This window comes from Spongiimicrobium salis (assembly GCF_043678055.1).
GTDB lineage: Bacteria > Bacteroidota > Bacteroidia > Flavobacteriales > Flavobacteriaceae > Spongiimicrobium > Spongiimicrobium salis.
Window position 1 is genome coordinate 1,148,804 of sequence record NZ_JBHEQA010000002.1, and the last position, 55,144, is coordinate 1,203,947.

The following is a 55,144-nucleotide window of genomic DNA, read 5'->3' on the forward strand; positions in this document are numbered from 1 at the left end:
ATGGTATATGTTTTGTCCGGTAATCTGTAAAAATCTATGAGGGCTCGCAATCTCGTGGTCTCGGCCTCGTCCAGTCTGAGGGAAGATGGCAGGACCACACTGAAATCGACCTCTATCTTCTCCAGGCTCGATCTATCATTGAACCTGATGGGCGCTGCACTGGCCCTGTCGCTGAAGCGTACCGGTCTATTGATCGCACGATCATAAAAATAGACGGGATAGACATATTCCCCGTCCAGGATGTAAATGCGGCGCTGTGTACGGTCAAAGGCGTCGTTAATTACATTTTCCATGGAAAACACCTGGGCAGTGTGGGAAACCCTATAAATGGCGGTCTCCCTATAGCCGACGAATCTGGAATGGATTTCCTTTATGGGACTTGCGAGGCACATCAACAAATTGATTATCCTGGGCTTTCGCTTCCTCATCGGCAATAGCAGAACAATAAGGCGATCGAAATTGATATTGTAGATGCTATCGAAATTCATAACGTTCCGCGAGATCTGAAGTTTATGGTCAGGTTGTCGTCACTGATACCCATATAACCGCTATTGGCGATATAAAAATCATCTATGGACTGAAAGTTTTCCGGCACCTGATAATTGGCCGCAGCCGCCTCCACGTACGCGTCACGGTTCGCGCATCCCTCCAAGGCCCTTAATATGCCCTCGAGCTGCGAAATATTGAATTCCCCGTTGAACCTTAGATTCTTTAGGTATTCCCGTATGGCATCCTGAACGGGCGTATTGTTCGTACCATCGATCCTTACGCCCTGTGATGTCAGTACGAGGGGATCATAATAAAAATCGATGGTGAGCCTTAGGTCGTCCGCACGCTCCGATAACAACTGTAGTTTAGTGCCCGCAGGCTTTATCCTCTCAAAGTACTCCCGTAAGCCTTGAAGCTCTTCAGCGGACAATTTTTCCAGTTCCCCATCGGTCTCTTTGGCGACCTTTATAAAAAGGATATTACGATTATCGATCTCCAGCTCGACGACGGCCGATCGCGCAACGATCATCGCGTTTGCTATTTCCTCGGCGGTATACCCTTCATCGTTGTAGAAATTGATACCGTTCTCCAATAATGGATGGCCGTGTCTATAATCCAGGGCAATACTACGGAACCAGAGCGTCGTGAACAATTTTTGTTCGCTTATCCGTTGGTCCATCTCAATGGTGAACACCCTTAGGAATTCATATAACACGTACATGACAGTGGCAATGACGAATGCCCATAAGCGGTATAGTGCGACGTTGCTCGTACTATCAAGGCCATTAAGGGACTCAAAGTTGTCCTTTTCGGCTAAAATGTTATTTTTGATCTGTTGGATAGATGGTGATTCCATAGATTTTTTAATATCTTAAACAATCATTTAAATAAGGATCTGATCCTGTCCCAAATACCAATTACCACCTCTCTGAGATATTGACCCCAGGAACCGTTGTAGTGCTTCTTAATTTGATTGTGGTACATAGATGTCAGGAAGGACGTGGTTGCAATCATGCCCACTAAAAGTCCCACCCAATCAAATCCAGAATATAGGGCATAGGCTATTCCTTTGGATAGACAATCGTATGGAAGATGGATTCTGTACATATTATCGAATGAGTTTAGTTAGCATTCCTCCTATATTATTGGCAATTGATCCAAGATTTTTATTTGCCGCAATAAGCACAAAACCCGCTAGCGCAAATTTCAGCTTAAAGGGATCCATCGCTACTACATCTTTCCCTATCCAAAAAAGCGTTACCAATGATTCCCAAATACCTGCCAGAAACATAAGACCGCCCACTATCCGAAAGAACAGCATCCATCTTTTTTCTGATATAGTTCCCGTACTTTTAACTGTATCTTTTATGCTCATAATATTTAATTTGACATTATTAATCGTGGTTATCGCTCAATTTATTCATATCTCAAATCTTACTTTTTTTCACACTTGCGTTAGTGTTCGGGGCTGTCGGTTTAATCTGCCCGGCCATTATAATACTCCATGCATCACGGGCATTGTATCCCGCCTTGTTCACATAGGTGACACCTTGCCACGTATACTGTTCTTTTACCTGTGTCGATACGACTATATTGTTTTCCGCTTCAAAAAGATCATAAATACCGTTCCAGTTGTCATCCGTGTAAAACGAATTGGAAGCCCTTACCGGATGAATCCAATCCACTTCATCTTGCCAAGAATCCGTGCGGGATATAAAACTATCAAAGTAATGGGCGTCTATGGCATCATGGGCGATTATCGGAACCCCTAAGGCACTTGTAGACCTATTGTTACCCACGTTCCTTTGGGTGATGATCTTATCGTATGCTTCAGATGCCGAAACATACCTATACCCCACATCCGAAATTGGAACCGGGGTAGACCTAAATAGGTTGTCCGCAACCTGTGTCGTATTGGTGTCATCAAAGTAGGTCCATATGGTTTTATTGTCAACATCAGGATCTTCCAACAATCCCTCGACATGGTTCCCTGCGCTAAAAATCCTATTTAAATCCCCATTTTCATTCTGTACCTGATTGATCATTGAATTTGCCAACGTGATGGATCTGGGCCCCGTGCGATACCAACATCCGAAATTGTCTATCCTTGCCCCTTCGAACAAATTTATCGTCCTACCTACCCAATTATAGACTACGTTGTTATGTACCCTTCCCAAACTACCAAACCTCCCGGCAACGTTCGGTGTCCTGGATTGGACCGCTGCAAAAAAACTCTTATGGATGTTGTAAATGGTCTCGCCCCTTATCGTCCCGGATGTGGAAGCCCCAAGAATGGCCCCGGTGTTGTGCCCAAATCGCGCTTGTCCAAACAATATGTGCTGCAGGATGATATCTGAATAAATCACATCGACCACCGTGCCCGGGAAGATGTTCAACAATTCATCGCCGGACCAACCCAAAGAAACATGATCTAATACTATCCTCTCCGATCTACTTATTGATACCTGATCATCTATTTCCAAGGTTGCGGTGTTACCGTTCCTTGTGGTAAGATATCTTATGATAATATTGGAAGTATTGGCAATCTGGATTTTCCCGTTTATATGGGCCAGTCCCCCTTCCGGAGCCAAATGCCCGTGATATGTCTTATTCCCTTGGTCTGCGAATGTAATATTGATATCCATGCCAGAAACGCTCCCGGATACTCTGGGGATAATATCAAGTCCCTGGCCCCTTAAAAGAAATGCGCCCGATATACTACCTTTATAGTGTGCTTCCGTAGAATCGGTCGCCGCATAAAAAGTAGCTTCTTCTAGGTTGCTCAAAGTGGTTATAAAAAAAAGAGCTCCATTACTACCGCCGCTTATCCTATCGGCACCCTCACCTTTTAGTGAAGGAAAGGCCGCGCCACTATCCCATACGACCCTTTGGGCATTAGTGGAATGCAAAATGATCAACAACAGAAATATAAGTATACTTTTCATTATTTTATCTCATTATATATTGCAGAAGCTTCCTGTGCCGTGGTTGCGGCATTGAATATGGCCACATGGCTAAGACTTCCCTCAAAGTTGTGGGTGGTCCCGTCGAACCTAGATCCTAACAGTACATTGTTGGAAGTCGTTACCGTTCCGACCGCCCCATTTGTAACTATCTGGACATCGTTCCGGTAAACATCCATTCCCGTTGTCCGCACGATCATTATGATTACATCACCGGGTGCAAATACAGCCGATTCGATAGATTGTTGTCCACCAGCATAATACCTTTGTATGCTCGATACCAAGGATATTGAATATTGTCCCGATGTTGTGGTGTTCAGCTGGGCCTTTGAAATCAATTGTTGGTTTTTAGTGGTGTTTACGGCATGCCCGATTTTAAGGACAATGGTAAATTCATCCGTACCCGGGGTAAAATCCAATTGTGGCACGTTGCCATATGTATAAAAATCATCTACACCATCAAATAATATTTGGCGCTCGCCATTTTCGATATGGAGCGTACCTCGTGTCGTTGTGGTGGCAGTTGCGTTGAAACCACTTTGGGAATCGTTCCACACACTGACAACATCACCTTCATTTACAGCGGTAGGATCGATCGTTTCGGGTGTCTGTTTAACAATTAAGGAGGGAAGATCCAGAGCAGATCGAAACACTTCCCACATACCATCGGCCCTATAATTTCCCGAACTCTCTTTTGATATAACGATAGTCCTACCGGATTCGACCGTTATTTTGTTTACGCTCTCGGTAGCCTTGACAAGTTCCACGCCCTCACCGTATACGATGGCCCCGCTAAACTCTATGGTAAGTTTTTCCGCTAAATCCCCACTGCCCAAAACAAAAGGTACGCCAATAGGAAGCGTATCATCAATAGTGATCGTTGAATTATCTTCCACTATAATGGAAACTCTTCTACCTCTATTGGGGAAAGCCGTTGAAATGATGTCCCCGGGGAGTAAAGTCCTATTCCCCGACGAACTCGTATAAACCAATTTTCCGAGATTCCCCAATACTTCATCTATACCTGAAAGGGAACCGGTTAAGGTTGTTCCAGATGTGGTATTGGCGTAGTTAACAGGTGTATGCTGTGATATCACACTAGAGGATATGGGACTTAATAGATCTACCGATCCATATGAAAGTGATGAAGCCGTACCTTCGAGGTCGATGTAAAATCCCGGTGAAGTCTGGAATCTTATCCTTGGGTTTCCCGTACCGCTTCCAACGGCCATGAGATTGGCATTCATAAGAGAAAAACTTCCAGTGCCCCCGTTCAAAATGTTCTGAAGGTTCAAATCAAGGGCACCTGTCATCGGTACCGTACCATTGGCCAACAAATCACCGGTTCCCGACATTAAATTGTCGACGTAGATTTTACTGGCTGCCTCATTATCCAAAACAGGTGTACTGGACACCCTTACGCCATTATGGAACAATGGCCTTGCCCCGGAATCAAAAAGAGCGAACATCGGGCTTCCGGTGTTGTCGTTGAAGTTGAGCGCTGCACCATTGTTTATCCCAATGTTCCTATTGGAGCCTATGGTCTGATCGACTTCCGATATCGAATTGTCCGATCCACTTCCGGAGAACCGTGCCACCCATCCCAGTCCGGCATTTATTTCCTCCCGACCGGTATCGACATTGTAGAGTGTATACACCTTTGAGGTGTCGGACACATCGATCGCATCACGCTGTGCGGTGGTTTTTTTTCCATGGCGTACAAAGCCGTGGAAGACTTGGGAATGTCCTAAAAAACTGCCTAAAAGGATAATTATAAAAATTAGCTTCTTCATTTTTTTTCAAGTTTAAAATTGTGTATTTCGGGCCGGAACCTTTTATATTTCTCCAATGGGGGAAGGCTTATGATCGCCTCCCCATTTTCGTTTATATGGACTACTGGCGCGGTGGCCATTAAATCGGCCACCCTTTTCTCCAGTTCCAAGATCCTTGCCCGTTGTTTTCGTCTGGCCATATCAAAGACCAATGCGATTCCACAAAGGGCGATTGTCACTATGATGATGATCGTTGTCATAAGCTCTGTATTATGGGTTCATTTAAGTCTTGATCGTTGGCAGGGTTATCCACATCCAGGAGCGGGATATCGTTCAACACTTCGGCTATGATGTACTCCCCGTCCCGGTACGCGCCCCGCCCGTGCAGTTCGTCCCCGGTTTCCGGATAGGGCTGATCTCCTCCCGAAGTCTTATAGAGCCGGTAACCGTTCCAAATCCGAAACTGTTGGCTGCCCAGATCGGTCAGTTGTGATGTCAGGATGGAGATCTGTTGGTTCTGGCCGTTTATGATATCCAAAAGACCGTTGATCTCGCCAATTTCGTGGAAAGCGGGATGTACATAGTTTTGAAGGTTGTCCAGCTTTAATTTGAGGGTCTGGGTGAAATCTTCCGTACTCAGTCCCTTTCCGGGGGTTTTCTCCACTTTCTGTGACAACTGGTTGGCCAGGTCCTGTATCTTCGATATGGGAAAGCTTTCGGGCTCATTGTACTGTGCGATCCTGGTCTCGGTCTCGGTGTCCGCCGCATCGATGGTAACGATAACGATCTCACCGGTATCCGGATCCGTTTCTATGGATCGCACGATATTGCCCTGGTCAAGGTGCCAGAAAGATGCCAACAGGTTCTCCCATTTTGTGATCATCACGGGATCATCGCATGTCAGGTAAGCCAATAGTATATTGATTGCTTGCTTCATTATGTAAAACATTTACAATAGTTGCACGGATCTATATTGTCCGCTATATCGGATTCTTCGTCCGTGAGGGCCGTTGCCGGCCTGACGTTGTACGCCCTATAAAAATCGATGTTGCCCTGTTGGTCCCCCGATGTCGTGACAGGGCTCAGTTGGTTTCCAGCGACGAGCTCGTCCGTGATGGACAGATCGTTGGCCAGGGCCATCTCCACGATCGCCCCCAGGTTCCCGTTGGTCCCCAGGACCATATCCAATAAGCTCTGTCTAGATAGGACTTTCATATTATGGCCTTTCGGCATTTATATTTATATCGCTCCCCTGGAGGGTTGTCCGGACGTTTACATATCCGTCCTCCTGGAGCTGGGTTCTTATATCCTTTTTTAATTTGGAGAGCCCTGCCCTCTGTTTGATCCTTGTAACGGCCTCCGCACCCAAAAGTGGGAATTCCTTCCATTCGCCCTTGAAGCTATGTACAAGGTCCTCCACGTGCACGGCCTCATTGTCACCGATCACCAGATCGCCGCTGCGTATGAGCAGGTCCCCGTCTTCATCGAGCATAATATCGTTCGCCATATCAAAGTGTCTTTCCTATTATCGTAGCACTGCCGGGCTGCACCCCGACAACACGTACATCCCTGTCCGTAACGAACGCCTCTATGGCATCCGCCAATTTTTCCGCTATCCTTTCACGCGCTTCGGACGGATCCACTTCGTTATCCGATTCCCCATCGTATGCGCCCCTTATCAGATTTTTTAACTGTTCTTTGCTTATTGCCATTCAGGTCATCTTAAAATCATGTTCAAACGGGCTTTGATGGCCAGGGTCTCGACCCTGTCTATCGTGGTGCCGTTGACGACCACTATCTTATTGACCTCGTCTATATAATCGCCGAGCACGGTCTTTAGATCTTCATCGTTGCGCTGCAGCAACAGGCCTTTTTCATCGAGTTCCGCAATCATGGTACCCTTGCGGTAGACGATGCCGGCAGCACTGCTGATATGCAGCAATATGGCATCCTGCGCGTTGGGCAGTACCCCGATGGCGACCTTGCTGTCGATCTCCGGCCGTATCACCAAGCGTTCCTCGCCATTTTCCAAGAGCGCGTTGAAGGGCACCTCAAAAAATTCCCGATCATCATAGTCCGCCGTAACGGTGCAATGGTCCTCGAACAGTTCCGTGACCCTCCCCAATTGGACGGCCATTACCATCTTTTCCTCTACTATCTTTTCTATGACCTCCCTTATCTTCATATTGCGCTGCTTATCCTCATCGTCCTTCTATATCCGGTCGTGGGCCCGAAGGTCACACCGACCTCGTCGACGAAATGTTCACTGTCCCGCTGCTCGTAGAGATCGTCCTTTATGCGCACCGTCTGGCCATGTACCACATATGGAAATCCAAAACTTATTAGCTCCCCGTCATAGCCGCCGGTCGTCCTCAATTGTTCATATTCCCGGAGCAATTGCGCCTCCAGTTGTTTCTTGGTGTACGATCCCTGGAGATTTCGCCTTATTACGTTGCCCCCGGTCTCGCCCACGGATGCCCGTGTGACCACTCCATTGGGAGCGGTGGCGGTCGCGTATATTATTGTTCTTATATCGGTACCGGAAATGAATTGAAGCCTATCGTTTATGATGTTTTTTCCAAAAACATAATTGGCCACGGTATCGCTTATCTTTGGATCCGAATGGACCAGTCCGCTCACCAGTCGGGAACCCCTGAAAAAGGTATACAGGCCCGCGGTCTTCCTTAGGTGGTCGAAAACCTTTAAGGGCGTGGTGTCCTTCAGCGATATCTTTCCATATACCTCGTCCGGGCAATCGATCTCGTAACCGGGCGCGACCGCTTCCAGGATCTCCCTGATCGTGGCCCTGGGCATACTGATCGAGACGCGTTCCCGTTTCAATTGCCACATCTCGTCCTCACACTCCAGTTCGTAAGGAAATGAAGGGCGGGGCGAGCGTGATATGTACCCCGTAAATTCGGAGACGTAACTTCCATTGTAACCGAGTTCGATGGTGACGGCGTCGCCGGTCTTTATGAGCTCCCGGATCGGAACGGTCATCTTTTTGGGACGGCCATCGTCCAAATAGCTCATGGCACGGGGCAGTTTGATCTTCGCCCTGTCCGTAAAATTGCGCCAGCTGCTCTCGATCTCTACCTCCGCTATGGAAAGAAACCCGACCGGTCCTATGGATATCCTACAGTTCAATACCATCGTCTATGAATATTATGAAAGGCCGTTTGCTCTTTGCGGTGATCTCGAAGGGCTGGACGTTGCTGTATCCCGCCAATTGCGGAAGGCTAAGGTCGTGTATGCTGATATGGTCTATCCCCAAAAGGTTCAGGAATTCGCTTATCACGGGTTTGGCGCTGTGCAATAGGCCGCAGGTTCTTACGAGCTCGGCCACCTGCTCCTCGGGATAGGCATCATCACCGTATCCAATGATAAAGCCCTTGAATGTTAGCAGCCAATCGTCCATACTGACGATCTCCTCCACGGTGCCCTCGGCACCGACGATATCGGTCTCGACCACTTTTTTGGCCCGTATCGCCTCAACGGTCATCTCTGCAGGAAACCTGTACCCGGGAAAGCGTTTTCCGGTACCGTCCTCTATGAGGGGCTCGATCTCCACAATGTCCCAAACGGGGATCCCCAGGCCACTGGTCAGATAGTAGTCCCGGGAATCCTCCTGTACGTCGATCTTCTTTTTTGAGAACCTGTCAAAGAACTTGTTGTTGCCCAGAAGCGGCGCGATGCCGAACTGGTCCTTGAATAATTGCTCTATGTTGAAATTAAATTGCAATGGTTTCACCTTCTTTTGCGGACGCCCGTTTCGATTCGAACTCGAGCGCCCATTTTAACTGCTCCCATTTGTCCCAAAAGAGACCGTCCGGGAGTTCTTCGGGAAAGGGTATCTTAAAATGGTAGGAAAGCAATGCCGTTATCTTCCTTACCAGATCTTGGTTCTGGAGCCTGTTCAAGGGCAGGCTCAGGCCTCCCCCAGGTCCCCTTCAAGGAACTGGATGATACCGTTGGCCTGTATGGCGGCCGTATCGGCTATATTGCCGGAGGACTTTAACCTTTCATCACCGCCGAGCCAGCAATTGTTGCGAAGGAACTCGCCGCATTCCAGGACCTTGTTCTGGCTGTACATGGACATGGCCGTGGCCTTGTGGTTGCGCGAGGGCTCCTTCAGATAACCGATCGCGGTGTCGATGGCTTTTCCCTCATCGTCCTTGTTCACGACCACCGTAAGCTTGTGCACCTTACCGTGCTTCTTTTTCCATTCCGCGATCTGTTCGGGCGTAATATTGCCCTCTTGTGTTTCTTTTGCCATTGTTTTAGCTTTTATCTTTTTATCCAATTGTTTAATGGTATCCCCTGGAGATACCTTGATTCCCATTTCTTTGGCCAGGGCCCTTTTTTCAGGTAGTCCCATCAGGCGTTAAAATTTATGTTGAAGATGAAAAGGGGCACTTCGAACATCAGGGCATCGTTACTGCCGCTCTCGCCGGAGCGTCCGTCCTTTTTCATTTTACATCCTTGTAGGGTATGGGAGACCTGCAGACCGAGATCGTCCACATAACTGATAGAGATCGGGAAGGGAGGGATGTCCTTTATGGTCTTTCCCGGCGGCAGTTTGCGCTGCAGTTGATCCAGGAACTCCGAGGTAAAGGTTATGCTCCCTTCGTTCACCTCGTCACCTTGCGTATATCCCACCGCCTTTTTGGTGCCCATGACCTTTACCGGATCGATACTGTCCTCGGTGGAATAGTTGACCGCTTTTACATGGCCCTCGGCGCTTACGCCCAAAAGGTCCACGTGCACATTCGTGTAATTCCTGTATTTGTGGTTTATGAGTATCGGCATGTCTTTACGTATTTGAAGGGTTATTGAAACCTATTTTAAGATTGATCTGGCGTCCGATGGCCACGGGCACAGCGGAGAGGGATACTTCCAGCCGAGAGGTCGACAGCACGTTCTGATCGGGGTCGATGTAACATTCCACCCCTCCGGACAGGTCGCCATCGGCCACCAATTGGTCCTGTGAGGCTATCGTGGACGCTTCCATTTCCTTTATCGTGTTCGGGGCCAACTTACCGCTATCGGGATCTACAAAGAGCCTTCCCTTTACGCGGGGCAGGAGGGCGGCCCGAGCGGCCCGTATCATTTCGTTTATCGTCCTTACGTTCTCAACATATGCATAATCCCCTTCGATATCGCTACAGGTGTGCATATCGACCAAAAAGTAACCGGCAATCCCGGAAACGGATGTGGCGAAAATGTACCCTTTTTCGTTAAGGGCGTCAAGATCCGTATCGTTATAGCTATCGATCGGGTTTCCCGATGATAGCCCGGCCGAAATAAAGGCCGTTTCCGCGACATCGGTAAGGTTGAACCCTTGCGTGAGCTCTCCCGCGTTCTGCCCTACAAATGCCGAGCTTACAAGTCCGAGCACATCGCCGATCGCGGCATATCCGGCATACCTTGGGTCACTGGCACTAATATCGTTGTCCGCGGCGATGACAACTGAAACGTCGGCGGCATCCGCTGCAAGATCGCGAAGGTCGCGCAGCGCGCTGGTCGTGCCCGTCAGACTTCGCCCTTCCAGGAAGATATGTGCGAAACGGTCCTTGGAGAACTCATGGTCCGCCAACTGTTGCGCCACCGGTATCGCCGCCAGGACATCTGAATCCAGCCCGTCCTCGATCGTTGGAACATATGTCGCATCGGGATTCAGGGCCACCATGGCCTGTCTTATTTCCCCGGCCTTGGTCCTTAGAAGTTTTTCCAGGTATTCCTGGTCCTTGTCCACGATATCGGCCATGGCCACGTTCTGGGCCACTGGCATGAAATGCAGCGTGCCCGATGGGTTCCTGAGGAAGAAGCGCTCTATATGGTGATGGACCAGCACCTTATTGGAGCTATCATATTCCGCGTTTAGCTCCAGGGCGTTCGCATCGGCGGTGCCCCTTAGTTCATATATTTCCCCGAGTGTCATCTTGGGCGTAGCGACGGCCTGCATTACCGCCCCGCTTATCATACGTTGTGAAGGCTGCCTTCTTCCCAGGCCGCCGTTCCCTTTCTCTATGGTCAATCCGGGTCTGGCCATTATTTCTTGGGTTTTGGTTTAACTTGGTCCTCCAGCGCCGCCAATAGGCTCTTGGCTTCCTGGTGTGCCGAAGTTTCGGCCTTCAGCTGCTCCGTGACATCTTTAAGGGACGCTGTCTCCGCCGTCAACTTTGCGTTCAGCCCCTCGATCTCGTTGGACTTTTCGGTAATGGCCTCCATGTGCGCTTCCAATTCTTCCTTTGCTTTTTTATAGTCGTCCCATAAAAGGATCGCTCCGGCAATTGACTTGGGGGTCTCCGTGTCCACGGTTATGCCGTGTTCCCCGCCTTCAAGTATCTTCTCGACCATCCCGATGATCTTATCCTTTTCCAGGATCTCGTGATTAGCAGCCTCCAGCGCGATGACCAGATCGTCACCATTTTTGTCCAAGGGAGCGCCGTTACGAAAAAAAGTGACGGGGTCCTCCTTGAGCCCCCTTTCCTTTTTGTGGTTTTTGGCCGAATCCTCGTTCAGGAACAATTGCCCGTCCGGACTCACGCAGACCATATCTTTTCCGGGATGCGCCTTAAAATAGTTCAAGGCCAATTTTTCAAGTTCTTTCATGTATATGATTTTTATTTCCGTCTTCTACGGATGATTATGTAAAATATTGCAAGTCCAAATGCCCCCGTGGCCACTGCAATTCCAAGCCATAGGAAAGGCTTTGCCCATCCGGGCATCCTGTTCCTCTCCAGGGTATTGGTTATCTCGGTCTCCGTGTTGCGCTCGGTCATCCGGTTTATGATATCCTTGTAGATCTGTACCGCGGCCTTTAGCTCCTTGCACTCGCAGGTCGCGCTGATGCTGTCCCCCTTCCTTTGAAGGGTCAGGGTGGCCGAGCCTGACCTTCGGATCACGGGGCGCTCCGAGAGTTTGTCCAAAAGTTCCATCAGTCCGACCGTATCCCGTTCCCGGGCCACGACCACCGTATCGATGACCTGTCTCTGGGTCCAGACCGAATCTTTCACCGTTGTCCTGGTGTTCGACTCCTTTGGTAATAGTTTTGCCCCGCCGCATCCCGATAGGGATATCAATAGGAGCAGGATCATTAGTTTTTTCATATCGAAGGATTTCTTTTATGGCCCCGATGGTCATTATGAGACCGATGAGTATTAAAATTTCAGTTCTTTTCATTGTGCCGACCTAAATGCGCCTAAACTCCAGGAGCCTCCGTTTTGGATATGTCCTGATGTTCACCTGGTTCGACTGGTTGCCACCGAGGATGTGGATGTTATTTTCATCTTCTGAGATGAAGATGCCCACATGGCCCTTCCAGCTTTGGGGGCTCTCCCTCCAGAGGATGGCAACGTCCCCGATCTTTGGTTCGGCCACGCGCTCCCCGACATCCAGCCAGCTCCGTGCATTCAGCTTTCCGGTGTGCTGGCATCCGGCCTCAAGGGCGACCCAGTTCATGAAGGCCGAGCACCATGCGGTTTCGTCCTTCAGCTGGGAACCGTCAAAACCGATCACATTGAAATATTTTAGGATCTCGGGATTGTCCTGTTGTCCCCTGATTTCGGTGATCCCGTATTGCGTGAGCGCTATGTTTACCAGTGCAAGTCTTTTCATATCCCCCCTTTAGGGTACCGGCCACTTGCGATAAGTGGGCCGGTCCTTGTTATTTTTTATTCGTTCCCCGAAACAATGGCCCCGAAACCGTATTCCTGTTTCTTGTCCGTAAGCCCGTAGGTCTGTAACCTAAAGGTGCTCTTCGGATCCGAACCTTCCGTATCCAGGGTCTCGGGCTTGTAGAATATCTTCACCTGGTTCACGTGGTGCACCGTATTCTTGGAGTAGAAGAAAGTGGAAGCGTTCTTATCGGTCACGTCGGCGGCCGCATCGAAAGCCTTGAGCACCCCTCCTGGCGTATATTTTACGTTGGCAAGGTTGTGCCACAATTTCAGCGTATAGAAGCGCTCCAGCATTCCGGTGGCCGGATTTATCACGATATCGCGATAGTTCTGTGTATTCGCCCTATCGAGTATCAGGTCCTGTTGGTGCTCATGGCACAATTGTAGATTTTTATATAGGGGCATTAATCCCGGTAACGCCTCTACAAGGCCATAGAACTGGATAAGGTCCGCATAGGTCAGCCTTCTCCTGGCCATCTGCGTACCCGGATTCACTACTGCCCCCGTGGTGCGCAAAACGGGCATTGCTCCCGGGGTATCCTGTACGGGTGCCAATTTGGTCAGTGCATAATCGCGTACCCCGATCTTCCAGCTCTCGGAATGTTTTACACGAACGGCACTGCGCTTGTCAAAGTTCAATGACCTGATCTCCGCATCGTCGACCTCGGTCGGGGTCGTGTCCATCTTGTCCCATGTGGTGATGTTGCGCTCGGTGCCCATTTTACTGGCCACGAAATCCTGTGTGTTGTTTACACGGAATTCCACATTGTTGATAAGCTTGTTGCGACGGATTCCATCTGCGGAGATCGCAGCCTGCGGTGCGGGTTCCAAAAGTTTGATGAAAGCATCGTCATAGTTCCTGAATTCTTCCAATAATTGTGGGGCGACGTATCTGTTGAGCCATACCCCGGTCTCGTTTGATGCCATTATGCTTGTGGGTTAAATTTTTTGTTAAAAAGTTCGTTGTATACATCGATGTGGTCATCGTGCAACTTGGCAAGGCCATTGGGGTCTTCATCTTGCCATTTATCATAGTTCCAGGTTTCACGGCCCTTCAATATTTCAGGGGTGTCCTTGGCGTTGGGGTCTTTGGGATCCGCAACGATGCCATTGGTAGGATCTACCTTTCCGGCCATCCTGTCAAGGGATTTGGCCACTAGGGCATAGTTCTCCACGGCATCCGCCATGGTCTGATCTTTTTCGGCAGGGGTTATCTTTCCGGCCTTAAGGGCCGCTTCCACCAGCACCGTGGCCTGGGACTTTTTGAAATCGTCCAGCGCCTTTACGGCCTCGGTCTCGTTCTTTGCGCTTGCAAAGACCTTCTCCAGTTCGGCCATAACGGCGTCGTCACTGGAATTCTCCGTCAGGCCGTTCTGCAATGATGCAGCTCCCAACATGGTAAGGATTCTATTCTTCATATATGTATCGCTTTGATTTTCTTCCGTTGTTCGGGCAGGAACTTTGCCGGTCTTGGTATGCTGCTCTGCAATGGTGTTCGATACCCCTTCGAACATATTTACAAGTTCCTCTTCGGAGGCGTTCTCCACGGTTTTGGGAGGGGCCTTACTGGTATCTATGATGGTATCGATCAGATTGGCCGCCTTTGCCTTTTTTGCATCGAACCAGAGGTTGATGCCACTTTTCATCCAACCCAGGACCACCTTTTTTTTCTTGCCCGTGCGCTGGATGAACTTATCGACGATCTTGGCCTCTTCCTGGTCCACCAGATCGGCATAGGCGCGTATCTGTCCTGATTCGCCACCGATATAGCCGGTCACCTTATGGGTCATGATACGTGCATATTTGTACGATGAGCGGGTGTCGCAAGATTGTAGTATCACGCCCGCCATCGATGCCGCCATACCGGTCACCGTCCCATGGAATTTTATGGGACTTACCTCCATGTATTCGCCTATGGTCATGCCATCGATGGTAGATCCGCCTCCGGAGTTTATAAAAATGTCACAATCCTCGACACCGTCCTCTTCCATTTTCTTAATAGATCGGAAAAGCGATTCGGAGTTGACCTTCCAGCCCCCAATGTATCCGGTCATCATTATGAGCGGCCTTTCCACGCCGTTGCGGATTTTGAAAACTTCCTTTATGTTATCCGACATTCGATGATGGTTTTATAGGTCAAGACCTAATTTCATGACAAATATGTAAGTGTTTTTTATCAAACACAAACAGTTTAATTACATAATGTAATTTATTCTTACAAGTATAAATCAGAATTTACATATCGTAACAAAACTGTTAGGAAATGGGTCGCGGCGTGCGCATATTTGCGTAGCAATACATCGATATATGGCAGGAAAAATGACATTGAAGGACAAAAGGGCAATGGCCGAGGAGCTCTTCATGAACACCGAAAAGAGCCAAAAGGAAATAGCCCAGATCGTCCATGTCACGGAGAAGACCATCGGAAAATGGAAGGATGCGGGAAATTGGGAAATTTTAAGGCAGGCCCGCACCGTAACGGCCAACAATATCATAACGAACCTATATCAAAGGGCATACGAACTATCCTTGGAGGGGCAGGTCGATGCGGACAAACTCTCCAAGATAGCGTCTTCCATTGAAAAATTGAGCGACCGCAGGGTCACCATAAGCAGCATCATAAACGTGTTCAAGGATTTTACCGGGTGGGCCTATGGTGAGGATCCCGAAATGGCAAAGGCAATAAACGATCTACAGCGAAAATATGTGGATCATAAATTGAACGAGGGATAATGGCGCAGCGCATTGTAAAGAGGGACTACGACGAATGGTTGGAATTCTGCAGGAACGTGCAGTCGATGTCTTCCGTATCCCCCGAAGAAGATGAGAGGGCCAAACAAAAAAGGATAAATAGGGCGCTCAAGGACTATAATTTCTATGTAAAGACCTATTTTCCGACCTACGCGGATCATGATTGTGCCCCCTTCCATATCGAATTTGCGAACACTTGCCTGGCCGATCCCAATTTCTTTGGGGTTGCCGAATGGCCAAGGGAACATGCCAAGTCGGTTCACATCGATATATTCATACCTATGTGGCTTATCGCGCATGGCGAACTGGACGGTATGATACTGATGGGAAAGAACAATACCGATGCCTGTAACCTATTATCGGACGTACAGGCACAATTACAGTTCAACGAACTGTTCGCCCATGATTTCGGGGAGCAGTACAATTTTGGATCCTGGGAGGATGGTGACTTTACCACGAAGGATGGCGTACGGTTTATGGCGTGTGGCCGAAATCAGTCGCCGAGGGGAGCCAGGAAAGGGGAAAAAAGGCCCAACTATGCCGCCATAGACGATATAGATGACGACGAGATCGTATTGAACCCGAAACGTGTGAAAAAAGTAGTTAAGAACATTTTTGGGGCCCTTTTCTTTGCCCTTGCCATAAAGGGAGGTCGTATGGCGGTAGGCGGCAATCGGATACACTTCAACAGTATACTGGCCAATATCGTGGGGGATATCAAAAAGGGGATGAAAAAGAGAAAAGGGATCTTCCATTCCAAGATCTATGCGATCATGGACGGACGGCCCGCCTGGAGCAGGTATACCCTACAGGACCTTAAACGAAAAATGGATGCAGCCGGTCCGGTTCTGGCGGCACAGGAATTTTTCCACAAAACTGAGATAGAGGGGGATATATTCAAGAACAAATATTTCAATTGGCGCCGTACCCCGCATTGGGCACAGTTCGAGGTGATCGTAGGGTACTTCGACCCTTCATTTGTGAATACCCCGACCAGTGATACAAAGGCCGTAAGGGTCTGGGCCCTAAAGGGTTTTAAACGTTGGTGCCTTAAAAGTTTTGTACGGCGATGCGAACTAGAGGATGTATTTAGATGGATGGTCAAGGTAGAAAAAAGCCTGCCATTGGGCGTTGGGATACTCTGGTATATGGAAAAGCAGTTCATAAGCAAGGAGATAACCAGGGCACTACGCAGGGTGATCAGGGAAACCGGGCACAACCTTTCCATTATTACCGATACCCGGTCGAAGCCCAACAAGTATACCAGAATGGTCCGAATGGAACCGGAATATTCTTCCGGAAATGTCTTTTATAATATTGAGGAGGCCAATGATCCGGATATGATCGAGGGCAACCTGCAGCTGAAGGGAATCGAGCCTGGATACACCGGTCCGGATGATTCCCCGGATGCCGATGAGGGGGCCTGGCACATCCTGGACAAACACCTCGATCTTACCGAGATCGGAGAGGACGATGTTAACATAGGCCGTCACGAGCACGGCGAAAACAGATATTGATATGGCATTTTTAAGACCGGAGGACTATACCGTCCAGATAAGACAATGGGTCACCAACATCCTCACCGATGGGGGCGACACCATACTGGAGCGCGCCGAGATGAGCGCCCAGGAGGAAATGGAATCCTACCTGAACGCCCGATACGATGTGGCAAAGGTGTTCGATCCCGAACAGGTCGAAGGGGATAGGAACGCGCTCGTGGTCATGTACATGGTGGATATCGCCGTGTACCACATGCACTCCAATATTACGCCCTCGGATATCCCGGAGATACGCAAGGATAGGTACGATAATGCCATGGCATGGCTCAAAAAAGTGGCCGATGGCAAGATAACCCCTAACCTTCCACAGCCCGAAATTCCGGAAGGAGAGGAAGATCCCGGAAGTTTCGAGTTCCAGGGCGGTAGCAATGATAAAACAAGCTTTAGATATTGATCATGGGAAATAACTTGATAAACGATGTCCTGGATTACTTCTCGCCGGAGGCCAGGTCCAGAAAGAGACAGGTGAACAATGCAGTGATAAAGATGGTCGAGGCCATACGTTCACAGCATTATATGTACCGCAAAGAGATCGCGGAATGGCGCACGGCCACATATCTGGCAGAGCTTCCGGAAGAACCAAGACGAAAAAGGCTCATGGATCTCTACAAAGAGATAATGAAGGACGCATTTATTTTCGGGCGCGCCGAGACACGTAAGCTCAGGGTCAGCAATAAAAAACTGGTCGTCAAGAATGCAGACGGAGATATCGATACCGAAAAGAGCAAGCTCATGAAAAAGGGCTGGACAAGGAAGCAGTCCAAGTATAATATCGAGTCCATATACTACGGTTTCACCCTCTCGTATTTCAAGGATCTGGACGACGACGGTTTCATCAAATCCGTGGATATGGTATTACGGGACCATATCGTTCCCGAGACCTGTGAAGTGCTCAGGAGCCCGGAGGACAAGAGCGGTACCCGTTTCGATCAGGGACCGACCGAACCATGGACCATATTCGTGAACCATACCCATACCCTTGGGCTATTGGACAGGGCGGCACCGTTATATATCTTCAAAAAACATTCTTGGCAGAACTGGGACGAGTTCGAGGAGCGTTTCGGGATCCCGATGCGCATCGCCAAGGTCGCCAGTCAGGACAAAAGGGTACTAAAGGAGATCGACAAATGGCTAAAGGATCTGGGAAGCGCGGCATACGCACGATTTCCGGAGGGCACCGAGCTCGACATCAAGGAAACTTCGACCCAGGATGCCTACAACGTGTTCAACGAGAAGCGTAAGGCCTGCAACGAAGAACTGGCCACACTCTTCGATGGCCATTTTGAGACGGCAAAGGATTCGGGATCTCGGGCAAAGGCCGGGGCCCTTATAGAGAGCAACCAGGATCAGATCACCCTGGACGATGAGCAGTTCAACCTTGATACATGGAACGATATCATTTTGCCAAAGCTCACACAGAGGGGCTACCCCTTTATAGAGGGCGATCACATCGACTACGATGAGAACGTGGTGTCCACGCCCAGGGAAAGGCTGGAGATATTTCAGGGGGTAAAGAAATTGGGATATAACGTGGATCCGGAGCAGATAGAATCCGAGCTCGACGTTCGCCTGGTAGAACCCGAGCGACCGCCCGGAGGCAATGATGGAGGCACCCAAGACCGGATCGAAAATTTTAATGTGCCCCATGGCCATAGCTGTGGGGCGCACCCGGCGGATTACCGCATCATCGATCATAACGTAAGGGCCATGCTCTCCGATCATGAAGAGCGCCTTTTAAGGGAGATCTACAACGGGGACGTAAACTGGAACTTTCGTGAATTCGAAAGGTCGCACGGGAGATTGCTCCAGGGGCTCATGTCCGGCCTTACCGATATCGGGACCGATTTCAAGGGCGACGACCACAGGATGGCATCCATGATGAGGGCCAACGTCCACCGGTTCGGGATGGACAAAACGACGGCGGAGATCTTCCAACTGAACGAGATCCTTAGGGATCCCGACGTGGACAGCTTCGAAAAGTTCCGCGACCGTGCCCTGAAGGTATTCCCGAACTATAACCGCCGATGGCTTCGCACCGAGTACGATCAGGCCGTACTTGTGGGCGAAATGGGCCAGCGGTACCAGGAAATGATCAGGGATATCGATGTGGCCCCTTACTGGAGGCTCGTGGCCGTCCTGGACGATACAACGACGAACATATGCCGTAGCCTGGACGGAAAAGTGTTCCGTAAGGACAATCCGGAGACCTGGAGGTTCCTCCCGCCCAACCATTGGAAATGCCGATCGGACGCCGAGGACGTGATCGACCTGGTGGACGACGACGAAGTGCTCGACCTTCGCGGTGCCATAGCCAACGATCCCGAAGCATGGGAGGCGCAGCGCAAGAGCGGCCACGATGTAAATTGGGGGGATTCCGGACAGGTATTCTCAGCATCGCAGGGGTACCTTAAAAGGGTGTCCGGGGTACCATTGGATACGCTTAATTTCGGATATGCCGATTTCGGGCTCCCAAAGGTTCTCAAAGGGCGTTCAAATGCCCCTCAAAGGGCGTTTGAATGGGAGGATTCGATCGATGCCAACGGCATGGTGGCCATCTTGGATAACGATGGCCTGCCAAAGTTCGTCAACGGGGTCCTGTTGGGATCTCTGGAGGATAACCTGGCCAATGCCCTTCCCGATGTGATCGGAAAACCAATGGAGGTCTATTGGATGGAGGATGCCGGGAAGATGGTATATGTATATATCAAGGTGTACAGTGATGCGAACATTGTGGTCAGGGTAGAATTTTCACGCGTGGACGCAGCGCAGGTCGTTTCGGTCGAAGAGGTCCGGGACCTGGAGGAGAGCAGAAAGGGATTGTTAATCTATAGGGATACAAAATGAGGGGATTGAAATACGCATTGGACCTTGCGGACAGGACATTTGGAAGTACGATAAAAAAGGCCAGGGGCTATACCAAGGGCCTGGACAACGCAGTGGGAAAGGTTACCCGTAAGTTTAGAAAAATGGGACGCCAGGGAAAGAAGAGCTTTGACGGTCTCTCTCGATCTGCCAAAAGGGCGGCAAGGGTGGTCGCTGCCGTGTTCCTGACCGGGCAGGCCATCGCATTCGCAAAGGAGATCACCAACGTTGCCGCACGCTTTGAGGGCTTTGAGAACGCCATAGAGTTCGCCTCCGGAAAAGAGGGGGCAAAGAACCTACAGTTCGTCAGGGACACCGTAAACCTCCTCAATACTGACCTGGAGGCATCCTATAGGGGCTTCCAGACGATCACCGGTTCGCTCAAGGGCACTATCCTGGAGGGCCAAGGGGCAAGGGATATATTCGAGGGCGTTTCCATAGCGGCTACCACCATGAACCTATCTGCCGATAATCTCAATGGGGCGCTGCTGGCATTCGGCCAGATAGCCTCCAAGGGCAAGGTCCAGGCGGAAGAGCTCAGGGGACAATTGGGCGAACGGATACCGGGGGCCTTCAATATCGCTGCAAAAGCTATGGGCGTGACACAGGTCGAGCTCAACAAAATGCTGGACCAGGGCAAACTGTACGCCAACGACTTTTTACCGAAGTTCGCCGCACAGCTCAAAAAGGAATTTTCCGGCGGGCTCGAGAAAGCGGCCAACAGTATGCAAGCGGCCATAAACAAGCAGAACAATGCCATCATAAGCTTTAAGAGGAGTACGGCCGACTTCCTTCGTCCGATGCTGATCGGTGCACAGCTGGGCATCGGGAAGATCCTGGGGCACATCGAAAAGCTGCTCCCTAAACTGGAACCGCTAAAGGGTGCCTTCTACGATCTTTTGATATCGATCTCCCCCATATTCGATGCCCTTGGACGTTTGGGCGGAAAAATGGGGGGCACAAGTGGCATCATCGATTCCCTGGCAACGGGGATCAGGGGACTTGCGGTGGTTACCGAGATCCTTGCGACCGGCCTCGCGGGCGTGATCGATTTCCTGGGGCCATCCCTACCGGTACTGGCGGGAGTGGCGGCCGGATGGTGGGCCGTGAACGTCGCCATGTACGCCAACCCGATAGGGCTCGTCGTGCTGGCCATCGTGGCCCTAGTGGGAGCGGTGACCTATGCCTGGCAAAAAGTGGGATGGTTCCGCGGGGGCATCATGGCCGCCTGGGAAGCCATCAAAGGCTTTGGTGAGGCCCTGAAGACCGCCGTTGTCGATAGGTTCAAGGAGATGCTCCAGAGCATTACCGGGATCGCACGGGCCATAAAACTTTTCTTCAGCGGCGAATGGGAAGAAGCATTCAAGGCCGGAAAAGAAGCGGCCGATAAGCTGTTCTCCAGAAAAACGGGAGACGCATTCATAAAGGACATGAAAGGGGTCGGGAAAAAATCGTCCGATGCCTATTTCGAAGGGGTCAGGCAGGCGCAAAAGAACCAGAACGCCCCCAATGCCCTTGACGGGATATTGAAGGGCCTTGCACCGGGGACGGCAAACTCCAAGTTCCTTGGGGGCACGGGCGGTCCTTTGGGAACGGATCCGAAAAGCACGCCCAGGGCAGCTCCGACCGGTGGCGGATCAGTGGCCGGCTCAGGTGGACCTGCAAACAAGCATACCACTTTCAATATCCAGAGTATGGTGCAGAACCTGACCATCCAGACCACCAATATCACAGGCTCCCCGTCGGATGTCAAGAAACAGCTCGAGCGCGTGTTCCTGGAACTGATCGCCGATCTAGAACTACGGGCAAATGGCTGATAACAACGCGCAAGAGCTCGACGAGCTAAGAAGGAAGTTCCTAAAGCTGAAAAGGACGCTGCCGCGCAAGGCGGGAATAAAAGCGGTCAATTTTTTCAAAAGGAACTTTAGGCGCGGAGGTTTCGTGGACCGCCCCTTCAGGAGATGGAAGGAGAGCGGCGACAAACGAAAAGGGGGAAAGACCCTGGTACGATCCGGTAGGCTGCGCAGGAACATCAAGATACTGCGCATCAACGGGACCAAGATAACGATCGGAGTGCCCAAGAACATCAAATATGCCCGGATACACAACGAAGGGGGAAAGATAAAGATAACCCCAAAGATGCGCCGAAAATTCTGGGCCATGTACATCGAGACGGGCAACGATATGTACAAAGGAATGGCTCTTACGAAAAAAACGCATATAGAGATACCACAGCGACAATATATCGGCAATAGCAAGGCCCTGGAGGTATCGATAAAAAGACTATTGGTAAAGGAACTTAAAACATTGGAATAATATGAGCGTAAAGGGAACTACATATCTGGAGGTAACCGAACATCTCAAAACTACGGTACCCGCCATAAAATGGGTCGATAAGGACCGGGGGCAGCTGGAGGATCCGGCAAACTTTATCTTTCCAAGGCCCGCGGTCTTCGTGAGCTTTGGTTTCGGCAATTATGAGAACCTGGGAAAAGGGGTTCTGAAAGGTGAAAAAAGGCTGCGGATCCGTACGGTCTACGAAAACTATGCAGATAGCCATACGGGCAGTATCAACCAGGAGAAGGCACTCGCATACTTTGAGTTCGACGAGGCGGTGCATGTCGCCCTGGAGGGGTTTTCCGGGACCCATTTTACGGGCCTTACCAAAGTGGCCGATGAGGACGATCTCGACCATGCCAATCTTATCGTGGGGCTCTTCGAATATCAGATGCAGTTGGTGGACGATAGCGCGGCCAGCTCAAGGAACTTCGAACTGTTGGAGCCGGACGCCGAACTGGTCACGAACGTGGTGAGGAACTCTCAGGGCATCGAAGAAAACGGGGACGACGATAGTCCATTTGTCATCCCCGGTATCTCCTAATAATCCTTGTAGACCCCGGTTCGGGAAATTATCAACCAGAGCGTCTTTTTCGTCAAGGGAAGGAATTCGTCCTCCAGAAGCTCGAGGGCGCGGTCGGACCTCATACTCTGTTTTTCATAAAGCTCATTGAAGCGTGCCCTTATACGCTCATTCCGCTCCACTATCTTGGGGTTTTTCTTTCTTTTTGGTTTCTCTGACATTGGATGATGGGATTTTGATAAGTTCGTAATCTTTCGATTCTATGATATTCCGGACATTGGTCTCGAATATCCCTTCAGGCCCCTTCATCACGACACCGGTGACAAAGGAATCCCTGGAGGCCACATTGGTGGCACAAATGTCCATTACCTCGTATTGTTTGCCCTCTGCGAGGTATACCTGTCCTATGCGGACATCGTGTAAATATCTCAAGGGCAGACCGTCCCGGGATATGGCGATATTAGATCCTATGCTGCTATAGGTGATTTCCTTGTCGAGCAACGATTTTGCCCGCTTTATGGATGGTTTGGTAAAAGGACTGTGCTGATCCTTCGGGATACCTTCCATGTGGTTGATGTAAATTGTGAGCGCAGATCTGATTATGATCTGATCGGATAACTTTTCCATGTTTTAGTCGATTTAAATTTATTCCATAAATTTAACGTAAAGGGACCCGTGAATCCTTGCAGGTTTCCGTAATCATACTTCCCTTGATAATTTTAGCAATTGCATTTTCGTCCTTTCAACATTTACCAGGGTATTTGCAATATCGCATACCGATTTCGCCCGGGGTATATAATTGGGATCTTCCTCGACCTTTTCGAGCATGGACAAAAGGGAATCCTCTATTTTCCGATAAGGCATCGGGTCATTCACTAGCATTTCAGGAGTAGCTACTTTTTGTGGCACGATGGGTTTGTTTGGTTGCGGTTCTAATGCGGGCACAAACGCTTTTTTAACTTTAGGGTCATCGACCACCTCCAAGCCTTCAATGAAGTCCTTTAATTCGATATCATCCAACACGAAGGTCCTTCTGTCCGTACTGATCACTTTTTTACCGCTCAGATCTTTCGTCTTTATGACCTTGTAGACAAGCCCTTCATACTTTACGAACTTTCCAATAAGTTCTTCGACCTTAATTTTTTCTTTGTTTTCCATAAAGTTAACTTTCTATTTTAGATATTGATTTTTTGACCTTGCTGATAAGGGCCATGGTGCGTACGGCCTCTTTTGGAAATTCGTGTTTCGAATTCCGGAGCATGTTTTCCTCTCTTGTGATCAGGGTCCAATTACTGGGATCGGTATTCGTCCTGGATCCGTCCAAGGAAACCAAACAATGCCCATCGGGAACTTTCCCATTGATCTGTTCCCATAGATACCTGTGCTTTAATACCTGCTTGCCACCGCCGATGGACATGATGATATATCCGTCCCGGGACAAGTGCTCCCCGTTGACGTAATTGTGGGGCACATGTCCTTTTTGAAATCTGGTCGCTTTAGTCCTTTCAATAGCTTCAGGACTCATAAAGTCGGCTTGTTTTTTTCCTTTGTTCTCCGGAGTCCGGCCTTTTTTAAATCGACTTTCATTTTTACGCTGTTCGATTATCTCCCTGGGAATGGAAAGGTTCAATTGTTCCAGGCGTTTGGCAACACCTGTATAACTTTTTCCTATGATGGACCCCATAGTCTTTATCGGCATTGTAAGATAATTGTCCATGATAAATTGGGTCTGTTCCTCCGTAAAAGATGTCCTGCCCTTCAGGGCATTTCTTCGGAACTGCTCCACGATTCCGGGCGGGACCTCGAGGTCGTTCTCCCTCATGTAACGCTGTATCACGCCCCTGCTGCAGTCCAGGGCCTTGCCAAGTTGCCTACTGCTCATTTTCAGATAATTGTCCCCAATGAATTGCTTATCTTTTTCCGTGAATATGTGACGTGCCATTAAATTGTTTCTTATTTACCGAAAAGTTTTTTGTATTCATTGACGGTTATCTCCACACAATCATCCGGTGCATTGAACTCCCAATCATCACCCACCGAGAAACCAAAATAATCTGCATTATTGGAGTTATATCCTATGGACTTGAAAGGTCCTCCCTCGAATCCCACGCAATGGTTCAAACGGTCTACTATAATCGTGGGCAAGGCCATGATTCTGTTATGGATGTCCTTTCCGGCCTTTGAATTCTTTTTGGGAGAATATCCATCATGTAATTTCTTCCAAATTTTTGGATCCGGTTCATTCTCAAAATGTAGGCACGAAATACCGCCGAAAACAGAGAAAGGGGCTCGTCTCCATGACTTTGCTCCCAAGTCCTTTGCAAGTTTACTGGCCGCCAAATGTGCCCTATCGATTTCCAATTGTAACAGGGCAAACCTCTTGCCCGTCCACGATGTTTTTTTTGTTTTGAATTTCATTTTATTTTTAAATATTTATGAGTTTGTAAATTCGTCCTCCCATCTTCGCTGATATAGATAGGTGTCCGGGTTCATTTTCGCGATACCATTATGGAGGCGCAGATAGTTGTTATAGCGGCGTATTCCCTCTAGGGCCTTTATCCGGTCGGCATCGGACAACTTTTTCCATAGAGTGCTACTGCGTGTCTTTTTTGTCTTTTGCCCATAGGACTCCCAGAATGCGTCGAAACTGATGTCTGGAAGCCCTACATCGACTTTAAAGTAATCTTTTAGGTCCGTTGGCCATTTTTCGATCTGGGACTGCCTGTAAGGGAAATTCCCCCTTCTGAAAAGCCATTCGACCTGTTTGTCGCCGAGGACACCCTCGAGTACTTCAAAACTCTTTAAAACACCGTTCAAATGGTATTTAAAGACCCATATATCGGGGCGCTGTTTTGCCCCCACCGTATATGTGGTATATTGCTCTTTCATGACTCTGGTGGAAAGATTTTATCGATATAGCCACGTATGCCCTTGATAGTATTCCGATTTCTTGGGTGATCGTACTCGTTCCTTAGATTTGGATCTAGTTGGTGGCCAAAACCTTCCCGTATCGCATGGCGATATCGGACTATCAGGTCATAGGTCAATAAATGCCGGTCCTCCTTGACCTTGTTCGCCTTTTCGACGGCCACTGCGAAATACCAGTCCGATCTGTACTTTTCGTATACCTTTCCGTCAGGGAATATATATTTGGCGGTACCGTTCCAGTATTGGATCCGTTTATAAAAATCGGTCTCGTGCTCGTTTAAGATATCTTTCATCTCAGGTCCATTAATAATTTCATCTTGAAAAGCCTTTTTTGTGACGGGCTCAAATGCCGCACCATACCGTTAAGTTCATCCACCATTCTCTTATATTTGGTTTTGTTTACTTTTTTGATCTCGCGAAGAAGTTCATATTCTTTCTGTGCCGCCCAGTCAGGCTCTTCAAGTGCCTCGATTTCCTTTTCCTTCAACCTGCCCTTAAATTCATAAGGCTGCTTTACTCCTTTTTCCGTTCGTGTGGCCTCTATGATCGCCCCTAAGGATTCTCCAATGAATTTTTTACCGTACCAATCCACTTGGCCTGTTTTCGAGTTTCTGTAGCGATACCTTATTTGATTTTTTCTATTTAAGACACGGCCCAAATATGTAAGTGTAATGCGTTCCATATGCTAGTATTGATCAAAAAAAGTCGGTTCATTATCTGCTTTTATCATGTCGTCGACACGCGTTTCCCAAAATTTGGCATTGTTGAGATTTCCCGAATCTCGATTTTTGAAATAGGCCTTTTGAGCGTTGCGCATGTTTTTTACGGCCTCTTTGAATTTGTCCATATTACGTTAGTTTTTGATTAAGGTCGTCGGCGACCATATTTAACAATGTTCTCTCGTATTCCCTTATTTCCAGGTTTGCCCATTCTCGCAAAACGAATTCCAGCACATAGGCGCAATGGTACCTGAGCGTAATGTTGAACTCGTTTTTACCGGGCTTTATCGATAGTTGCTTTTTGAGCAGCTTCGAATTCAATTCGTGCACAATGCTGCAATTGGCGCGCATGTCCCTGGGACCGTATTTATCATTCTTGGGCGTGACCACCCTCAAGAATTCGTTTATCGCCAAAAGTTTATCCACTGTCAGTTTAATTTTTATCTCGTACATCTTTTTTGATTTTGGATGGCCTGGAGAACCGGTACCTGTCACCGGGAGATATAAAAGGTTCCTTTAAACATGAAACGGTCTCTAATTTTGAAGGAACGGGGATCTTATAATCCCCGGAATCTTCCTTGACCTTGCCAAAGGGCATTTCCTGTATTTTCTGGATCTGGCCCTCTAAGCGGGTTATCTCACCCGAAAGCTTCAATTTATCGTCCATGGTGAGCGGATCCCCGGGGTTTTGCAAAAAGTCCATGTAAGACTTCTGGAGGCGCTGGAGTTCGAGTATCTTGTATTGGTACTTCACCTACAATCGATTTCGCTCTTCAATTTCATTCCGCAATCATGGCAGTATATCGCGACTCTTTCACAGGTCACGGTCGAATCCATTACCCGCAACGTCTTATACCTGTGCTGGCAATCCATTAATTCTGAAATTATCAGGTACCAAGGCCTTCCGGATTTAGTGCAGCGTTCGTACATTACCTATATTTCTTTTTTACCATCGCCTTGAGCGCTGATATCGTTTTACTTACTTCTTGAGTGTCCATGGATATGAGTGGCTTTTTGACCGGTCCTTGGCCCTGTCCGAGCGTTCCTTCCAACCATTGGCCCAATTTCCCGATATCGGCAATGTTACGGCCCGTTTTAAGATGCTTCTTTTGCCATCCGTATTGCATGCACAATGAAAGAATCTGTTTGTGTTGCTGGTCGGTACGATCGAACGCCCCCCAATTGGATGCCTGATGGGGATTCCCCCCACGGTTTACGATGATCTGGTTCGCCTCCTCAAAGGTCAGGTCGTCACAACTGGTTTTCCCGACATCCTCGGTGGCCCATTGCACGAGCTCTTCCTTTAGATCCTGGTTATATCCGCATAGTTTGTAGATATACTGCTTTTGTCCAGAGGTCGCTTTCATTGGTCACCGTTTTGTATTGTTGTTAATTTTGATTTGGGGGCAAAGGCAATGACTATTGCCATTGGATATTCCGATTTATGATCTATCACCGTTCCATCATCAAATCTCAACATGAGGTCATCCTTTTCGCGCAATTCCCTAAGACATTTCATGTTTTCATCGCTGAAAGTTTTCCAAATTTTTAAATTTTCTTGCATGAGGGATTGGGCCTTTTCAAATCCAATCATCCAATGAAAAAGAACATTATTGGCGGCATCTTTGCCCAACAAGGTTTCGTGCCTTGTATACCCTATGTCCTTTTTGCCAATTTCCCTGATTTCTTCAATGCTGAGATTTCGAAATTTTGTAATATCCATCATATTCTATTTTAGATTATCATTACAGCCATCAGTCATGGACGCCTCCCTTATATGCTCAATGGGCGCAGCACTCTCCCAATAGGTCCTATCCTCTTCACCGCAAACGCGGATGTTATATCCCCTGATTTCCTCGCAGGGGCACATTACCGTTTCCTGACAGGAAAGCAGCAGTAAGGCCATCGCTAGTTTTATTGTTTTCCTCATTTTCGTACAGTTTAAAGTTGATTCAGGTGGGAGATATAGAAGTAAGGATCCTTCAGTATACTATCCGCTTTACGCTGATCGAAAGTATCGAGGAAATCGTCCGCCAGTTGCATGCTCATGGGCGACATCGTCAAGGTGAAGAGCATGTTATCTAACTCGAATATAATTTTGATGTGGAACATTTCGGGATTTTCGCGGTCGCTGTCCTTCATGACCAGTATCTGATTTCCTTGATGTTCGAATAATTTGCAAAATTTTGCCATTTTGTTAATATTTATTAATGGTTATACACTAAATCCAGAGCCGCTCGACCAACAATCATCGCAGATGCCGGTATTCAATTCTTCGCGCTCTTTGAGGGGGGCTCCGCACAGATCGCAGCTGTCCGGAGTTAGGATAAATATGCCCTTTATCTGTTTTCTGAATACGACCAGTAGGGCAAGTATCCCGAGCGCCAATGCTATTTTAAATTCTGTCATGATTAAATTTTGTTTACATTTTTATTAAAAAGAAGCCCGTCTTTCCGGGCCGTCATTCTTTTCCTCCCTTGTCGGCAAAATACTTTCCCACTGTCCCGACGTTTATCCTCACCGGTCTAATATCACCCTTAGTAACCTTGGCTGGAGGGGTCCGGTGCATGGCATCAAGGAAGGACCTTTTAGGGGCGCGAAGAAATCCGTAAGCCCCATTTTGACAGTGCCCTCATTTGTCTTTAATGCTTGTTAGGTGATGGTGCACACTGGAGAAGAAATGGACCGACCGCTTTAGTTCCCGTTTTCTCCTGGGGGATTTTGCTTTTTCAACGTCATATTTCAAATCGTCTACGGCCATCCCTATTTTTTCAATTACCTCCTCGATGGGCATTACCTTCTGGTTTTCTTTTTTCGCCATTATATCGCACTAAAATTAAGTTCCAAGGTCTCCCACTTATCGCCCGCACCCCTTACCTTGAACACATAGGCATATGCCTTCATGTGCGTTGAATAACTTTCGTTTATGAGCCTAAGACCTTCTAACCATCGATTGTCTTCAAACCTATCCCTGTGCTGCAGCAATACCATTACTCGAGAATATTCCATGTCTCCATTTTCATTTCTGGCAAGGAAGCTCATCAGCATTTCATAAGTATCCTTATCTCTTTTTTTGACAGTATCGCCAAGAAATTCTCTAATTAGGGAAGCTCCTTTGATACTCCGTTCATCCCAGCGAGGTTGAGTATCTCGTCTACGGGTTACTGCAATGCTTCCATCTTTACTTTTGATTGTAAAACCTCCTTTGCTATTGCCTGGCATTTCACCATAACCGTTAAGATCTTGGGCTTGCTTCTCCATTAGATCATGGCAACTTTCTTTTAGTAGACCAAGAAGCTCGTTTACTTGAACAGCTTCTTTGTGCAATTTTACCACGGTGTTTTCACGCCTTTCCTCGTAATCTTTTCTTTCTTTTTCCCGCTTTCTGCGTTCGGCCGCTTTTTTCTTTGCCAGCATGGCTTCCAGTTCTTCGATGGTGGGCTCTTTTTCTTGAGTGTCTTTCATGTCTTCGTTATTATGGGTTCCTACTATGATCGGGTCGACGACCTCGATCTGTTTTATTTCATCCGTGATCTTCATTTGGATATAGCATTTGTTGAAGTTTCTGTACATAGTTCCGGATGCCTTCGGGGACGGGACCGGTAAAGCCGTTCATAAAGCCCTTGGCAGACTCGTAGCGGTTTATGAGATCAATTGTTGACATGGCACTCGATTTTTTTGTTCCTGGCGCTTCGTATCATTTCGTTATTGTATAGGCGGTGTGAATTTTTCACGCACATTTGATAAATCTCATGTGCTTCCTTTATGGATGGGCGTGGTGCCATATCCTTTACATCCTCCAGGAAATCCAACAAACAATCCACGTACATCTTTTTGAAACTGTGGAACAGGGCGGTATCCGCGATCAGGTTCTGAAAGTCCTCCCTGACCACCTCGAGGCTTTGTCCGTCAGGTGTTGTGTCGGCCCGTAACATAGCCCTGTTATGGCACCATCTTAGCCAATCCTGCATAAGGCGCTCCTCCAGCTGTTCTTCCGTATATCCCATAAAGGACATTATCATTTTTGTCCTATTCATGGGAGAGGGCTTTGATGACCGTTGATTTTGCATCCAGAAAGGATGCCATTTTCTGCAGGGTGGCCGGTTTCGTAGTGCGGTTCTCCGGATTCTCTATTACCTGGATCAATTTCTGCAGCGACTGCAGCAGTTCCGGTGCCGTTGCAATGAGCTTGGCATTTGCCTTTATGATCGGGGAATTGCCGTTTTCGTCCTTCCGGCCGCCAAGGGATTCCGGAAGAACGGCAACGGGCGTCCGCACGCTGTTTTTTGTTTTAACACGCCATTGTCCTCCTCTAAATGGGTAGGGCTTAGGGTCGAAATACTTGTCCCATGGTCCTTTTGATCCTTTGAAATCTTTCATTTTGTCTATTGTTTTAAGTTAAATTTTACTCCAGTATCTTCTTGCGCCCTCTTCCCACACGATATAATCATCGGTGACCCTTCCACGGCTCATCCGGCTTTTGCTCGTTACTTTGAACCCTTTCGCGAACATTTTGATATCCGAATTATATCGTATGAAATCCGCTACCGCTCCCTTGGGGCGTTTTCCATCGGCATGCGAATTCCAGATGAACAATTTGTCCGGAAAATCCTCTTCCAACTGCTCGTACTGTGACCTGTTCAGATCAAAGTACTGTAGGGAGTCTATAATGATCACCTTGGCACTTCGTGGGCGATGCAAACGCTCGTAGAGGTCTTCTCTTTTGTATCTTGGGAGGAGCATAAAACTTCCTTTTCTGCATTCGTACATCCTATATTCATCCAAGAGATCCGTCATACTTCCCCTGTCCTTTTCCTCCATACTATTGTAATCGACTTTGTACCATTTGGAGAGCTCTTTTGCCAATTGCATCAGAAACGTTGACTTACCGTCTCCACTGTCCCCGTATAAAAACCAGCTGCCGCGTGGCTCCGGACTTCCCAATAATTTTTTGAATTCTCCGGTAAGGGGTATCCTTTCGATTTTCTTGGCTTTCATCTTCCTTGGAGAGATGGCGGCCCGTGTTCTCTTCATTTGCCGCATCCTTCCGCTAAGCTGTTACTTCTTCAAAATCCACGTCTATTGATTCCACCATTTGCTTGTAATCGCGTTGTTGCTGTATTTCTATGTCGCGTTTGACGCGCCTTAGATCACCCTCGCTATTGTTGTATACAAAGCTTACGGTATCGGGATCCATGATTCCATTCGCATTGCATATTTTGCGGACATCGATCATGCTTATCGGATCCAATCCTATAAATTTCCTGCCTATGCGGCTATAGAGTTCCGCATAACCTATCTTGTCCCTGTTCACTCCGTTCTTGACCCTCTTTTCCAAGGCCTTTACTCCTGAGAGGACAAAACCGCAGTAACCGTCCAGTTCGTTATAGAAATCCATAAAAAGATCGGTCTGTGAGTCCTTTAGCTTATCGAACTGATCTATGATCACAAGGGGACGGTGCATTCCCTTCATCTTTTTTATGAACTTGTCCACGAGTTCTTCTAGCGTTCCGATCTGGGACAGTCCCGCTGCCGACATCAGATGTTTCATGTAGCTTTTTTTGCTCCAGGCATTCGCGCATTCCAGGTGCACGACGTTGGGGTTGTCCTTGGCGTACTTTCTATAGGTGTGCGTCTTTCCCCTTCCCGCATCTTCTGAAATAGCTATGCTAATACTGTTTTCCTGTGCATTGTTGAGAAGGGCACGGAGTACCCTGTAATTTTTGATATCTGCCGATTTCCAAGAAAAATCCAGTTTGAGGTTGACCTGTATCGATTTGAACATATCGCTACTGATGTGCTGCCAATTATTGTTTATGACCTGACTTATGGTACCGGGAGATACCCGGGCCCTGTTGGCCACTTGCGCCTGTGATGTCTTTGCCGACATGGCTGCCACTTCCTGGGCGATACGGTTCATTTCTTGTACGGATAGGTTCATAATTTTCAGGTTTTACATTCTACTTAGGAAATCAAAGGATTCCGATTCTGTTCTTTGTTTTTTTGGCAGCTTCCCGCCGAATTTCATCAGGAGCTCTTGATCTTCCACCAATTGCTCCGGGGTTATGCCCGTACGCTCCTGTAGGGCCTTGGCCTTGGCACGGATCCTGTCGAGTTCCCTGTCCCGGACTTTTCTGTCCTTCCACATCTGGGCCTTGTCCTTTTCCGACATGGTGGCGGGGATCTGTTTGGTCTGGCGCTTTGGCTGCGCATCGGTGATATACTCTCGATTACCGTTGGGAAGTTTCAGGTGGAGGCGTACATAGTTGTCCATCTGGTCGGGATCGTACTGCACGAAAAACTTGCACCGTTGGTACTTGTCCCTGAAATCAAGATCTACATTGCCGTCGGCATCGTATACCTCATATTCATAATCGACATTGCTGATCGTCGGACAAATTCCAGAGTTACCATATATGACCGCTTTTTTGGTAGAAACCCAGTATAGGTCCATTAAGTCAAAAACTGTCAATGGTTCACTTAAAAGCTCTTTATGGCCTTCGTATACATCGGTGCGCGATTCTTTGAATTTTGGATGTTTCGCTTCGTTCCATTGGTTCAGGCACTGCACAAAGACCTTTTCCAGATCCTCGAACTTATGTAGGTTATGCTTCTCTGATTTGATAAAATCGATGTTGGGCACACTATCCAATTTTCTGGCATCCACGGCCTGTTTATCCGAGAACCATTTGGTGTTGAGCACTTGTTGCTGGAAACGGGAGAAGAGTTGCTCTACGGGCGATCCGTGTTGGCGGGCCGCATGTTTGTAGTGCTCTCCACGGTTTCGGGCCACCAATCTGTCATAGAGGGATTGCATTTCCTTTGTGGTGTGGCCTGATTGTCCATCGTAAGTAAATAGGAATGGTCGTCGCATTGTATCTTTAGAAGCCATTTTAAGGGCCTTAAAATGGTCTCCATGTGTCTCGGACCTACTAAAGGAGTAACCGATTATCTTTTCGCTATAGACGTCGAATACGCAATCGATCTTTATATCGGCGCCCATGCCCTGTTTGTTGTCCTTCACGTGAAGCCAATCCAATTTGGTGCCATCAATGGCCCAATAGGCGTTGGGGAACCAATCATTTTTGTTTCGGGTCAATTTATGACCATACTCCGCTCTCCATTCTTCAACTCCGTGGCGCTCCAGAAACCAAACTTTTCTTTGCTCGGTCTTATCGAGCCATTTGCTGATGGCCGATTCGGTGAGTGCGGGCCATCCATGAACCCTGTGTATCTTCATGTATTCCATATGCACGACAGGAATAACCGGCTTATTGGGTAGGCAATAGGTCGCCAAAATCCAATCCGCGGCACTTCCTTTTATCTTTTTGGAGTTGTTGTTTCCAAAGGCCTTATGGATCAATGATATATACCCTTCTTTTAGGTACTTTTTGAGTTTATTGTCAAGGGCGCGGTAGTTGCTCGGGAGGTTGTGGGGAAACTTGCACTTTGTAGTGTTTGGGAAGGTTACTTTTTTGACATCCTGGATCACATCGCAGATTTCCTGTTTTGATTCACCGATTCGAAGGTCCATGCCATTGAGCTTTTTCAATCTCAGCCGTTCTATAAGCTCTGCATAAAGTGTCAATATCTGAACTTCGCAATAATATTGGTTTATGCGGTCCTTAACAAGGTTCTTGCCCGTCGTCTCGTCGATGTAATCTTGAAAGAACAAATAGGCATCCTTATTGTTCTTTAACTGGTTGATAAATGTAGATACGTCGTCCTGTAGGTAAGGGTCCCCGTAAGCTTTTTTCAGCGCATCCTTAAAAATTGGGGGGAGGCTAGCATATGCAACCAAAGCCGTACGACCATTCCCTCCCGTACGTATCTTTTCAAGTTTTCCTGATCTACATTGCCATTTATAATTATCATATGATAAAAGGGAGAGGTCAGAATATAATGCCTCGGCAGGAATTGCCAGTATGTTTTGGTAGGTTTGGTACATATCTTAGGACATTGGCATGAAAAATCGAATAGTTTCTTTAATTCCGTTGTATATTTTCAACGATAGCGCGGAGGTTAATTCTACATCTCCTTCAACTATTGAATTAACATAAGTGTGGCTACAACCGTATTTTTTAGCTATTGCGAGCTTTTTCCCTTTTAGTATCTCTTTTTCAATATCTGTAAATTCAGCCTTCATAAATATTTTTGTACTTTCAATATTTGAAACCAAAGCTAAAGTATATTTTCAACAGTTGCAAATATTAATGAAGAAAATTTATGATTTTAAAACGTATCGAAGAATTTATACTTCATAAAAAAGTAAGTTTTAACAAATTTGAAGACGCTGTAAACGTAAGCAGGGGCGGTATTTCAGGTGCTATACGCAAGGGCAGAAATATTGGGTCTAATGTTGTTGAAAATATCTTACATAAATATCCAGACTTAAGTTCCGAATGGCTGCTAAGAGGAGAAGGAAATATGTTAAAAAGCGAAAATAAATCGTTTAATACATCTAGTGAAGATTATACTTCCTCCTTAGACAATAGTATTATTAAACAAGTAATATCCTATCTCGGACTTCACTCAAAAGTGGATTTAGTCGAATTATTGCAACAGTTCAACGAAAATAATAACATGGGCGAAGAGACACGCACTAGGTTAAGGGTTGAGCGTTTGGAGAATCTTATGGCAAATTACATTTTGGAATTAGGGGAGTTAAAAGAATGGAAGGAACATATTGAGAAAAAAACGGTTTCAAAGTGAATTAAAATCATCAATGGTTTTGGTCAACTTTTTATCCAGCTTAAATAACTTAGATTTTAACTTTCTTTTCAACGATTGTCTAATACTTTTAGATTCATCTGAATTATAAAATTCTTTATTATTCTCAAAATCCAGTACTTGTTCTAGGAGGTTTTTCTTCATTTTTTTCTACTTTTTCCTAGATAATATGCGGCGATTAATAGGACCCCGAACACTACATTGAGTATTATTTTTGTGGAAAATTCATTTGATGTTGTTTTCCTACCATCAAAAAGATAGATTCCAAGTTGAAAAGAGGCCATAAGAATAGGGGCTACCATCATAAACCTATCAGATTTATTGCGGGACCGAATAAAAGCATAGATCCAACCTATAAGGCCAAACGTAAAAAGTGAAAATATATATACCCCGGTACGCAAGCTTTTAAAGCCTGCAAAACCAGGGTATTTTTTTAGGTCGCCTATATCATGGATATAGACAAGCACTGAAGACAGTAATATAAATAGAGCCGAAAGGGCTCCCAGTATTATTTTTTTTCTAGATTTCTTCGTCGTCGATTTCTCCGTTGTCGATTCCTTGTTCATAAAGTCCATTTTCATCCGCATCAGTCTTGGTGCATGATACCATTAATCCGCTTAATAAAATTCCAAATACAATTGTTAAAAATACTTTTTTCATAATATGAGATTTTTAAAGGTTTATATTACCTTAAAAGTAATCCCATAAACAATTGATTTGTAGTCCGTAACGGGGGAAGTTATCCAACACTTATCAACGCACAATATACATACTAAAACCATAGTATTTTGTATAAAAACCATAGAATAACTATGGTTTTTATTGTTAATATTATAGAATTAATACTATAAATATATTACTATTTTCTAATTATATACATTAAATGAGATATTAAAGTTCTGTTAAAAGCCTACTTCTTTTTTAAGTATAGGGCAAACGGAAAACGAATCGTGCAGAAAAAAAGTGTTAAAAAAACTGCATTATCCTCGTAAAATACTTTATATCAATTAATTAAAGTTTTTTTTGAAATGGTTTTTGCAACATTTAAACCTATTTTAAATTGGTTTTTATGTCATTTACCCGCCTTTTAATGTAAATTAATGTCATTATAACCTCAAAGAAGGGCCATTGAAATGTTTTAAAAACAACTTTTTCTCTCCCCAACTCTCTCCCCAACTCTCTCCCCAACTATTTTTATCTAGTTTTTACTAAATTCAATATTCGTTTAAATGGGTGTTAAAATCATATTTAAACACTTTGAAATAAGCATTATAATTATACCATAAACCTTGATTATACCATATTTAAGGAACTTTTTGAGCGTTTAATGGTATACAAGTACTATAATGTTTAAAAGTTTATTTAGTAAGTTGTAGTTAAACCGTAGTGAATGGTACTTAATGCATAATTCGTTTATAGATTAAGAAAAAGCTATAAACCCTGTAAATGCCTATAAACACTATGAATTCGACCTTTTTTCGACCTTTTTATAATGTATTATTTGTTTTCTTAGCCCTAGGGCAAGATAAATAATTTTTTGAAATCCGATCTGGATCTTCTAGATTTGGAATAAATCCTAATTAATGGAATATATCCAATGTAGAATTACGAAGGAGATTTTGTTGGCCGTTGTCCACAACAATAAGGGATATTTGAAGGTAACAAATATGGGACCCCAATGGGCCGCCATACAGCAAGGAGAATATTATTTAATGGACCTAAGCGGTAAGCTTAAAAATCCAAGAAAGACAAAACGGGCTTTGGAAACGATTTTTACAGGCCTGATCAATAAACATTTGTGCTTTGAATATAACGGTGTTCTTTATACTTGGGGTAACGGCAAATGGAATCAAACTCCAGTGGGGTTTAAGTGGCCGGTGGAAATTGATGCGTAACAAAACCAAAATGACGAGTGATTATAACTCGCCTTCTGAATAGTCGTCCCTATCCTGAAGTATTTGAAGAAGTCTTTCAGGTTTGAGTGTATATTGATCCAAAATTTCATCCGTTCCAAATTTTCCGCAATTAGAACTAAATACCAATTCTATCTTACCTTCTCTGTCTTGAATATTTACAGAAACTTTTTGATCTTCTTTTGAAGTATACATCATAAACTTAATTGGTTGATTAAATATAGCAAATATTGATTAATATCTCTTAGGTAATATAACTTAATGTTTTTAATGTTCTACGAACCTTTAAGATGTATTTTCCTATATTAGAAGTTATAAGTATATAAGCTTATTCTAAGAATTATAAGCTTTATTCCTAATGTTTCTTTTTGAAATAGGGAATAAGACGAACAGAAGCTATAACAATAGCGATAAGGAGAATTATCCATAGCATCCAATTGAAACCTTTGAAATTGAAACCCTCACTTTCTGTTTTGGTGTCTTTGGTTTTTTCAGAACTTGTGAAATTGCTTTTATCCTCAGCTTTTATTATTCCTTTATCTACTGTAGATGAAGTAGAATCGATCTCTTTTGTTTCCAAGGTAATACGGGCGTTCCGTATCGTATCATTATTGATAATAATAGGGGTATCTACATCTAACGGCTCATAAGTTACCTTGTTCAAAACCTTGTTCACCCGTACATTGGAAATGATATCTTTATTGTGAACAAAAGAAATATCTTTCCGTTCAACCTTTATTTTTTCACTCTTTCCTACGGTTCGCTTCCTGGAACCGCAAGAGCAAAGTAATATCAGTGATAGTAAGACCACATTTTTCATATCTTAAAATTTATATTGCCATCATATGAACATCGGGCAATCCTATGCCGTTATCGCTGATCCTTAGGTATCCCGAATTGCTGTTATAACCTAATGTTTCACTATAGTAATTCCCGGTAAAAAAACTAGGACAGTGCATTCTTCTATGATCTAATCCGTCATCCTTGATCGTTTTAAAATTCTTCCGTTGGGCAACGGTAAGTTTTTCGATTATACTGTGAAGATGTGCTTCAAAAATAAAATTGAAAACCCCTTTTTTTCCATACTTCCAAAGTATATCCTCAGTACTCTTTTTTGATATCCCTTTATCTCCATGCAAATTGATATGATTTATTCCTTCAACTAAATGTGTTATAATATAAGGATGGAATTCTACATCATACCCCATAAGTTGCAATCCCCAAGCTATCAACTCTGCAGCACCTCCCTTAACATCTTCGTCATTTGCTTTTGAAGTCCTATCATGATTCCCTGCAACTATTTTTATACATCCCAGATTGTCAATTTCGGATAAAACTTCATGGAGTAACTTGCAACATAATTTTATTGCCATGGGGCCTATTTCCTCCTTGTCCAAGCTCATCCATGAATTGATATGGTTCAATCCGCTAAAGGATTCTATAAGATCCCCCATTATATGGACATGTATTTTTTTATGGCCCAATCTGTTCGTTTCATAAACCGATCTTATAAGGCTTTCCCTTAAAATCGTTGAGTCATAGTCCTTGGTCAAGAGTAAATTCCTAATATGCGCTCCAAAGTGAAGGTCTGCCCATTTAAGGACGGTTTCTTTGGCTAGTACATATTCCTTACTCTTATAGAAGTATATCGTAGAAATTTCTTCTTTCAACACATTCTTTATGTGTTGGATATCAATACTATTCTCTTCAAGATTTTCTCTAAAAACAATATTGTAATATGGTGTACCCGTATGGGATACCAACTTATAGGAAGATATTGAAGCCCTTGGCAGGTTGTAATGTTCACAATACTTGTCAATGCACATCATCTTTCCATCGTCGCCCCAAGCGGACATTACAAATGGTTTTTTACCATAGTCGTTAGGCACGGTTTCATGACCCTGCTTGAACTTTAAAAACTCCTTATAGAGCTCTTCACTCATTCTTGGCCTAACTTCTTTCATTCAATTCAGAAATTGTATTCCATTTATTCGGTTAAAAGAGGTTCTGGATCCGTAAGCAATCCATGTTTGTATACCTCCATGTGCAAATGATTCTTCATTTTAGACCCCCAAAATCCAGCTATATCCTGAACGATTCCGATTTCCATTCCTTCAAATACTCTTGAGTTTAATTTTATTCCCGGAGTTTTTAGCTTTGCATACATAAGTCTGACCTTATAAACATCTCCAGTAACTTGAATATATTTGAATTTAGAGGTGTGCTTGTAAACAGTTCCAATTTTAGTCACAATTCCATTTATTGGAGACAATACTATATTTCCAGGTTCGGCACACAGATCAAGCCCTTTATGCTTTCTATTTCCGCGTTTGGCTCCATAATAACCGTGACCAGTAGGGTCATTACCTCTTAGAATGATTTCATGTAATGGCTTCATTTATCGATCCTTTTACGTTTAAAAAACTTCTTCCATTCAATCTTCGACAATCGATCTTCATACTTATCATAGAATTTTGCCAACCACCATATAATAGCCAAAGATGAAGCTATAACGCTAAGTATAGTGGGAAAGGTCACAGCTAGACCAAATGTCAAAACCGTACTTATATTCTCGCTGATGTTTTGACATATAAAAAATAGTTTAAGCATTACTTTTCGAATTTTTTTATACCAGCATCTATGATGCGATTATAGAATGCTGCACCGGCAGCAAGGATAAATCCTGAAATCATTAAATAGGTATCAGATCTGTCCCATTGAAGTTCGTTACAGAGATCAGCTACATGTTTGTGGCCCGTACCAATGACGAAGTACAAACCGATAACAGCCAGCAGGGTTTTTACTGCAAAATTCCTAATTCCCGTTGCTTTGTCTATTTTGTCCATATTCCAGATTTTACTTTATTGATATTATCTCAAATCTTGCTTTTTTTTACATTTCCGTTTGTATTCCGAATAGTGGGTTCAATCTGTCCGGCCACAATAAAACTCCAGGCATCACGCGCATTGTATCCCGCCTTGTTCACATATGTCACACCCTGCCACGTATACTGCTCTTTTATCTGTGTTGAAGCGACTATATTGTTTTCGGATTCAAAAGGATCATAGATAGAATTCCAATTAGTATCGGTATAAAATGCGTTTGAAAGTCTAGTTGGGTGTATCCATTCAGATTCAGGTTGCCATGTATCTTCCCTATTTAAGAATTTATCGAAATATCCTTGGTCGATTACATCAAATTGAACAATCGGATCTCCTAAAGAATTTGTACTACGATTGTTTCCCACATTTCTTTTCGATATAACTTCCCTATAGGCATCTGATGCAGATGTATAGAAGTACCCTACTTCTGAAACTGCCAATGGTGTATCCATAAAATAGTTGTTTGGTACGGGAGTTGAATTGGTATGGTCGAACATGGTCCATATCTGCCTATTGTCAGCATTTGGGTCAGTAAACAATCCCTGTACATAGTTTCCAGCCGTGTAGATCGTGGGGCCAGAAACCTCTATATTTTGTACTTGATTTAAAATTGATAACGTTGCTGGTGATATTGTCCTTGGACCTACTTTGTACCAGTTACCAAAACTATCTAGTCTAGGGTCGCCGTTCACATTTATGATCCTTCCCACCCAACCATAACCTATATTATTGTGAACCCTTATCTCTGTTCCCGATCTACCGCCTATATTTGGCATTCTGGATTGCTCGGAAGAAAAGAAGCATTTATGTAAGATCATATGTATCTCACCTCTTGGAAAAGGCATACTATTGGCAGTATCAAAAGTCCAAGCGCCTAAAATCGCACCTGTATTATGTCCGAAACGAGCCTGACCAAAAAGTATATGCTGGACAATTATATTTCCGTATGTAATGCCCGGTGTACTTCCAGGGAAAACGTTGAAAATTTCATCGCCAGACCATCCAAGAGAGAGGTGGTCCAGAGCTATTCTTTCTGACCTATTTATAAATAATTGATCATCTTGTTCAAGTACTGCGCTATTTCCATTTCTAGAGGTTAAATAACGTATGATTATATTAGAAGTATTTGCGATTTGTATTTTACCATTTATGTGCGCAATACCTCCTTCTGGGGCCAAATGTCCGTGATAAGTCTTATTTCCTTGATCGCTAAAAGTTATATTTATATCTGTGCCATTTACATTTCCCGATACTCTTGGAACTATATCCAAGCTTTCATTTCTCATTAATAGTGCTCCGGATAAAGTTCCGGTGTAATGGGCCTCTGTTGTGGTGGTGGCAGGGATAAAAGTTGCTTGCTCCGTATTCGCTAGGGACGTAATAAAAAATAAAGTTCCTCCTCTTCCTCCTGTAATAAGGTCCGCTCCTTCACCATATAACGAAGGGAATCCTTTGATCTTATCCCAAACAACACGTTGGGCATTTAAAGAAAAAGCAATGAATAAGAAAAGTACAACTATTTTTCTCATTGTGTTATTTCGTTAAAAATTTCTGTTATTTCGGAACGAGATATTGCATCATTGAATATTGCTATATGGCTAAAACTCCCCTCGTAATTATGACTAGAACCATCAAATCTAGCTCCTAACAATAGATCGTTTGAAGTTGTAGCAGTTCCTACAGGTTCATTATCCACGATCAAAACATCGTTCCTATACACATCCATTCCAGTTGTCCGAACGACCATAACGATTACGTCACCCGCTGCAAATGCGGTAGATTCGATAGACTGTAAGCCCCCTGCGTAATACCTTTGTGTACTAGAAATTAAGGATATAGAATATTGCCCAGAACTAGTAGAATTCAATTGCGCTTTGGCAATTAATTGTTGTGTCTTGGTTTGGCTAACTGCGTGACCTATTTTTAAGACGATGGTAAATTCGTCCGTACCCGGTGTAAAATCCAATTGTGGTACGTTGCCATATGTATAAAAATCATCTACACCATCAAATAATATTTGGCGCTCTCCATTTTCGATATGAAGCGTACCCCTTGTCGTTGTGGCGGCAGTTGCATTGAAACCACTTTGGGAATCGTTCCACACACTGACAACATCACCTTCGTTTACAGCAGTAGGATCGATAGTTTCAGGTGTCTGCTTGACCACCAAAGAAGGAAGATCCAGAGCAGATTGAAAAACCTCCCACATACCATCGGCCCTATAATTTCCCGAACTCTCTTTTGAAATGACAATGGTCCTACCCGATTCTACCGTTATTTTGTTCACGCTTTCCGTAGCCTTTACAAGTTCCACGCCCTCACCGTATACAATGGCCCCGCTAAACTCTATGGTAAGTTTTTCCGCTAAATCCCCACTTCCCAAAACAAAGGGTACGCCAACGGGCAGTGTATCGTCAATGGTAATCGTTGAATTATCATCAATTATAATGGATACCCTTCTGCCCCTATTTGGAAAAGCCGTTGAAATAATATCACCGGGGAGTAAAGTCCTATTTCCCGAAGAACTAGTATATACAAGTTTACCAAGATTACCCAATACTTCGTCTATACCGGAAAGGGAACCAGTTAAGGTCGTCCCGGATGTCGTATTGGCATAATTAACGGGCGTATGCTGTGATATCACACTAGAGGATATTGGACTTAATAAATCTACACCTCCATATGAAAGTGATGATGCAGTACCTTCGAGGTCGATGTAAAATCCTGGCGAAGTCTGGAATCTCATCCGCGGATTTCCAGTGCCACTTCCAACGGCCATAAGATTGGCATTCATCAAAGAAAAGCTTCCGGTTCCCCCGTTGATCAAATTCTGAAGGTTTAAATCAAACGCCCCTGTCATGCCAATACTTCCATCCGCTAAAAAATCTCCTGTCCCACTTGGAGGTAAATCATTGTTGAAAGCACTAAGGTTTATACTGTTCAAGGATAAAGTTGGATTTGACTGGTTTGGGATGTTGAAGGTGATAACCCCTGCGGTTTCCGAAACTGAGGTTATAAAGTCATTGGTGTTTTCTTCCCCTATAGGAACAAAAGCAGTGCCGTTCCATTTAACATGTTGACCAGTTGTCGTATTGTAATATATCCCTGAATTTCTTTTGGCCCTATTTGGTAGGGCATCAAGTTGGGCCTGTGTAAGTTCATCATATAGGGTTCCCTTGACCTCTTGAAATTGACAATGTATGTTGAGACACAAAAAAAATGCCCCGATAATAATTAAATTTCTCATTTCTCTAAAAATGTTGTTATCTGTCCTTTATCATCAAATAGCATTATCTGATTGTCCTGTCTCAATGATCTAACCTGGAACAACTTCCCTTTTTTCTTTTTCTGTACATATAAGTAGATTTCACGTCCCAAAAAGAATAGATTCATCGCGCTCAAGAAGTATATCATAGCAATAATGTTTTTGTGATTCTTATAAGTCCCGTTTCATTGGAAATATCGTAGGACAATGATGTTACTTTGTACTTGACATAGTATTGATCTCCCCCTATAGTGGTTTCTCCTTTAAAAATGTCCCCTACTTCATGCGTAGTAAAGTCACCATTTACTTTATCGGCCTTTTCCGTTTGGAATCCGTTGATTATCGGGTCTATGTTCAATTCTTTTAAAAAACCATTCTTTTCCGTATCTGTCAGTTCACTTACCTCCTTTGTAGCAGATTGAAAAGCAGCAAACTCAGTATTTAACTGATTTATGGCAAGAGTGTTATTGATAGTGGTAGACATAATTCAAATTTAATTATTTTTATTTAGACTAAATAAGAATTGTAATTAAAATTTAGCTTTTATCATTGAATTTTAAGGCTTTGGGGCCATATATGTTTAAATTTGTAACATGGGTATATTGATTCTTCTGCTAATCGTCATAGGCGCTGGTCTGCTTGGTCGTTTTATTTTTTTGACGATTTTCGATTCCGTTTTTGGAAAACCAAAAGATGAATACCCCTACGATTCAACTTATATCGATAACTCCGTTCATCATCATTATCATGACAATAGAAGTGTTCATGTTAACGGGGAGGACGTTACTAAACACTTGGGGCGTAAATAAGGCTACCCCCTATCGTTAACAAGTTTCCGTTTAATGTTAATCTTATCCTTCCGTCATGCGGAGTGATATCGAGTGCCCCTTTCCCGGTACTTCCACCATTTTCTACCCCTGTACTTGGATTCAGCGCGATAACATCCTCATTGACCGCTACCGAATTACCTCCGTACCTGAATTCTACGTTTAGATTATTCATATTGCTCTCCCCAAATTCTTTTTGCTCAGGTGCCCCGCTTGCATTGAGCACCAGACCGTTGATCTTGAACGTGCCATATTTTGAAACTCCCGTGGCATTGGATATCGTTTCCCAAACTCTAGTTGACAATTGGTAATATGTGGCCCTATACCCAAGGGTCCTGACCTGATCTAAGCTGTACGACCTATCATCGCCTTCTAGCAATTGGGATTCCCCAAAGGATATAGGTCTAAATTTTGCCCTATTACGCATAAAATGCTTGATTCCTGTTACAAAGACCATTCCCCCCAGGTTTACATCGGAATACCACTCGGACAATACCCAATTATCATTATCCTCTATTTTTTTGAAAGGTTCCGATATCATTGTACGGTCAACCGTTGTTACACCATTAATATTATATCCTCCCTCTAGGGTTATGTATGATTTCCCTGAAGATTCCGTCATATCCACCTCACATTGAAACAAGTTATACGGCTGTATGTTGAAAGTTACCTGTATAGTGGTCGTTGATTCTGTAGCAACGGTTCCGTCCACTATAAAGAAAAACTTATTGATATCCTCTCGGTAAGATATTTCCTTTATCCTTTTCGATCCAACGGACCCAATATTTACCAATTGATCTTCTTCCATCCAATCTGGTACGGTATCTGTATAGGGAGAAGGGTCTGCCAAAATCGTCGTTGTGGATGGTTGGTATTGGTTCCCACCATCAAAATACACCCCTATTTCAGATTCGGAATGTGGAAATATATTGCAGTCAACTTTTTCCTGTACCCCTAGATTGTTCACCACCTCTATAAATGGGATATCATTTTTCGTTCCATCACAATTATGGAGGGTCATAATGTTGTAGGGGTAACTTGATTTAAATTGAATTGGTGGTCTGTCCTCATTCGTGAAACCGTATTCCGGATTGTACCTTAATTGGGTGATATCGGTAACACCTATGGTATTGGTGTGGTTCTTTTTATTCGTGGATGTAATGGTTTCCTTGTATGAAAAAGGAATTGAGTTCAAAGGAACGACTTCCAGATATCTGGAATCTGTCTGCTGCTCCCCCGTACCATCACCCGTACCAACCGGCAATGATAACAATACAATTGTCTTTGAAACCTCACAACCATATCTATCCCTAATGAAAAGCTTATACGTTCCATCGGTTATATTGGGAAAAAGATTGCTTGTTTGGTAATTGGTGCCGTTGCTTGCGGTTTCAAGATCTAAGGAATACTCCGGTTCCGTATTTGCAACTGGATTGACTGATTCTATCTCTACATCGGTGAAACCCTCGAAAAGTGTTGTCCTTTCCTTGAACTCTCCAGGAATTAATTTTCTAGGCGGTCTTATTGTGGATTGTGCAACATTCTCGTTTACATCGTTCAATATCACTACGACATTATCAACTCCCCTGTTAAGGGAAATGGTATCTTGGGTTCCGTCCCAATTGGTTATTGCGTTCGTTCCGTTTACCGTTAATGTAAAGGGTGTACCCGATCCACTGGCAGAAACCGTATAATCTATAGTATCACAATTTCCGTTTGCTGTAATCGCGGTATTTAAAGTTACGGGTATCTGTATAGGGCCTGTCGTAACATCGGTAAAGGTCACATCCAAAATATTACCATCGTATGACGTATTGATAAATTGCCCGTTTGCGGATACTATGCGCACTACATTCCCTGATCGCGTAATCGTGAACATCTTTTCAGTGCCGAACATGATGTTGCCATAATCCCGGATTAGTGATTGACTATAATAAAGGGCCTGTTCATCGGACAGGGCCTGTTGTGTTGGTGTACCCCCTGCGGCAAATCCCTGTGTCGCCCTTGTCATTTGATTTGAACTTGCAACGCCCGGAACTATTGTTTCTACCGTATTAAGGTGCAAGGGAAAACCTTGATCAAGACTAAATCTTATAGCACCCAATGTTTCAGGAGAAGGATTCGGCTGGATTACGTTTATAGTGATTTCAATTGTGCTACTTGCCATTTTATACAGATTCTATTAATTCCCAATTACCTTCGTTGTTCTTATCTACTTTTATGATTATTCCGTTGTATAGTTGTCCGTCCCATGAGCTTCTAAAGGTGACTTTACCGTACATATTCGTAGTACCGTCCGTATGCCGTGCCAAAAGAGCTTGCTCTATAATATCCGTTATCGGTAATTTGAACCTGTACAATAACGGTATGAACCTAGCTTTGTCAAGTCTTGAATGCGGTACATTTCCATCTTCAGCGATATCTTGACCTCCTATAAGCCTTGTAACAAGGGAACTGTTACAATTGGAGGATATGAACCTCAAATTTTCATTTGGATGTGTTGTAAGCCCTGAATTTATGTATGAACTGTGCCCCTGTAAAAGCATTGACGGTATGAAGCACCAATTATAATTGGTTTCATAGCTGTATACATTTTGGGGCTGCGTTTCGAAATAAGCATCCCATTTTTTTAGACGATATTCAAACCCTGCATTGAAGCAATCCAGGAAGAAAAAATCGTTGTCCATATCGGTATCGATATCCGGATTATCGGTATATTGGTTTTGCCTAATTATCTCCACATCCTCCGCGCCCGTTCGTATATCGGTGGTAACTTCGTACTTTGATTCGCTTGCGGTGTTCATGGTGTTCCATGTCGCTTTCCCTGCAGTAGAATAAAGGTTGTTTACTTCCTCATAATTGCTTCCACTTGAATTTGACCCTATGGTAATTGTGGAAAAGTAATTGTCGCCAAGTACATCCCTTTCTTCATCAGTAGTGGATAGGTATTGAAATACACTGTTCGTTGTCGTACCAAGCCTTACATTACGGAACTCCCTAAAAGTAGATGTCCAAGGCTCTATTGTGAAATACTCCTTGTTTCCTACGGTAATTGCTTGAAATACCAATCTTTCCTTTATCTTATAACCGTTTATGGCATCTTCTAGGGAAATACTGGCCTGTAATTTTCTTTCGTCGTCCTCTCCCTCATTTAAAACCTTTGGCATATTGCGTATAAATGTCCCATGTGTAATAAGCAGATCTTCGTATTTACCCCCTGTTTCGAACAAACTGGACCTAAAGGCATCTTTTTCCCCCGTTATTAGATAGACCAATCTTGTAAATAAATCAAATGGCCTAATTGCTTGTGTATAGGTAACGGGAAATAGGGTTTCTTCCTTTATATTGATGGAAGTCCCGAAAATCTCGTAACGTATACCGTCACTTGTATTACTGAGTGTACCTATAGCAAAAGATTCCCCTTCTAAAATATCAAGTTCGTATTCATTGAATTCGAAAATACAGGTATCCCCTATGACGTTGGGGTTACAATTATCAAGATTTATCTTTCTCTTAAAGTTAAGATCTACACCATTTTCATAAATGATGATATCAAGGTCAAAAGTTCCCGAATTGGCCTGTGTTATCCTCGTCTCTACCCTACCGTTTAAAACTACCTTTGTATCGATATTCGCATTGAAATACAGTACGTTCCTGACCTTATCTGCGGTAACACTGGCATAATTTCCACTTGAAGCGCTCAGTTGATCGCCCAATACTTCCTGTACATCGTTCCTATCGCTATTGTAAACCACTTTATAGGGAATAGCACGGGCATTTAGACCATCCGCCCCGCTAACTATTGCCCCTACTTCAGTACCATCCTCTACACGTAACAAACTCCTTCTTAATATCTGTCTAGCGTCCAAACGAACGTTTACGGTTGGAATATCGGAAATCGCATTACCATCTTCATCCTCTTTTAATAATATATCGTAATCATCATTGAACCTGGAATCTATTATCTGCATCATGCCCCCTTCTATGGATTCAAAAGAAGCTGTAGTCTCCGTAAAGGTCAAAGAAGAAAGGTTTACACCTACGTTACTTACCTGAATCCATCGCTCATTAACACTGGTCCTATCCTTTCTGAACTCCCTTAGCCTAACATTTCCCTTTACCCCATATAGTCCCCTATAAAACAAAAGATAATCCCTACCTTCCTTAGCAACGGTTATATTTTCGGGTTTCGACGTTATAAAAGTCCCTCTTTCATCATCCCTTTCCAACACGTCCGCATTTCCCCTCTCATAGTCTTGGATAGGTGGTATGACCTGTATTCCCCTTTCAATAGAGAACAGTTCGAACCTAACGTTATCGTTATATCCTATCATATCTTAGTACGTTTTGGAGGTTGGATGGTCACATGATTTTTAACCACATTCGGCCTTTTCGAATACCTGTCCATGTTTTTATTCAGAAGGTTCAATTCCTTTTCCATCTTACCCAAAGAAGCATTGAAGCTCATCATCATTAGGGCTGAATCTATCTTGCTTTCCTGCGTCTCAAAAGTTGTCATTAAAATTGAAGCGTTCAGATTCTTCATTAGGTCTATGGAATCGCTGGCACTGTAAACATTTGTACCTTTTGGAAGATCGACCACTTGGTTCCTATTTTTGAACATGCTTAATTTTCCGTCCGGGGTTTCAACTATTTCCCTAAAGCTTGACCCTTTTTGATCGTTTATTACCGCTTTACCTCCTTCAAAGTTTTCCACACCGTCCTTAAACTGTGGCAATGGCTGTGCGGCTACAAAAGCGGCTTGTGCGGCCCCTATGGCTATTATTCCAGGAATAACAAAAGGCGCTAAAGTTCCCGTTTGTGCGGTTGCCTTTACAATGGCGGCTGCTGTATCAATGGCAATTTGAATTAGTGTTGCATTGCGTTCGGCCTGTGCCTGTTTTGTCCGTATCTGATTTTCTTTTTCTTCGGCTATCCTTCTCGCTCTTTCCTTTTCTTCTTCGGTGGCGTTTTCATCATTTAGAACTAGATCTAGTCTTTCTTGGTTAGCCCTTATTTCATTGTCATACCTTGCCAGTGTACTTCCTAAAATCGCATTGTTTATCGATTTCACCGTACTGGCATAATCTATTTCAAGTGCGCTTTTTTGATCTATGATATCACTGAAAGCGGATAGGTCCAATCCGTAATAATCAGAGAAGGTAGAAAAAAGCGTACCTAGTAATTCGTGCTGTTTTTCGGTACTTAGTTTGGTGTACCTTGTTTTCTCTTCTTGGGCCTTTTTATGGGCATCTACATCCCTCTTTAATGCATCGATCAACTCTTGGTTATCGACCGTAGATACAGCTTCGATTCCAATTTTTATATTCTCACCATCTGGATTTAATTGGGTAATGTTTACTTTGACCGCTTCTAAAATTTCTTCTATCCTTTTTGCTCCCTTTTCAAGTTTTCTGAGTTCGTCCACAGTTGCACCAACAGCGCCATTGTCGATTTTATCCAGCTTTGGCAATCGTATTTTTTTCGTTTTTTTAGTTTCTTTATTCAATGTTTGCACCTCGTCGGTCGTTTTGCGAAGCACAAAGTTTAAAGCTTCTAAACGCCCTTCGCGTTTGGACACTGCTATGTTGGCCTCTTCTAATGATTTCCTTTCCTCTTCTAAGGATTTTTGCATATCTACTACTCCTTCACCATCTTTAGAGTCATCTATAAGTTTATTCAGCGTTCTTATAGAAGAGTTTATAGTTTCAACCTCTTCTTTAGCTCTTTCCAAACTTTTGGTGTAATCAAAGAAACTACGTGAAGCTACGTCCTTCATTGTTTCTCCTGTTTCTTCTGCAACGGATTGTAATATTTCCAATTCTTTGGCATAGGATTCTGCAGCAACTTTATCATTGAATTCCTTATTTAATTGCTCCGCACTCTTGAACAAAAATTCAAAACCTTTGATCGCATTGGATAAAATGGTAAATATGTTCGTAAACACCTTTGAAATTGCTCCTTCACCATTTTCTACGGATTCTACAAACTCCAACCAAGAGTTAGTCAATCTGTTTTGAGCGGCATTGATAGTTTCGACCTTATCCACCTTATCTAAGGAATAAGTCCTTTCCAGCTCCGCAGCAAATTTTGGTAGAACCTCGCTTGCTATTACATTACCCAATTCCAATTGCTTATCTAATTGCTGGGTTGTCAAACCCATAGAACGCGCTAAAATCTGGAATGCCCCCGGCAATCTTTCCCCCAATTGCCCTCTAATTTCTTCAGCTTGTACCTTTCCTTTTGAAAGCATCTGTTCCAATGCCCTAAGAGCGCCTTCGGTATCGGCAGTTGACAATCCTAAAATTGAAGCCGCCTTGGTCACATTTCGAAATATCTTTTGTGTATCGATTAGTGTAAGATTGGTATTCTTGGCTGCTGCGAAGAATTTTACATACGCCTTAGATAATTTCAGAATATTTACCCCGGCTTCATCGGCTAATTTTTCTAAAAATAGATTTGCTTGATTAAATTGAATCGTGCTATCGGTAATTTGTTTTAAGGCTTTGTTCATTGCGTCAATAGCCTTGATCTGATCGAATATTTCTTTCGAAATCTGTAAAGCTGAATATGCTCCAAATATTCCCGCAAAATTTCTAAAAGCTAAATTCGCTTTACCTAGAGCGGTAGTATAATTACCCACGTTCCTTCGAAAATCCCGAATTGCGCTGTCAGCTTTTTTAATTTTTTTATCTAAACGATCAAACTCCTTCTGAGCGCGATTTATACGCCTATTGAATTTTCTTTGGGTCTCATTGCCCAATCGTCCTTGGGCAATATAATTTCTAAGTGTATCAGCCGCTTGTCTATGCTTTACGGATAATTTTTGATAGGCGCTTGATAATTTAGAGCTCAATACAGCTTCATCCTTCAATGCCTTGTTTATCAATTGAATTTCGTGCCTATTCTTGACAATCTCCTTATTTACCTTGGATTCGGCTTCTGAACGTTTGGCAATCGCTTTTTCAAGGGCTTTTTCCAATCGTTCCCGCTCCTTGGCGTTCTGGTTGAATTGCGCTATCAATGTTTTGTTCGCTTCCAGACTCTTTTCCAACTCTTTCGGCAAGCGGATATTTGCAAAATTACCGTTAACTTCCCTTCCGGCCTTGGATATCTCCACAAGTCCTGTGCTAAGGTCGGTAACTTGTCCCTTCAATTTTTCGATCAGGGCTATTGCCTGTTGTAAAGCGGTTATATTATTGGACATGACGGTTATTTTTTCTTTTTTGGGAAGCCATTTCTTCAGCGCTCTTTATCAATTCTATCCATTTTGCAACGGATGTGGTCTTAAGGTCTATATTGTTCCTCCCTGTGGCATTCTCCAAGTTTACTTGCGCCTTTTCTATTCTCGTTTTTACTTTTTTCCCTGTTTGGATTTTTTTAAGGTCATTTTTTATAAATCCTATTTTTGTTTTGATCGATAATAGCCACACATTGAACCTTTCCAATTCGCTTTCTACCTTTGATTGATTGAACGCAAAACCCCAAGCGGCCAATTCCTTAAAATGCTCTTTCCTTGATTCCTCCGTCATTGAGTTGGTCAAAATGGCATCCATGATCATGGAACAGATATACATTTTAGATTCCAAGGCCCCTATTTCGCCCTGTAACCTAAAATTTTCGTAAGCATCGCTATCGTCCAAGATTTCATAATATTCGTTTATGATTTCGGGCCATACAGCGCAATCTGAAACATTGACCTTCTCTATTTCGTTCCATTCCCTCAACAACCATCTACCGTCCAACTTTTCAACATACTTCGTGAAGTTCCAAATCGGAAGATCTGAGCATGTAGTGTAGTATTTTAAACTGGCGGCAGTCTCTTGAATATCCATTCTATAAGTTGTTGTAAAACCTTATCGTTTATTTTTCCTTCGTTATCCGTGGTAAGGCCAAAAATGTCCTTGCCGTATTTTTTAGTAAGCAATGGAGTTTTTGCATCCGAAGAGAAAACCCCGAATTTCCCGTCCCTAGCGTAGACGTAAAAATTTTCGTAGAAGTCACCCGTATCGAGAAGAGTTGTACGGTCGAAGACTTCTCCTTTTTGTTTTTTTAGAGCGATTGTGAAGGGTGAGTACGGCTCTAAACGGACTCCTTTTTTATTGATTCCCTTTTCGAACAATTGTTTGTTCTGGTTAAGGGAAATAATTTCTTGTTCAAGACTGTATATGATCTTATAGGCTTCTCCCTCTACATCATTTAGCATTTTGTCCAATGCTTCTATGTATGGGGATGCTGCAGTGATCATAGTAAAAGTACCCCCACCCAAGAGCAGGGGTATTTTTTTTAGTTTACGCTACTGTTTTAGAGACCGTAACGGACTTATAAAGGTTTCCGTTCTTATTGATCACGGACCTATTGTTTGCCGAATCATAAAGACTTAGTTCCAAAACATCGTTCGTTGACAATGCCGCTACCGTAAGATCGGATAATGTCGTATCCCCAGCCACTGCAGCCTTTGCCGTTGGATTGTCGGTAACATTGTTCTTCTTCAATAAGAAATCGCCAAATTCAAGATCAAGGATGGGGGATTTACCATCTTGGTCCCGCACTGCCTTTACCCTGATCGATGTATCTGCATTCGCTGGATTAACGGGTATCGTCAATCTCACCTCTGTGATACCATCCACCAATCTAGGATCAAAATCCAGATTTGCCCGTTCAATGAAAACATAATTTTCATCTACTTCAAAACGATCCAAAAATTGGAATTTCAAAGCTTCCTTGGCCGCTACCGTATTACTGGCAAAAGTCATTTTTTCGGGTTGTATCATCCCGGTATTGAAACCCTGTGCGATACCATTTGCATTCTGGGTCATAAAGATTGCCCCTGCTTTGTCCACAATGGCAATTTTCCATCCCCCAAATCCTTTCAATGAGTGCAATACCCGATTATTATATAGCCCCTTTTTATAGGTCGCCATAAACATATATTTACCCTCATTGGTAACTTCTTGGGTATCATCTTCCAAGGTTTCGATTGCATCTGCATTACCGTTTTCCTCAAAACTATTGATGCCCCTTAAAACAATAAGGTTCCCGGTTGCCTGTATCTCTTGGACATACGCCAAGTTCAACTCCCTTGCAGGATCGAACGTAAAACTTGGACTCAATGCCCAAATTGACGAAGCTGCCTGAATTTGCTGTAAGCATCCCCCTGAAAGGTTAGACCCTAAAGCCGCGCCCGCACCGCAAGCGCCCAGATTAATTAATTCTTCTACAGTCATGTTTTCTAAATTTTATTTTCCTTTTTTAATTGATCGGCAAACTCCTTGGTGCATTCGATGGAATCCCCTGGCTTATAAATTTTCACCGGGTTTCCATCCTTGTCCAAGCCAACTTCTAGAAAGCCCTTCAATACGTATTTTGTTTTCTTGACCTTTTTACTTGCCATTGTTTAAATTTTTAAGTTATTACTGGTATGTCATAGACAATACTATCGTATGAACATCCCTGCATTATTTCCAGCTCTACTGAAAATGATATAGCGTCCCAATAGTCCACTTGGTTGGTCTTTTTTTCCTTTCTGTTTCCTTCAGTGAATTCAAAACCGTAATTAGGAAACTCTTTTATATCGGTCCAAAAACCTTCTGCATCCCTAATGAGCGATATTCCATTGGCCCCTTCAAAAGCTTGCCTTATGAGTTCCATATATGGAAAAAGTACTTTCCGAAATACCTTATCATACCTTTGATCGTTGAACCAATCCAACCTAGTGTTATGAGCAAGGACGAAATCAAACCTTCCCTTTGACTGATCTTCTCGAATCTTGTGACCGTTGGGCATGATACGGAACAATAAGGGGTAGGCATTTTGCCTGTTTTTTTGTCTAGAAATGATGATTTCCCCCAAATATTCCTTGCTTCCCATATCAAAAACAAGTCTATCGCTCCCTCCCAATAGCGGAATGGTCGCAAATAAATCGTAGAAGACTTTTGATACATCTACGCTCATAACCCCCATTCGTTTTTATTTTCCAAAGGAGTGAAATACCACCCCGGATAATTATCCGAATGATCGGAAAGGAATGTGTACAAAGACACCTCTTTGGTATTCCCATGACCATTAAAGTGATCTTCAAAATGATAATTCCCATGGGAGAAACACGTTACAGAATTTCCTTCGATAGTGCCACCATACCAATCTATCATATCCCGCCATACATCAGTAAGTCTACGATTGGCGGATACGGTTTTTGAATTTTCCGCATCCGCTTTGACTATCCCCAACGTTGTATGTTGGGTAATGCTATCGTATACATACTTGTACCAAACGTAATTGGCTATGAACGACTTTTTGAACGTCCCGAACGGTCTTACAATCCCTTTCCAGAAATGGGTAATACCGTTTTTTTCATATTCAATACCGTTCAATAGGTCATTCCACTTTTGATCGGCAGAAGCTGAAATGGTCCCATTCTGTTGGATGTGCTGGATGAATTCCGAATAAAGTTTACTACCGAGCGCATAAGTCAGTATCTCCGGCTCATAGATTGTAATGAACTCATTTAGCGATCCTTCATTATTGACAATGGAAGAAGCGCCCTCACCTACTTGTGGCAGGTATAGGTCCGATACAAAATATGAGCTGTTGATAATTGACATTACTTCACGATTTTATGATCTCTTAGCATCTGGGCCGTATTGGGATGTTTTTTGACCTTGTCACCTTTTTTCATTTCACCGTGATCTTTCAAATAGATGACCTCTTCGGTATCCCAATAGCTGGTCAATTTCTTCTTTTCGGATTTGACCTCTTTCGTATTATTCTGTGCTGTATTTCCCATTTTATACTGCCGTTAATGCGGTTATTACATCTGCAAAAGTTCCTTTTATGATACCACGTTTATCATTGGTGGTTGCATAAATATGATATCGTGATTCCCCTACCATAGTAATCTGGTTTCTAGTGAAATCATCGTTTTCCCATCCAAAACGCACGG

At 44.4% G+C, this 55,144-nt stretch carries 71 protein-coding genes (2 of these 71 cut by a window edge); 9 read left to right on the forward strand and 62 right to left on the reverse strand.

Going from position 1 to position 55,144, the window contains the following annotated elements; all coding sequences use genetic code 11:
- From ACEXOE_RS14170 to ACEXOE_RS14260, 19 genes are all read right to left on the reverse strand, one after another.
- A protein-coding gene (locus tag ACEXOE_RS14170) for a hypothetical protein (protein WP_394749471.1) crosses the window boundary here: on the reverse strand, positions 1-488 show its 5' portion. 13 nt of this gene lie to the left of the window's left edge; the window shows 488 of its 501 coding nt (coding positions 1-488); its start codon is at positions 486-488; its stop codon lies beyond the left edge, outside the window.
- Positions 485-1,345: a hypothetical protein gene (locus ACEXOE_RS14175; RefSeq protein ID WP_394749472.1), complete on the reverse strand. Its 861-nt coding sequence runs from the start codon at positions 1,343-1,345 to the stop codon at positions 485-487. The genes ACEXOE_RS14170 and ACEXOE_RS14175 overlap by 4 nt, the downstream gene beginning before the upstream one ends.
- Positions 1,346-1,597: 252 nt before the next feature.
- Positions 1,598-1,864 (reverse strand): hypothetical protein, encoded by a 267-nt coding sequence (locus ACEXOE_RS14180; RefSeq protein WP_394749473.1) that lies wholly within the window; start codon positions 1,862-1,864, stop codon positions 1,598-1,600.
- 52 nt (positions 1,865-1,916) lie between these two features.
- Positions 1,917-3,434 (reverse strand): hypothetical protein, encoded by a 1,518-nt coding sequence (locus ACEXOE_RS14185; protein WP_394749474.1) that lies wholly within the window; start codon positions 3,432-3,434, stop codon positions 1,917-1,919.
- Entirely contained in the window at positions 3,434-5,245 is a 1,812-nt protein-coding gene (locus tag ACEXOE_RS14190; protein ID WP_394749475.1) for a hypothetical protein, read from the reverse strand. Before ACEXOE_RS14190 ends, ACEXOE_RS14185 begins: the two co-directional genes overlap by 1 nt.
- The gene (locus tag ACEXOE_RS14195; RefSeq protein WP_394749476.1) at positions 5,242-5,484 is read right to left on the reverse strand and encodes a hypothetical protein; all 243 of its coding nucleotides are present in this window, start codon (positions 5,482-5,484) and stop codon (positions 5,242-5,244) included. Before ACEXOE_RS14195 ends, ACEXOE_RS14190 begins: the two co-directional genes overlap by 4 nt.
- Positions 5,481-6,161: a hypothetical protein gene (locus ACEXOE_RS14200; RefSeq protein WP_394749477.1), complete on the reverse strand. Its 681-nt coding sequence runs from the start codon at positions 6,159-6,161 to the stop codon at positions 5,481-5,483. Before ACEXOE_RS14200 ends, ACEXOE_RS14195 begins: the two co-directional genes overlap by 4 nt.
- A gap of 279 nt (positions 6,162-6,440) precedes the next feature.
- The gene (locus tag ACEXOE_RS14205; protein WP_394749478.1) at positions 6,441-6,731 is read right to left on the reverse strand and encodes a hypothetical protein; all 291 of its coding nucleotides are present in this window, start codon (positions 6,729-6,731) and stop codon (positions 6,441-6,443) included.
- Positions 6,732-6,941: 210 nt separating this feature from the next.
- On the reverse strand, positions 6,942-7,409 hold the full coding sequence (locus ACEXOE_RS14210) for a hypothetical protein (RefSeq protein ID WP_394749479.1): 468 nt from the start codon (positions 7,407-7,409) through the stop codon (positions 6,942-6,944).
- A complete protein-coding gene (locus ACEXOE_RS14215) occupies positions 7,406-8,377 on the reverse strand; it encodes a hypothetical protein (protein ID WP_394749480.1) in 972 nt (323 codons plus the stop codon). The genes ACEXOE_RS14210 and ACEXOE_RS14215 overlap by 4 nt, the downstream gene beginning before the upstream one ends.
- Positions 8,361-8,975, reverse strand: a complete 615-nt coding sequence (locus tag ACEXOE_RS14220; RefSeq protein WP_394749481.1) for a DUF6046 domain-containing protein — start codon at positions 8,973-8,975, stop codon at positions 8,361-8,363. Before ACEXOE_RS14220 ends, ACEXOE_RS14215 begins: the two co-directional genes overlap by 17 nt.
- A gap of 177 nt (positions 8,976-9,152) precedes the next feature.
- The gene (locus tag ACEXOE_RS14225) at positions 9,153-9,602 is read right to left on the reverse strand and encodes a hypothetical protein (protein WP_394749482.1); all 450 of its coding nucleotides are present in this window, start codon (positions 9,600-9,602) and stop codon (positions 9,153-9,155) included.
- Positions 9,602-10,033 (reverse strand): hypothetical protein, encoded by a 432-nt coding sequence (locus ACEXOE_RS14230; protein ID WP_394749483.1) that lies wholly within the window; start codon positions 10,031-10,033, stop codon positions 9,602-9,604. The genes ACEXOE_RS14225 and ACEXOE_RS14230 overlap by 1 nt, the downstream gene beginning before the upstream one ends.
- Before the next feature lie 4 nt (positions 10,034-10,037).
- Entirely contained in the window at positions 10,038-11,276 is a 1,239-nt protein-coding gene (locus tag ACEXOE_RS14235; protein WP_394749484.1) for a DUF2586 family protein, read from the reverse strand.
- Positions 11,276-11,839, reverse strand: a complete 564-nt coding sequence (locus ACEXOE_RS14240) for a hypothetical protein (RefSeq protein WP_394749485.1) — start codon at positions 11,837-11,839, stop codon at positions 11,276-11,278. Before ACEXOE_RS14240 ends, ACEXOE_RS14235 begins: the two co-directional genes overlap by 1 nt.
- An 11-nt stretch (positions 11,840-11,850) precedes the next feature.
- Positions 11,851-12,336, reverse strand: coding sequence for a hypothetical protein (locus ACEXOE_RS14245; RefSeq protein WP_394749486.1), 486 nt, complete (start codon positions 12,334-12,336; stop codon positions 11,851-11,853).
- 82 nt (positions 12,337-12,418) lie between these two features.
- On the reverse strand, positions 12,419-12,844 hold the full coding sequence (locus tag ACEXOE_RS14250) for a TIGR02594 family protein (RefSeq protein WP_394749487.1): 426 nt from the start codon (positions 12,842-12,844) through the stop codon (positions 12,419-12,421).
- A 56-nt stretch (positions 12,845-12,900) separates the two neighbouring features.
- Entirely contained in the window at positions 12,901-13,590 is a 690-nt protein-coding gene (locus tag ACEXOE_RS14255; protein WP_394749488.1) for a hypothetical protein, read from the reverse strand.
- A 242-nt stretch (positions 13,591-13,832) separates the two neighbouring features.
- Positions 13,833-14,963, reverse strand: a complete 1,131-nt coding sequence (locus tag ACEXOE_RS14260) for an ATP-dependent Clp protease proteolytic subunit (protein ID WP_394749489.1) — start codon at positions 14,961-14,963, stop codon at positions 13,833-13,835.
- Positions 14,964-15,213: 250 nt separating this feature from the next.
- Here ACEXOE_RS14260 and ACEXOE_RS14265 point away from each other — a divergent pair, with 250 nt between their 5' ends.
- The 7 genes from ACEXOE_RS14265 to ACEXOE_RS14295 are packed head-to-tail and all read left to right on the forward strand — an operon-like array spanning position 15,214 to position 22,959.
- Positions 15,214-15,639 (forward strand): hypothetical protein, encoded by a 426-nt coding sequence (locus tag ACEXOE_RS14265; RefSeq protein ID WP_394749490.1) that lies wholly within the window; start codon positions 15,214-15,216, stop codon positions 15,637-15,639.
- Positions 15,639-17,174 (forward strand): hypothetical protein, encoded by a 1,536-nt coding sequence (locus ACEXOE_RS14270; protein WP_394749491.1) that lies wholly within the window; start codon positions 15,639-15,641, stop codon positions 17,172-17,174. Before ACEXOE_RS14265 ends, ACEXOE_RS14270 begins: the two co-directional genes overlap by 1 nt.
- Before the next feature lies 1 nt (position 17,175).
- Positions 17,176-17,610, forward strand: coding sequence for a DUF1320 domain-containing protein (locus ACEXOE_RS14275; RefSeq protein WP_394749492.1), 435 nt, complete (start codon positions 17,176-17,178; stop codon positions 17,608-17,610).
- A gap of 2 nt (positions 17,611-17,612) precedes the next feature.
- Positions 17,613-20,060 (forward strand): phage portal protein family protein, encoded by a 2,448-nt coding sequence (locus tag ACEXOE_RS14280; protein ID WP_394749493.1) that lies wholly within the window; start codon positions 17,613-17,615, stop codon positions 20,058-20,060.
- Positions 20,061-20,065: 5 nt separating this feature from the next.
- Positions 20,066-21,895, forward strand: a complete 1,830-nt coding sequence (locus ACEXOE_RS14285; RefSeq protein ID WP_394749494.1) for a tape measure protein — start codon at positions 20,066-20,068, stop codon at positions 21,893-21,895.
- Entirely contained in the window at positions 21,888-22,394 is a 507-nt protein-coding gene (locus ACEXOE_RS14290; protein WP_394749495.1) for a phage virion morphogenesis protein, read from the forward strand. The genes ACEXOE_RS14285 and ACEXOE_RS14290 overlap by 8 nt, the downstream gene beginning before the upstream one ends.
- Position 22,395: 1 nt before the next feature.
- The gene (locus ACEXOE_RS14295) at positions 22,396-22,959 is read left to right on the forward strand and encodes a hypothetical protein (RefSeq protein ID WP_394749496.1); all 564 of its coding nucleotides are present in this window, start codon (positions 22,396-22,398) and stop codon (positions 22,957-22,959) included.
- Between the two features lie 147 nt (positions 22,960-23,106).
- Here the strand turns inward: ACEXOE_RS14295 and ACEXOE_RS14300 are convergent, their stop codons facing one another.
- From ACEXOE_RS14300 to ACEXOE_RS14400, 21 genes are all read right to left on the reverse strand, one after another.
- Entirely contained in the window at positions 23,107-23,565 is a 459-nt protein-coding gene (locus tag ACEXOE_RS14300) for a hypothetical protein (protein ID WP_394749497.1), read from the reverse strand.
- Positions 23,566-23,637: 72 nt separating this feature from the next.
- Positions 23,638-24,096 carry a hypothetical protein gene (locus tag ACEXOE_RS14305; protein WP_394749498.1) on the reverse strand — a complete coding sequence of 153 codons (459 nt, stop codon included), beginning with the start codon at positions 24,094-24,096 and terminating at the stop codon, positions 23,638-23,640.
- 4 nt (positions 24,097-24,100) lie between these two features.
- Positions 24,101-24,880: an HNH endonuclease signature motif containing protein gene (locus tag ACEXOE_RS14310; RefSeq protein ID WP_394749499.1), complete on the reverse strand. Its 780-nt coding sequence runs from the start codon at positions 24,878-24,880 to the stop codon at positions 24,101-24,103.
- An 11-nt stretch (positions 24,881-24,891) separates the two neighbouring features.
- On the reverse strand, positions 24,892-25,356 hold the full coding sequence (locus ACEXOE_RS14315; RefSeq protein ID WP_394749500.1) for a hypothetical protein: 465 nt from the start codon (positions 25,354-25,356) through the stop codon (positions 24,892-24,894).
- Positions 25,357-25,371: 15 nt separating this feature from the next.
- Positions 25,372-25,827 carry a hypothetical protein gene (locus ACEXOE_RS14320; RefSeq protein WP_394749501.1) on the reverse strand — a complete coding sequence of 152 codons (456 nt, stop codon included), beginning with the start codon at positions 25,825-25,827 and terminating at the stop codon, positions 25,372-25,374.
- Entirely contained in the window at positions 25,824-26,159 is a 336-nt protein-coding gene (locus tag ACEXOE_RS14325; protein ID WP_394749502.1) for a hypothetical protein, read from the reverse strand. Before ACEXOE_RS14325 ends, ACEXOE_RS14320 begins: the two co-directional genes overlap by 4 nt.
- Positions 26,156-26,548 (reverse strand): hypothetical protein, encoded by a 393-nt coding sequence (locus ACEXOE_RS14330; protein WP_394749503.1) that lies wholly within the window; start codon positions 26,546-26,548, stop codon positions 26,156-26,158. Before ACEXOE_RS14330 ends, ACEXOE_RS14325 begins: the two co-directional genes overlap by 4 nt.
- Positions 26,549-26,551: 3 nt before the next feature.
- The gene (locus ACEXOE_RS14335; RefSeq protein ID WP_394749504.1) at positions 26,552-26,713 is read right to left on the reverse strand and encodes a hypothetical protein; all 162 of its coding nucleotides are present in this window, start codon (positions 26,711-26,713) and stop codon (positions 26,552-26,554) included.
- 305 nt (positions 26,714-27,018) lie between these two features.
- Positions 27,019-27,339, reverse strand: coding sequence for a hypothetical protein (locus tag ACEXOE_RS14340; protein ID WP_394749505.1), 321 nt, complete (start codon positions 27,337-27,339; stop codon positions 27,019-27,021).
- A gap of 175 nt (positions 27,340-27,514) precedes the next feature.
- On the reverse strand, positions 27,515-27,952 hold the full coding sequence (locus ACEXOE_RS14345) for a hypothetical protein (RefSeq protein ID WP_394749506.1): 438 nt from the start codon (positions 27,950-27,952) through the stop codon (positions 27,515-27,517).
- Positions 27,949-28,311: a hypothetical protein gene (locus tag ACEXOE_RS14350; protein ID WP_394749507.1), complete on the reverse strand. Its 363-nt coding sequence runs from the start codon at positions 28,309-28,311 to the stop codon at positions 27,949-27,951. The genes ACEXOE_RS14345 and ACEXOE_RS14350 overlap by 4 nt, the downstream gene beginning before the upstream one ends.
- A gap of 3 nt (positions 28,312-28,314) precedes the next feature.
- On the reverse strand, positions 28,315-28,515 hold the full coding sequence (locus tag ACEXOE_RS14355) for a hypothetical protein (protein ID WP_394749508.1): 201 nt from the start codon (positions 28,513-28,515) through the stop codon (positions 28,315-28,317).
- A gap of 11 nt (positions 28,516-28,526) precedes the next feature.
- Positions 28,527-28,778, reverse strand: a complete 252-nt coding sequence (locus ACEXOE_RS14360) for a hypothetical protein (protein WP_394749509.1) — start codon at positions 28,776-28,778, stop codon at positions 28,527-28,529.
- A 439-nt stretch (positions 28,779-29,217) separates the two neighbouring features.
- Entirely contained in the window at positions 29,218-29,406 is a 189-nt protein-coding gene (locus tag ACEXOE_RS14365) for a hypothetical protein (protein ID WP_394749510.1), read from the reverse strand.
- Positions 29,406-30,125 (reverse strand): DUF3164 family protein, encoded by a 720-nt coding sequence (locus ACEXOE_RS14370; protein ID WP_394749511.1) that lies wholly within the window; start codon positions 30,123-30,125, stop codon positions 29,406-29,408. The genes ACEXOE_RS14365 and ACEXOE_RS14370 overlap by 1 nt, the downstream gene beginning before the upstream one ends.
- Positions 30,126-30,235: 110 nt before the next feature.
- Positions 30,236-30,622 (reverse strand): hypothetical protein, encoded by a 387-nt coding sequence (locus ACEXOE_RS14375; protein ID WP_394749512.1) that lies wholly within the window; start codon positions 30,620-30,622, stop codon positions 30,236-30,238.
- Positions 30,615-30,965 carry a hypothetical protein gene (locus tag ACEXOE_RS14380; protein ID WP_394749513.1) on the reverse strand — a complete coding sequence of 117 codons (351 nt, stop codon included), beginning with the start codon at positions 30,963-30,965 and terminating at the stop codon, positions 30,615-30,617. The genes ACEXOE_RS14375 and ACEXOE_RS14380 overlap by 8 nt, the downstream gene beginning before the upstream one ends.
- An 18-nt stretch (positions 30,966-30,983) precedes the next feature.
- Complete coding sequence (locus tag ACEXOE_RS14385; protein WP_394749514.1) at positions 30,984-31,619, reverse strand: ATP-binding protein; 636 nt, start codon at positions 31,617-31,619, stop codon at positions 30,984-30,986.
- 16 nt (positions 31,620-31,635) lie between these two features.
- Entirely contained in the window at positions 31,636-32,526 is an 891-nt protein-coding gene (locus ACEXOE_RS14390; protein ID WP_394749515.1) for an AAA family ATPase, read from the reverse strand.
- Positions 32,527-32,538: 12 nt separating this feature from the next.
- Positions 32,539-34,533 (reverse strand): hypothetical protein, encoded by a 1,995-nt coding sequence (locus tag ACEXOE_RS14395; protein ID WP_394749516.1) that lies wholly within the window; start codon positions 34,531-34,533, stop codon positions 32,539-32,541.
- 3 nt (positions 34,534-34,536) lie between these two features.
- Positions 34,537-34,731: a hypothetical protein gene (locus tag ACEXOE_RS14400; protein ID WP_394749517.1), complete on the reverse strand. Its 195-nt coding sequence runs from the start codon at positions 34,729-34,731 to the stop codon at positions 34,537-34,539.
- Between the two features lie 80 nt (positions 34,732-34,811).
- On the opposite strand from ACEXOE_RS14400, the gene ACEXOE_RS14405 reads away from it, so the two are divergent.
- Positions 34,812-35,297: a hypothetical protein gene (locus tag ACEXOE_RS14405; RefSeq protein ID WP_394749518.1), complete on the forward strand. Its 486-nt coding sequence runs from the start codon at positions 34,812-34,814 to the stop codon at positions 35,295-35,297.
- Here the strand turns inward: ACEXOE_RS14405 and ACEXOE_RS14410 are convergent.
- Both ACEXOE_RS14410 and ACEXOE_RS14415 read right to left on the reverse strand, forming a co-directional pair.
- A complete protein-coding gene (locus ACEXOE_RS14410) occupies positions 35,289-35,459 on the reverse strand; it encodes a hypothetical protein (RefSeq protein WP_394749519.1) in 171 nt (56 codons plus the stop codon). The genes ACEXOE_RS14405 and ACEXOE_RS14410 overlap by 9 nt on opposite strands.
- A 375-nt stretch (positions 35,460-35,834) precedes the next feature.
- Complete coding sequence (locus ACEXOE_RS14415) at positions 35,835-35,975, reverse strand: hypothetical protein (protein ID WP_394749520.1); 141 nt, start codon at positions 35,973-35,975, stop codon at positions 35,835-35,837.
- Positions 35,976-36,898: 923 nt separating this feature from the next.
- Between ACEXOE_RS14415 and ACEXOE_RS14420 the strand changes: the two genes are divergently transcribed.
- Positions 36,899-37,210, forward strand: a complete 312-nt coding sequence (locus ACEXOE_RS14420; RefSeq protein ID WP_394749521.1) for a hypothetical protein — start codon at positions 36,899-36,901, stop codon at positions 37,208-37,210.
- Between the two features lie 21 nt (positions 37,211-37,231).
- Here ACEXOE_RS14420 and ACEXOE_RS14425 read toward each other — a convergent pair whose 3' ends face one another.
- From ACEXOE_RS14425 to ACEXOE_RS14520, 20 genes are all read right to left on the reverse strand, one after another.
- On the reverse strand, positions 37,232-37,426 hold the full coding sequence (locus ACEXOE_RS14425) for a hypothetical protein (RefSeq protein ID WP_394749522.1): 195 nt from the start codon (positions 37,424-37,426) through the stop codon (positions 37,232-37,234).
- A gap of 157 nt (positions 37,427-37,583) precedes the next feature.
- Positions 37,584-38,048, reverse strand: coding sequence for a hypothetical protein (locus tag ACEXOE_RS14430; RefSeq protein WP_394749523.1), 465 nt, complete (start codon positions 38,046-38,048; stop codon positions 37,584-37,586).
- Positions 38,049-38,058: 10 nt separating this feature from the next.
- The gene (locus ACEXOE_RS14435; RefSeq protein WP_394749524.1) at positions 38,059-39,192 is read right to left on the reverse strand and encodes a hypothetical protein; all 1,134 of its coding nucleotides are present in this window, start codon (positions 39,190-39,192) and stop codon (positions 38,059-38,061) included.
- Positions 39,193-39,215: 23 nt separating this feature from the next.
- On the reverse strand, positions 39,216-39,626 hold the full coding sequence (locus ACEXOE_RS14440) for a peptidoglycan DD-metalloendopeptidase family protein (protein WP_394749525.1): 411 nt from the start codon (positions 39,624-39,626) through the stop codon (positions 39,216-39,218).
- A gap of 211 nt (positions 39,627-39,837) precedes the next feature.
- Positions 39,838-40,074: a hypothetical protein gene (locus ACEXOE_RS14445; RefSeq protein WP_394749526.1), complete on the reverse strand. Its 237-nt coding sequence runs from the start codon at positions 40,072-40,074 to the stop codon at positions 39,838-39,840.
- 29 nt (positions 40,075-40,103) lie between these two features.
- Complete coding sequence (locus ACEXOE_RS14450; RefSeq protein ID WP_394749527.1) at positions 40,104-41,639, reverse strand: hypothetical protein; 1,536 nt, start codon at positions 41,637-41,639, stop codon at positions 40,104-40,106.
- A complete protein-coding gene (locus ACEXOE_RS14455; protein WP_394749528.1) occupies positions 41,636-43,357 on the reverse strand; it encodes a hypothetical protein in 1,722 nt (573 codons plus the stop codon). Before ACEXOE_RS14455 ends, ACEXOE_RS14450 begins: the two co-directional genes overlap by 4 nt.
- Positions 43,354-43,524, reverse strand: coding sequence for a hypothetical protein (locus ACEXOE_RS14460; RefSeq protein ID WP_394749529.1), 171 nt, complete (start codon positions 43,522-43,524; stop codon positions 43,354-43,356). The genes ACEXOE_RS14455 and ACEXOE_RS14460 overlap by 4 nt, the downstream gene beginning before the upstream one ends.
- A complete protein-coding gene (locus ACEXOE_RS14465; protein WP_394749530.1) occupies positions 43,521-43,859 on the reverse strand; it encodes a hypothetical protein in 339 nt (112 codons plus the stop codon). The genes ACEXOE_RS14460 and ACEXOE_RS14465 overlap by 4 nt, the downstream gene beginning before the upstream one ends.
- Positions 43,860-44,161: 302 nt before the next feature.
- Complete coding sequence (locus tag ACEXOE_RS14470) at positions 44,162-46,369, reverse strand: hypothetical protein (protein WP_394749531.1); 2,208 nt, start codon at positions 46,367-46,369, stop codon at positions 44,162-44,164.
- Between the two features lies 1 nt (position 46,370).
- Positions 46,371-48,536 carry a hypothetical protein gene (locus ACEXOE_RS14475; protein ID WP_394749532.1) on the reverse strand — a complete coding sequence of 722 codons (2,166 nt, stop codon included), beginning with the start codon at positions 48,534-48,536 and terminating at the stop codon, positions 46,371-46,373.
- Positions 48,533-51,409, reverse strand: coding sequence for a tape measure protein (locus tag ACEXOE_RS14480; RefSeq protein WP_394749533.1), 2,877 nt, complete (start codon positions 51,407-51,409; stop codon positions 48,533-48,535). The genes ACEXOE_RS14475 and ACEXOE_RS14480 overlap by 4 nt, the downstream gene beginning before the upstream one ends.
- Positions 51,399-52,037: a hypothetical protein gene (locus ACEXOE_RS14485; RefSeq protein WP_394749534.1), complete on the reverse strand. Its 639-nt coding sequence runs from the start codon at positions 52,035-52,037 to the stop codon at positions 51,399-51,401. The genes ACEXOE_RS14480 and ACEXOE_RS14485 overlap by 11 nt, the downstream gene beginning before the upstream one ends.
- Positions 52,007-52,450: a hypothetical protein gene (locus tag ACEXOE_RS14490; RefSeq protein WP_394749535.1), complete on the reverse strand. Its 444-nt coding sequence runs from the start codon at positions 52,448-52,450 to the stop codon at positions 52,007-52,009. The genes ACEXOE_RS14485 and ACEXOE_RS14490 overlap by 31 nt, the downstream gene beginning before the upstream one ends.
- A 43-nt stretch (positions 52,451-52,493) precedes the next feature.
- Positions 52,494-53,429 (reverse strand): hypothetical protein, encoded by a 936-nt coding sequence (locus ACEXOE_RS14495; RefSeq protein WP_394749536.1) that lies wholly within the window; start codon positions 53,427-53,429, stop codon positions 52,494-52,496.
- 5 nt (positions 53,430-53,434) lie between these two features.
- On the reverse strand, positions 53,435-53,596 hold the full coding sequence (locus ACEXOE_RS14500; protein WP_394749537.1) for a hypothetical protein: 162 nt from the start codon (positions 53,594-53,596) through the stop codon (positions 53,435-53,437).
- A gap of 11 nt (positions 53,597-53,607) precedes the next feature.
- Entirely contained in the window at positions 53,608-54,156 is a 549-nt protein-coding gene (locus ACEXOE_RS14505; RefSeq protein WP_394749538.1) for a hypothetical protein, read from the reverse strand.
- The gene (locus ACEXOE_RS14510; protein ID WP_394749539.1) at positions 54,153-54,806 is read right to left on the reverse strand and encodes a DUF6712 family protein; all 654 of its coding nucleotides are present in this window, start codon (positions 54,804-54,806) and stop codon (positions 54,153-54,155) included. Before ACEXOE_RS14510 ends, ACEXOE_RS14505 begins: the two co-directional genes overlap by 4 nt.
- Positions 54,806-54,988 carry a hypothetical protein gene (locus ACEXOE_RS14515; RefSeq protein ID WP_394749540.1) on the reverse strand — a complete coding sequence of 61 codons (183 nt, stop codon included), beginning with the start codon at positions 54,986-54,988 and terminating at the stop codon, positions 54,806-54,808. Before ACEXOE_RS14515 ends, ACEXOE_RS14510 begins: the two co-directional genes overlap by 1 nt.
- Before the next feature lies 1 nt (position 54,989).
- A protein-coding gene (locus ACEXOE_RS14520; RefSeq protein ID WP_394749541.1) for a phage major capsid protein crosses the window boundary here: on the reverse strand, positions 54,990-55,144 show its 3' end. The gene runs 1,141 nt beyond the window's last position; the window shows 155 of its 1,296 coding nt (coding positions 1,142-1,296); its start codon lies beyond the right edge, outside the window; the stop codon is at positions 54,990-54,992.

Coding starts and splice junctions, on each gene's coding strand:
- ACEXOE_RS14175 (WP_394749472.1), bottom strand. CDS start 1,345: ATGGAATCACCATCTATCCAACAGATCAAAAATAACATTTTAGCCGAA.
- ACEXOE_RS14180 (WP_394749473.1), bottom strand. CDS start 1,864: ATGAGCATAAAAGATACAGTTAAAAGTACGGGAACTATATCAGAAAAA.
- ACEXOE_RS14185 (WP_394749474.1), bottom strand. CDS start 3,434: ATGAAAAGTATACTTATATTTCTGTTGTTGATCATTTTGCATTCCACT.
- ACEXOE_RS14190 (WP_394749475.1), bottom strand. CDS start 5,245: ATGAAGAAGCTAATTTTTATAATTATCCTTTTAGGCAGTTTTTTAGGA.
- ACEXOE_RS14195 (WP_394749476.1), bottom strand. CDS start 5,484: ATGACAACGATCATCATCATAGTGACAATCGCCCTTTGTGGAATCGCA.
- ACEXOE_RS14200 (WP_394749477.1), bottom strand. CDS start 6,161: ATGAAGCAAGCAATCAATATACTATTGGCTTACCTGACATGCGATGAT.
- ACEXOE_RS14205 (WP_394749478.1), bottom strand. CDS start 6,731: ATGGCGAACGATATTATGCTCGATGAAGACGGGGACCTGCTCATACGC.
- ACEXOE_RS14210 (WP_394749479.1), bottom strand. CDS start 7,409: ATGAAGATAAGGGAGGTCATAGAAAAGATAGTAGAGGAAAAGATGGTA.
- ACEXOE_RS14215 (WP_394749480.1), bottom strand. CDS start 8,377: ATGGTATTGAACTGTAGGATATCCATAGGACCGGTCGGGTTTCTTTCC.
- ACEXOE_RS14225 (WP_394749482.1), bottom strand. CDS start 9,602: ATGGGACTACCTGAAAAAAGGGCCCTGGCCAAAGAAATGGGAATCAAG.
- ACEXOE_RS14230 (WP_394749483.1), bottom strand. CDS start 10,033: ATGCCGATACTCATAAACCACAAATACAGGAATTACACGAATGTGCAC.
- ACEXOE_RS14235 (WP_394749484.1), bottom strand. CDS start 11,276: ATGGCCAGACCCGGATTGACCATAGAGAAAGGGAACGGCGGCCTGGGA.
- ACEXOE_RS14240 (WP_394749485.1), bottom strand. CDS start 11,839: ATGAAAGAACTTGAAAAATTGGCCTTGAACTATTTTAAGGCGCATCCC.
- ACEXOE_RS14245 (WP_394749486.1), bottom strand. CDS start 12,336: ATGAAAAAACTAATGATCCTGCTCCTATTGATATCCCTATCGGGATGC.
- ACEXOE_RS14250 (WP_394749487.1), bottom strand. CDS start 12,844: ATGAAAAGACTTGCACTGGTAAACATAGCGCTCACGCAATACGGGATC.
- ACEXOE_RS14255 (WP_394749488.1), bottom strand. CDS start 13,590: ATGGACACGACCCCGACCGAGGTCGACGATGCGGAGATCAGGTCATTG.
- ACEXOE_RS14260 (WP_394749489.1), bottom strand. CDS start 14,963: ATGATGACCGGATACATTGGGGGCTGGAAGGTCAACTCCGAATCGCTT.
- ACEXOE_RS14265 (WP_394749490.1), top strand. CDS start 15,214: ATGGCAGGAAAAATGACATTGAAGGACAAAAGGGCAATGGCCGAGGAG.
- ACEXOE_RS14270 (WP_394749491.1), top strand. CDS start 15,639: ATGGCGCAGCGCATTGTAAAGAGGGACTACGACGAATGGTTGGAATTC.
- ACEXOE_RS14275 (WP_394749492.1), top strand. CDS start 17,176: ATGGCATTTTTAAGACCGGAGGACTATACCGTCCAGATAAGACAATGG.
- ACEXOE_RS14280 (WP_394749493.1), top strand. CDS start 17,613: ATGGGAAATAACTTGATAAACGATGTCCTGGATTACTTCTCGCCGGAG.
- ACEXOE_RS14290 (WP_394749495.1), top strand. CDS start 21,888: ATGGCTGATAACAACGCGCAAGAGCTCGACGAGCTAAGAAGGAAGTTC.
- ACEXOE_RS14295 (WP_394749496.1), top strand. CDS start 22,396: ATGAGCGTAAAGGGAACTACATATCTGGAGGTAACCGAACATCTCAAA.
- ACEXOE_RS14300 (WP_394749497.1), bottom strand. CDS start 23,565: ATGGAAAAGTTATCCGATCAGATCATAATCAGATCTGCGCTCACAATT.
- ACEXOE_RS14305 (WP_394749498.1), bottom strand. CDS start 24,096: ATGGAAAACAAAGAAAAAATTAAGGTCGAAGAACTTATTGGAAAGTTC.
- ACEXOE_RS14310 (WP_394749499.1), bottom strand. CDS start 24,880: ATGGCACGTCACATATTCACGGAAAAAGATAAGCAATTCATTGGGGAC.
- ACEXOE_RS14315 (WP_394749500.1), bottom strand. CDS start 25,356: ATGAAATTCAAAACAAAAAAAACATCGTGGACGGGCAAGAGGTTTGCC.
- ACEXOE_RS14320 (WP_394749501.1), bottom strand. CDS start 25,827: ATGAAAGAGCAATATACCACATATACGGTGGGGGCAAAACAGCGCCCC.
- ACEXOE_RS14325 (WP_394749502.1), bottom strand. CDS start 26,159: ATGAAAGATATCTTAAACGAGCACGAGACCGATTTTTATAAACGGATC.
- ACEXOE_RS14330 (WP_394749503.1), bottom strand. CDS start 26,548: ATGGAACGCATTACACTTACATATTTGGGCCGTGTCTTAAATAGAAAA.
- ACEXOE_RS14335 (WP_394749504.1), bottom strand. CDS start 26,713: ATGGACAAATTCAAAGAGGCCGTAAAAAACATGCGCAACGCTCAAAAG.
- ACEXOE_RS14345 (WP_394749506.1), bottom strand. CDS start 27,952: ATGAAAGCGACCTCTGGACAAAAGCAGTATATCTACAAACTATGCGGA.
- ACEXOE_RS14350 (WP_394749507.1), bottom strand. CDS start 28,311: ATGATGGATATTACAAAATTTCGAAATCTCAGCATTGAAGAAATCAGG.
- ACEXOE_RS14355 (WP_394749508.1), bottom strand. CDS start 28,515: ATGAGGAAAACAATAAAACTAGCGATGGCCTTACTGCTGCTTTCCTGT.
- ACEXOE_RS14360 (WP_394749509.1), bottom strand. CDS start 28,778: ATGGCAAAATTTTGCAAATTATTCGAACATCAAGGAAATCAGATACTG.
- ACEXOE_RS14365 (WP_394749510.1), bottom strand. CDS start 29,406: ATGGCGAAAAAAGAAAACCAGAAGGTAATGCCCATCGAGGAGGTAATT.
- ACEXOE_RS14370 (WP_394749511.1), bottom strand. CDS start 30,125: ATGAAGATCACGGATGAAATAAAACAGATCGAGGTCGTCGACCCGATC.
- ACEXOE_RS14375 (WP_394749512.1), bottom strand. CDS start 30,622: ATGAATAGGACAAAAATGATAATGTCCTTTATGGGATATACGGAAGAA.
- ACEXOE_RS14380 (WP_394749513.1), bottom strand. CDS start 30,965: ATGAAAGATTTCAAAGGATCAAAAGGACCATGGGACAAGTATTTCGAC.
- ACEXOE_RS14385 (WP_394749514.1), bottom strand. CDS start 31,619: ATGAAGAGAACACGGGCCGCCATCTCTCCAAGGAAGATGAAAGCCAAG.
- ACEXOE_RS14390 (WP_394749515.1), bottom strand. CDS start 32,526: ATGAACCTATCCGTACAAGAAATGAACCGTATCGCCCAGGAAGTGGCA.
- ACEXOE_RS14395 (WP_394749516.1), bottom strand. CDS start 34,533: ATGTACCAAACCTACCAAAACATACTGGCAATTCCTGCCGAGGCATTA.
- ACEXOE_RS14400 (WP_394749517.1), bottom strand. CDS start 34,731: ATGAAGGCTGAATTTACAGATATTGAAAAAGAGATACTAAAAGGGAAA.
- ACEXOE_RS14405 (WP_394749518.1), top strand. CDS start 34,812: ATGATTTTAAAACGTATCGAAGAATTTATACTTCATAAAAAAGTAAGT.
- ACEXOE_RS14410 (WP_394749519.1), bottom strand. CDS start 35,459: ATGAAGAAAAACCTCCTAGAACAAGTACTGGATTTTGAGAATAATAAA.
- ACEXOE_RS14415 (WP_394749520.1), bottom strand. CDS start 35,975: ATGAAAAAAGTATTTTTAACAATTGTATTTGGAATTTTATTAAGCGGA.
- ACEXOE_RS14420 (WP_394749521.1), top strand. CDS start 36,899: ATGGAATATATCCAATGTAGAATTACGAAGGAGATTTTGTTGGCCGTT.
- ACEXOE_RS14425 (WP_394749522.1), bottom strand. CDS start 37,426: ATGATGTATACTTCAAAAGAAGATCAAAAAGTTTCTGTAAATATTCAA.
- ACEXOE_RS14430 (WP_394749523.1), bottom strand. CDS start 38,048: ATGAAAAATGTGGTCTTACTATCACTGATATTACTTTGCTCTTGCGGT.
- ACEXOE_RS14435 (WP_394749524.1), bottom strand. CDS start 39,192: ATGAAAGAAGTTAGGCCAAGAATGAGTGAAGAGCTCTATAAGGAGTTT.
- ACEXOE_RS14440 (WP_394749525.1), bottom strand. CDS start 39,626: ATGAAGCCATTACATGAAATCATTCTAAGAGGTAATGACCCTACTGGT.
- ACEXOE_RS14445 (WP_394749526.1), bottom strand. CDS start 40,074: ATGGACAAAATAGACAAAGCAACGGGAATTAGGAATTTTGCAGTAAAA.
- ACEXOE_RS14450 (WP_394749527.1), bottom strand. CDS start 41,639: ATGAGAAAAATAGTTGTACTTTTCTTATTCATTGCTTTTTCTTTAAAT.
- ACEXOE_RS14455 (WP_394749528.1), bottom strand. CDS start 43,357: ATGAGAAATTTAATTATTATCGGGGCATTTTTTTTGTGTCTCAACATA.
- ACEXOE_RS14460 (WP_394749529.1), bottom strand. CDS start 43,524: ATGATATACTTCTTGAGCGCGATGAATCTATTCTTTTTGGGACGTGAA.
- ACEXOE_RS14465 (WP_394749530.1), bottom strand. CDS start 43,859: ATGTCTACCACTATCAATAACACTCTTGCCATAAATCAGTTAAATACT.
- ACEXOE_RS14470 (WP_394749531.1), bottom strand. CDS start 46,369: ATGGCAAGTAGCACAATTGAAATCACTATAAACGTAATCCAGCCGAAT.
- ACEXOE_RS14475 (WP_394749532.1), bottom strand. CDS start 48,536: ATGATAGGATATAACGATAACGTTAGGTTCGAACTGTTCTCTATTGAA.
- ACEXOE_RS14480 (WP_394749533.1), bottom strand. CDS start 51,409: ATGTCCAATAATATAACCGCTTTACAACAGGCAATAGCCCTGATCGAA.
- ACEXOE_RS14485 (WP_394749534.1), bottom strand. CDS start 52,037: ATGGATATTCAAGAGACTGCCGCCAGTTTAAAATACTACACTACATGC.
- ACEXOE_RS14490 (WP_394749535.1), bottom strand. CDS start 52,450: ATGATCACTGCAGCATCCCCATACATAGAAGCATTGGACAAAATGCTA.
- ACEXOE_RS14495 (WP_394749536.1), bottom strand. CDS start 53,429: ATGACTGTAGAAGAATTAATTAATCTGGGCGCTTGCGGTGCGGGCGCG.
- ACEXOE_RS14500 (WP_394749537.1), bottom strand. CDS start 53,596: ATGGCAAGTAAAAAGGTCAAGAAAACAAAATACGTATTGAAGGGCTTT.
- ACEXOE_RS14505 (WP_394749538.1), bottom strand. CDS start 54,156: ATGAGCGTAGATGTATCAAAAGTCTTCTACGATTTATTTGCGACCATT.
- ACEXOE_RS14510 (WP_394749539.1), bottom strand. CDS start 54,806: ATGTCAATTATCAACAGCTCATATTTTGTATCGGACCTATACCTGCCA.
- ACEXOE_RS14515 (WP_394749540.1), bottom strand. CDS start 54,988: ATGGGAAATACAGCACAGAATAATACGAAAGAGGTCAAATCCGAAAAG.